This is a genomic window from Aeromicrobium sp., assembly GCF_047606445.1.
In the GTDB taxonomy this organism is placed as follows: domain Bacteria; phylum Actinomycetota; class Actinomycetes; order Propionibacteriales; family Nocardioidaceae; genus Aeromicrobium.
The window spans coordinates 1-56,782 of record NZ_JASGEK010000028.1 but is presented as its reverse complement, the minus strand read 5'-3'; the positions used below and the strand labels follow the sequence as shown (position 1 = coordinate 56,782).

Here is a 56,782-nt window from a genome sequence, read left to right as displayed (position 1 = left end):
CCAGTCGTACGTGCTGGGCGTGCTGACCCAGGAGCAGTTGCGCCGGTCGCACTTCCCGCTCGGCGGATCGGTCAAGCCCGATGTGCGCCGTGAGGCCGAGGCGCGCGGCATCCAGGTGGCGGCTAAGCCCGACAGCCACGACATCTGCTTCGTCGCCGACGGCGACAACGCCGGCTGGCTCGCCGAGAAGCTGGGGCCGAAGCCCGGGACGATCGTCGACGAGTCCGGCCAGGTGTTGCGCGAGCACGACGGCGCCTACGCCTTCACCATCGGCCAGCGGCGCGGCCTGCGGCTCGGCGTGCCCGCCGACGACGGCAAGCCGCGCTTCGTGCTCGACATCGAGCCGGTGTCGGGCACGGTCACGGTCGGTCCGCGCGAGAAGCTGCTGGTCGACGCGCTCGACGGGATCAAGCCGCTGTGGTGCACCGACGCGCCGACGGGGGGGTTGGACTGCACGGTGCAGTTGCGCGCCCACGGCAAGGAACACCGCGCGCGGGTCCGGGTCGAGGCCGACGGCGTGCGGGTGGCCTTGCTCGACCCCGCCGAGGGCATCGCGCCGGGCCAGGCCTGCGTCATCTACGACGGCACCCAGGTCATCGGCTCGGTCACCATCGCCCGCACACGTTCGGCGGCGGCCACGTCCTCGTGACGCTCTACGACGCCGTCGTCGTCGGGGCGGGGCAGGCGGGGCTCTCGACGTCCTTCCACCTGCGCCGGCTCGGCCTCGACCAGGTCGTGCTCGACGCGAACGACCGGCCGGGCGGCGCGTGGCAGCACCGGTGGGACGCGCTGGTCATGCGTGACGTGCACGGGGTGGCCGACCTGCCCGACGCGCCGGTGCCGCCCGCTCATGGCGACGAGCGGGCCAACGAGTTCGTGCCCGCGTACTTCGCCGCCTATGAGCGGGAGCACGCGCTGCCGGTGGAGCGTCCGGTGGTCGTGCGGAGCGTGCGCGACGACGGTGCGGGCGCGCTCGTGGTCAAGGCCGACGGGCAGGTGTGGCGGACGCGGATGGTCGTCAACGCGACCGGCACGTGGCGGCGTCCGTTCATCCCCTCTTATCCGGGGCAGGAGACATTCGTGGGGGAACAGTGGCACACCGCCGACTACCCCGGACCCGACCACTTCCGCGGCCGTCGCGTGCTGGTGGTGGGCGGCGGGGCGTCGGCGGTGCAGTTCCTCGGCGTGCTGCGGCCGATCACCGACACGCTGTGGGTGACGCGGCGCGAGCCGGTGTGGCGGATGAGTCCGTTCAACGCGGAGATCGGACGCGAGGTGGTCGAGCGGGTGGCTGAGCGCGTGCGCGTCGGACTGCCGCCGCGCAGCGTGGTGAGCGTGACCGGACTGATGCTGCGTCCGCAGGAGGCCGAGGCGGCGCGGCTCGGCGCCTACGAGCGCCATCCGATGTTCGACCGGATCGAGCCCGACGGCGTGCGCTGGGCCGACGGCCGCCACGAGCCGGTCGACGCGATCCTCTGGGCGACCGGCTTCCGCCACGACATCGCCCACCTCGCCCCGCTTCATCTGCGTTCCCCGCGCGGCGGGATCCAACTCGGCGCGACCCCCGCGACCGCCACGCAGTCGGTCGTCGACCCCCGCGTCCAACTCGTCGGCTACGGCCCGTCCGCCTCCACCATCGGCGCCAACCGCGCGGGCCGCACCGCCGCGGTCGCTGTCAGGCGGTATCTCAGCAACCCTACGAGCGGGCGAGAGGTAGCTGAGTGACCGAATCCGCGCCAGATGAGGTTGCTGGTCTACCTCCGGGCCGTGGGAAGGGTTGCTGAGCTACCGCTCAAGGGTGTTGGCGCCACGCTTCCCCCTATCGAATCCCGCCCTTTCGATGGTCACCATCCGGTCTGCTGCGGACAGGGACTCTCGGTCGAGGCGTGGCGTCACAGTCGCATATTCCCGCGCTCTGGCGAAAAGTAGATGTGTTATCTACCCTTGAGGCATGAAGACGATCACCGTGGCTCAGTTGCGGCAGAACCCGACAGCGGCGCTCGATGATGTCGAGGCTGGACAGACCTACGTCGTCACGCGTCATCGTCGCGCCGTGGCTCAACTGGTGCCGCCGGAGGCAGGCGACCGGCCGACGTTGACTCCGCCGCGTAAGACCGGGGGAGCGTCCTTGGCGCACCGTCCGCCTCACGGGGCGCCGACCGTGGAGTCGGTCGACGCCGTGCTGGAAGACCTCAAAGGGGAGTGGTGAGTCGAGGTGACGAGCTATTACCTCGACACGTCGGTCGCCATCCATGCCTTCACCAGAAACCCTCGCGCCGTGGAGTGGTTCAACGAGGCTACGGCTGATCCGACGGCATCGGTGCTGTCGTCGCGACTGTTGCGTACAGAGATGACCAGATATCTCCGGCGCGAGGGGATCGAGGTGGCTCGGCGCGCCGAGATATTGGACTACGTGGCTTTTCTCGCGATCACGGACAGTGTGTTGGCGACGGCTGAGGCGATCACCGAGCATGTTCGCACGCTCGACGCGATCCATATCGCCTCCGCGTTGGCCACAGGGGCGGAGGTGATGGTCAGCCACGACACGCGTCTGTTGGAGGTGGCTGAATTTCTGGGGTTCGACGTTCTCGATCCCGTGGCGGGTTGAGTCCGCGCGGCGTCGGCCGTGCCGCAGCCCTCCCGGTCAGGCGACGTGTCCGCCGTTGAGGGCGAGGCGGATGTGTGCTGCCTCACAGGCGGTGTACCTTGAGACGGCTGTGAGATTCGCCGTTCCCTTGGATGACGAGGTTCTTGAATGAGTGTCCCCTCCCCGCGGTTCTCCGCGTACAAGGGTTCTGAGCCCTATGTATTCGTGTCCTACGCGCGGGTGGACTCCGCAGAGGTCTATGACGTGATGGACCGGTGGCGCGCCGCTCAACGAGTGAATCTGTGGTTTGACGAGGGAATCGACCCCGGTAATGAGTGGCCGGAGGACATCGCCGTCGCGTTGGACGGGTGTGCGGCGTTCGTCGTGTTCATCTCCCCGGCGGCCGCTCGGTCGGTCAACGTGCGCAACGAGATCAATTTCGCCTTGGCGAAGGGGGTTCCGTTCGCGGCGGTCTACCTGGAGGACACCGAACTGTCATTGGGGATGAAGCTGCAGATCGGGTCGAAACAAGCCATCAACAAGTACCGCATGGACGAACGAGGATTCGAGGCGCAGTCGGCCAAGTTCTTCGCCAAAGCGAAGGTTGCGGCGGCTGAGGTCGCGGTGAAGACCGTTTCGACAGGCCTGGTGCCCGTCTCTCCTGGGCTGAGGGAGGAGTTGACCGCTCTGGAGTTGCCGGAGCGGGTCACCGCGTCGTTGATGCTGTCGCCGCTCGTCGTGGACGAGGAGAAGGCTGACGCCGACGTCCTCTCGGTCTACCGGACAGAAGACGGGCGTCACGCTGTTCTCGCGGGCCGTTACGGGCAGGGCCGGTTCGTCGTGCTGTCGCACGACGGGCTGCTCCACGACGGGCCGGAGAACGTGCAGCCGCACAGTATGACCGCGGTGCTGACCTCGTTACTGGGGTGGCTGGGACGGGACTTCCGCCGAGGAGTGGTCGGATGGTCGACCGGGCACGGAGAGATGGCGACGTCAGGGCGGCTGGCGTCGGAGCTTCGGCACTCTCTGGCGTCGCGGCAGGTCTCGTCGCGGGACGTCGCGGTGGCCGACGCGGCGACCGTGGATGTGCTGGTGGTCGCCAATCCGAGAAGGGCGCTGCGTCCCGACGAGGTCGACGAGATGCTGTCGTGGGTGAGGTCTGGCGGGTCGGTGGTGTTCTCTGGACTCGGATGGTCGTGGTCGCAGATCGACCCGTCGGGCCAAGGGGACCTTGACCGGTATCCGCTCAATGAGATCGGCCGTCGTCTCGGTTTCCGATTCGAGCCGCAGGTCCTGGGACAGCGGATCACTGTGGAGGACAAGACGCTGTACTTCACGGCGTTGCAGAGGTCCCGCGAGGTGGGCGGACTGACACCCGTCGGCTCGTCAGCCGACGGGCGCGCCGCTGAGCAGGATGACGCGAACGGTCAGTGGCGTGAATATGTGGCGGACATCGAGCCGGCGCTTCGCGCCGCCGAGCGGGGCGATGCGAACGCTCAGTGGCGGGTGGGCATCGCCTTGGAGACGAAAGGCGACGAAGACGCGGCCTTCTACTGGTTCCACAAGTCGTCTTTCGCGGGAAACGGGACTGGACAGCATCGGCTGGGCCGCATGTACATCAATGGGAGCGGGGCTCCGCGGAACGACGCGATGGCGGTGGCCTGGTATGGAGAAGCCGCACGCCAAGGAGTGATCTGGTCGCAGGGGCAGTTGGGCGAGGCGTACCTGCGGGGTCTGTACGGCTTGGACATTGACGTGGAGCGCGGGTTGGAACTGACCCGTGCGTCGGCCGAAGGCGGATGGACGGCGGCGCAGTATCGGCTGGGTCAGGCGTATGAGAGCGGCATCCATGTGGACATTGATCTGGCTCAGGCGGCGGCTTGGTATCTGCGCGCGGCGTCGGCGGACACGGGATACGACTTCAGCTCCGACGCTCAGCTGAGGCTGGGAGTCATGCTGCGGGACGGCGTGGGGGTGCCCGCCAACCCGGATAAGGCCAGATTCTGGCTGGAGAAGGCTCTGGCTCGCGGACTCCGTCAGGCGTCGACTGAACTCGAACTGCTGGAGATGGGGCTGTCCGCGGGGTGAGCGGTGGCGGGCTGAGTCCGCGCGTTCCTTGCGACAATGCTCTCCATGCGTGCCACAGGGATCGGATCCATGCCGGGCGACGATCTGGAGGGGTGGGCGAAGTTCTCGCTGGGGGAGTTGGACATCGCCTTCGTCCCCGAGCTGCCGGGGCGCGGCGCCCACGCCGGGATGATCGGCCGGTCGCTGGCGGTGCTCGACGGGTTGGACGCCGACCTGCAGCCGAGCGGGTGGCGCGTCGGGGTCGGGTCGGGCGTCGACCACCGGCGGGCGCGCTCGCTGCTCGCCCAGGACCTCGACGTCGTCGAGGAGATCGGCCACGACTACGACGGCGTGCTCAAGCAGCAGATCGCCGGACCTTGGACGCTCGCCGCGACCGTCGAGACGCCGCGCGGTGAGAAAGTGCTCTCCGACCACGGCGCCCGCCGTGACCTCGCCGCCTGCCTCGCCGCAGGGCTCACCGACCACCTCGCCAGCCTGCGCCGCCGCTTCGGCAAGGCCGCCGAACTGATCGTGCAGATCGACGAGCCCGCGCTGCCCGCCGTGCTCGCCGCGAGAGTCCCGACCGCCAGCGGTCTGCGTCAGTACCGCTCCGTCGACCTGCCTGAGGCCGACGCTCATTTGAGGACGATCGTCGAGGTGGTCGTCGAGGCGGGGGCCACGCCGGTCGTCCACTGCTGCGCGCCCGACGTCCCCGTCGGCCTGCTGCGCGGCGCGGGCTTCACGGCCGTCGCCTTCGACCTGTCGCTCGCCCGTCCCACCGACGCCTGGGCCGAAGCGCTCGACCAGGGCGCCGGCCTCTGGACCGGCTCGACCGACCCGCGCCGGATCGAGGAGTTCCTCGGTCGTCTCGGCTTCGAACCGGGCGGCGTGGCGGACCAGATCGTCGTCACCCCGCCGTGCGGCCTCGCCGGCCACACCCCCGCCGACGCCCGCCGCGCGCTGGAAGCTGCCCGATCGGTCGCGCGTTCCCTAAACTGACCGCGTGACCGAGAGCGGCGAGACCACCCAGCCCACCCTCGACGAGGCGCGCGCCGAGGCCGCCGACCTGATCGAGCGGATCGAGCAGGCCCGCGACGCCTACTACAACGCCGACGCCTCGCTCGTCGACGACGCCACCTACGACACCTGGATGCGCCGCCTGGAGGAACTCGAGGCGCTGCACCCGGAGATCCGAGGCCAGGACTCGCCGACCCAGAGCGTCGGCGCCGTGACCGCCTCCGACCTCGCGCCGGTCGAGCACGCCGAGCACATGCTCAGTCTCGACAACGTCTTCTCCGCCGAGGAGTTGCAGGCGTGGTGCGTCAAAACGCGGGAGTCCGCCGGACGCGACGTCGCCTGGCTGACCGAGGTGAAGATCGACGGCCTCGCCATCTCGCTGCGCTACGAGCACGGCCGCCTCGTCACCGCCGCCACCCGCGGCGACGGCCGGGTCGGCGAGGAGGTCACCACCAACGCGGTCGAACTCCCCGGCGTGCCCCGACAGCTCGCGGGCGAGGGCCACCCGCCGCTGGTCGAGGTGCGCGGCGAGGTGTTCATCGCCGTCGAGGCCTTCGAGCGGCTCAACGCCTTCCAAGCCGAGCTGCGCGACCGCGTCGTCGCCGAGGCGACCGAACGCGGCGTCGACCCCGACAAGGCCGCCGCCAGCGCCGCCCGACGCTTCCCCGCCTTCGCCAATCCGCGCAACGCGGCCAGCGGCGGTCTGCGTCAGATCCTGCACAAGAAAGACGGCCTGGAGCGCGAGGCGGGACAGAAACGCTTGCAGGCGCTCTCGTTGTACGTGCACGGCATCGGCGCGTGGGAGGACCCGCCGGTCGCCGCGCAGAGCGAGGTCTACGACCTGCTGGCGTCCTGGGGCCTGCCGACCAGCCCGCACACCCGCGTGCTCGCCACCGCCAACGAGGTGGTCGCCCGGGTCGAGGAGCTGGGCCGCGACCGGCACGCCATCGAGCACGAGATCGACGGCGTCGTGGTCAAGATCGACGAGCTCGCCCTGCACCCGGAGCTCGGCGCCACGAGCCGCGCGCCGCGTTGGGCCATCGCCTACAAGTACCCGCCCGAGGAGGTGCAGACGAAGCTGGTCGACATCGTCGTCTCGGTCGGCCGCACCGGCCGGGCCACGCCGTTCGCGGTGATGGAGCCGGTCGCGGTCGCGGGCAGCGTCGTGCGTCAGGCGACCCTCCACAACCAGGACGTGGTGCGCGAGAAGGGCGTGCTCATCGGCGACACCGTCGTGCTGCGCAAGGCCGGCGACGTCATCCCCGAGGTGCTCGGACCGGTGGTCGAGCGCCGCGACGGGACCGAGCGCGAGTTCGTCATGCCGGCCGGCTGCCCCGAGTGCGGCACGGAGCTGCGGCCGATGAAGGAGGGCGACATCGACCTGCGCTGCCCGAACGCCCGCGCCTGCCCCGCCCAGGTGCGCGGCCGGGTCGAGCACATCGGCTCGCGCGGCGGCCTCGACATCGAGGGTCTCGGCGAGGTGTCGGCGACCGCGCTGACCCAGCCGCTGCGCCCCGCGACGCCGCCGCTGGTCACCGAGGCGGGACTGTTCTCGCTGAGGCCTGAGGATCTGTTCGGCATCGATCTGGAGGTGCGCGACGTCGAGACCGGCCTGCCCCGGCGTGACGAGGGCGGCGCGACGATCGTCCGCTCGCCCTTCCGGCGTCAGCGTAAGAAGACCGACCCGCCCTTCGATCCCGACGGCCCCTTCGACGGGACCGACGGTCACATCCTCTCGACCGCCGCGCACACGCTGCTGGCCGAGTTGGAGAAGGCGAAGACGAAGGACTTGTGGCGGCAGATCGTCGCGCTCAACATCCGCCACGTCGGCCCCGTCGCGGCGCGGGCGCTCGCCCAGCACTTCGGCTCGCTGGCCGCCGTCGAGGCCGCGAGCGTCGAGGAGCTGTCGGCGGTCGACGGGGTCGGCGGCATCATCGCCGAGTCGTTCAAGGCCTGGCTGGAGGTCGACTGGCACCGCGAGATCATCGACCAATGGCGGGCGGCGGGCGTGCGTTTCGCGATCCCCGACCACCCCGGCCCCGGCGCGCTCGACTCCTCCGGCGGAGTGCTCGACGGCCTGACCATCGTGGTCACCGGCTCGCTGGAGAACTTCACGCGTGACGAGGTGAAGGAGGCGATCTTGTCGCGCGGCGGCAAGGCGTCCGGGTCGGTCAGCAAGAAGACCGACTACGTCGTGGTCGGCGCGAAGGCGGGCGCGAAGGCCGCCAAGGCCGAGGAGCTGGGCCTGCCCATCCTCGACGAGGCGGGCTTCGAGAAGCTGCTCGCCGAAGGGCCGCCGACCTCCGACGAGGAGTGAGCACGCGAGCTGACTCGCCGGGTTATCCTCGGGTCACAGCATCCGGAGCGAGACCCGCGGGAGAGTGGCCATGGCGAAGAGATTCACGATGACGGTGACCGCCGCGATGACGGCGACGCTCCTGGCCGGATGCGGCGGCGAGTCGGCGTTCTGCGCCGCGGTCAACGCCGACGCCGAGGCCTCCGCGTCGGCCTTCACGCCGTTGGTCCCGGGGCAGGACGGCACGCCGCAGCCCATCGACGACCGGCTGATCTTCATGGACGAGGTGAAGACGCCGCCGAAGGACCTGGCCGACGAGTGGGACGTGTTCTACGAGTATCTGTCGGGCTACGACCCTGTGACGTGGCAGCCGGAGCCGCCGGAGGTGCTGGAGGCGCGTCAGGCGCTCTTCGAGGCGTCGCAAGAGTGCCGTGAGTGACGAGCCGCCGCTGCGCGGGACGCGGACGATCCTCGTGGTCGTCGCGCTGGCCTTCGTCGTCTCGATCGTCCATTACGTCGACAACGTGGCGAACTACGCCGACTACCCGCAGCCGCCCGCCGACGCGGCCCTGCCCGCGCCGTCGGACACGGTCATCGCGCTCGCCTGGTTCGTGCTGACGGCCGTCGGCGCCTGGGGCGTGCTGAACGTGCTGCGCCGTCGGGTGGTACCGGCGGCGGTCGGGCTGGCCTTCTACTCGGCGAGCGGCCTGATCGGCGTCGGCCACTACACCGTGCCCGGCGCGACCGACATGCCGTGGTGGCGTCAGGCGCACGTCGTCGCCGACATCGGACTCGGCGCGGCGATCCTCGCGCTCGCGGCGCTGCTGTTCGCCTGGAACCGGCAGGTCGCGGCCGCCCAGGCGCCATGATGAGCCCATGAGCGACGCCGAGCGCACCCAGGACAAGTCCGCGCCGTCCACCCCGTCCGGCGGATCGCGGATCAAACGGTGGATGGAGCACGCCGCGCTCGCGGTGGCGGTGCTGCTGCTCGGCTACATCGCCTACCGCATGGCGCTGGCCTTCCTGCCGCGCTGGTGGGCGCAGCAGATCGCCCAGCGGGTCGACGGCTCGTTCACGCAGGGCGCCTGGTGGGGCCTGTTCTACGGTTTCGTCTTCACGGTCGTCCCGTTGCTCTTGCTGGCGCAGACGCGGCGGCGTTTCATCTCCTGGCCGTGGAAGGGCGCGGTGGCGCTCGTCGCGGTCGTGCTGGCCACGCCGAACTGGCTGACGCTGTCGGTCGTGCTGGGCTCCAGCCGGGCCGCGCACGCCGGAGAGCGGATCTTGGACGTCGACGGGCCGGGCTTCCGCGCGGCGTCGGCGATCGGCGCCGGGGCGGCGGTCCTGGTCGCGGTCGCCGTCATCTCGGCGAGCATGCTGGCGGCGCGCAGGCGGCGCCAGGTCAAAGATCTACGCCGCCAGCTCGACGAGCGCGAGCGTCGCGACCGGGAGACGCCCGCCGAGGACTAAGCTGGCGCGGTACTGCCCCCTCGACTCAGGAGACGCATGCCGTCGCCCCTCTCGCGGGAGGACGTCGCCCATCTGGCGAGCCTCGCCCGCATCAGCCTGAACGACGCCGAGCTCGACCGCTTGGGCGCCGAGCTCCCGGCCATCCTCGACCATGTCGCCGCCGTGCAGGGCGTCGTCGACGCCGCCGGCGAGGACACCCGGCCGATGAGCCATCCGATCCCGGTCACGAACGTGTTCCGCGTCGACGAGGTCCGCGAGGGCCTGACGCCGGAGGCCGCCCTCGCGGGCGCGCCGGAGAGCGAGGAGCAGCGCTTCCTCGTCCCGAAGATCCTGGGGGAGGAGTGATGACGGAGTTGACGCGGCGCACCGCCGCCGACCTGGCCGAGGCGCTCGCCGCCGGTGACGTGACCTCCGTGGAGGCCACGCAGGCCCACCTCGACCGCATCGCCGAGGTCGACGGCGACCTCAACGCCTTCCTGCACGTGGACGTCGAGGGGGCGCTGGCCGCCGCGGCCGACGTCGACGCGCGCCGCGCCGCGGGCGAGAGCCTGCCGACGTTGGCGGGAGTGCCGATCGCGGTCAAGGACCTCATCAACACCACCGGCCAGCCGACCACGGCCGGGTCGAAGATGCTGGAGGGTTGGATCCCGCCGTACGACGCGACGGTCGTGGCCCGGCTGCGCGCGGCGGGCCTGCCGATCCTCGGCAAGACCAACCTCGACGAGTTCGCGATGGGCTCGTCCAACGAGCACTCCGCCTACGGCCCGGCCCGCAACCCGTGGGACACCGCCCGCATCCCCGGCGGGTCCAGCGGCGGCTCGGCGGCGGCGGTCGCCGGCTACGAGGCTCCGCTCGCCCTCGGCACCGACACCGGCGGCTCGATCCGCCAGCCCGGGGCGATGACCGGCACGGTCGGCGTCAAGCCCACCTACGGCGGCGTCTCCCGCTACGGAGTCATCGCGATGGCGTCCAGCCTCGACCAGGTCGGCCCGATGGCCCGCACCGTGCTCGACGCGGCGCTGCTGCACGAGGTGATCGCCGGCCACGACCCGATGGACTCCACCAGCGTCGACGCGCCCGTGCCGTCGGTGGTCGAGGCGGCCCGCCGTGGCGACGTGGCCGGATTGAAGATCGGCGTCATCCGCGAACTCGGCGCCAGTGGTGAGTCGGCTAGCGGCTTCGCGCCCGGCGTGCGCGCCCGCTTCGACGAGGCCGTCGCGAAGCTGGCCGAGGCCGGCGCGGAGATCGTCGAGGTCTCCTGTCCGAGCTTCGTGCACGGCATCGCCGCCTACTACCTCGTCATGCCGAGCGAGGTGTCGAGCAACCTGGCCCGCTTCGACGCGATGCGCTACGGCCTGCGTCTCGCCCCCGAGGACGCCCGCGGCCCGTCGGCCGAGCAGGTCATGGCCGCCAGCCGTGACGCCGGTTTCGGCGACGAGGTCAAGCGCCGGATCATCCTGGGCACCTACGCGCTGTCCAGCGGCTACTACGACGCCTACTACGGCTCGGCGCAGAAGGTCCGCACGCTCATCGCGCGCGACTTCGCCGCCGCCTTCGAGACCGTCGACGTGCTGCTGTCGCCGACCGCCCCGCACACCGCGTGGAAGCTCGGGGAGAAGTCGGCCGACCCGCTGGCGATGTACCTGGAGGACGTCTGCACGATCCCGGCGAACCTCGCGGGCGTGCCGGGCGTCAGCGTGCCGATCGGGCTCGACGACGGCCTGCCGGTGGGCGCGCAGTTCCTCGCCCCCGCGATGGCCGACGACCGGCTCTACAACGCCGGCGCCGCCCTGGAGCGCCTGGTGTCCGCCCCCGCCCTCGAGGAGGTCGTCCGATGAGCACCGCGACGAAGCAGGTGTCCTTCGAGGACGCGCTGACCCGCTACGAGCCGGTCATGGGCCTGGAGGTCCACGTCGAGCTGAACACCGCGACCAAGATGTTCTGCGGCTGCTCCACGACCTTCGGCGCCGAGCCGAACACCCAGGTCTGCCCGGTCTGCCTCGGCCTGCCCGGCGCGCTGCCGGTGGTCAACGGCAAGGCGGTCGAGTCGGCGATCCGCATCGGCCTGGCGCTCAACTGCGAGATCGCCGAGTGGTGCCGGTTCGCCCGGAAGAACTACTTCTACCCGGACATGCCGAAGAACTTCCAGACGTCGCAGTACGACGAGCCGATCGCCTTCGACGGCTACATGGACGTCACTCTGCCGTCTGAGGATGGGGGCGACGGCGAGACGTACCGCATCGAGATCGAGCGGGCGCACATGGAGGAGGACACCGGCAAGTCGCTGCACGTGGGCGGCGCGACGGGTCGCATCCACGGCGCCGACCACTCGCTGCTCGACTACAACCGCGCGGGCATCCCGCTCATCGAGATCGTCACCAAGGTGATCGAGGTGCCGGGCGACAAGGCCCCGGCGGTCGCGCGGGCGTACGTCAACCAGTTGCGCGACCTCATGGTGGCGCTCGACGTGTCCGACGCGCGCATGGACCAGGGCTCGCTGCGCGCCGACGTCAACCTGTCGCTCAAGCCGACCGGCTCAGACGTGCTCGGCACCCGCAGCGAGACCAAGAACGTCAACTCCTTCCGCTCGGTCGAACGGGCGGTGCGCTTCGAGATCGGCCGTCACGCCGGCATCCTCGACGGCGGCGGCAAGGTCGTGCAGGAGACGCGGCACTTCCACGAGTCCGACGGCTCCACGTCGCCGGGCCGTGAGAAGTCCGACGCCGAGGACTACCGCTACTTCCCCGAGCCCGACCTCGCGCCGGTCGCCCCGTCGCGGGAGTGGGTCGAGGAGTTGCGCGGCACGCTGCCCGAGCCGCCGGCCGAGCGCCGCAAGCGGCTGCAGGCCGAGTGGAGTTTCTCCGACCTCGATATGCGTGACACGGTCGGCGCGGGCGCGCTCGACCTCGTCGCGGCGACGATCGACGCCGGGGCCGCCCCGCAGGCCGCCCGCAAGTGGTGGCTGGGCGAGCTGGCCCGCCGCGCGAAGGACACGAGTGTCGCGCTGGAGGAGCTGCCGGTCACCCCGGCGCAGGTCGCGGGCGTCCAGGCGCTCATCGACGCGGGCCGGGTCAACGACAAGCTCGCCCGCGAGGTCTTCGACGGCGTGCTGGCTGGTGAGGGGACGCCCGAGGAGGTCGTGGTGTCGCGCGGCCTGGAGGTCGTCTCCGACGACGGCGCGCTGAGCGAGGCCGTCGACCGCGCCATCGAGGCCAACCCCGACGTCGCCGAGAAGATCCGCGGCGGCAAGGTCCAGGCCGCCGGCGCCCTCATCGGCTCGGTCATGAAGGAGATGAAGGGCCAAGCCGACGCCGCCCGCGTCCGCGAGCTCATCCTCGAGAAGCTCTCCTAACGCTCACGAGAGAGTTGTGGCCTTCGGAATGGTCAGAAGTCTCTCGCGACAGGTGTGGAAATCTCTCGTGAGCGGGGCTTGTAGACTCGCCGACGACGAGTTCACGCTCGCAGACTCTGGGGTCGGTGAAATTCCGAGCCGGCGGTGACAGTCCGCGACCCGTGCCGACAGGCACGGCTGACCTGGTGGAACTCCAGGACCGACGGTCAAAGTCCGGAAGGGAAGAGTCCTGGCCTCCCTGAGGCGACCCCGGATTCGGCGAGCCCGATACGAGGAAGCGATATGGCGAGCGAGATCGAGCAGCAGGCCATGCGCCGCGCCGTCGACGCGGCCCGGATGCGCGGCAACTGTCTGCCCAACCCGACCGTCGGCTGCGTCGTGCTCGACTCAGGCGGCCGCGAGGTCGGGGTCGGCGCGACGGTGCGCGGCGGCGCGCACGCCGAGGTCGAGGCGTTGGCCGCTGCGGGCGAGAAGGCGAAGGGCGGCACGGCCGTCGTCACCCTGGAGCCCTGCCGGCACATCGGCAACACCGGCCCCTGCACTGCCGCGCTCATCGAGGCGGGCGTCGCGCGCGTCGTCATCGCCGAGACCGACCCGACGCCGAAGGCCGGCGGCGGCGCCGACGTGCTGCGCGCCGCCGGGATCGACGTCGAGACCGGCGTGCTGGCCGACGAGGCCGCGCCGCAGAACCTCGCCTGGCGCTTCGCCGTCACGAACGGCCGCCCCTTCGTCACCTGGAAGTACGCCGCCACGATGGACGGCCTCAGCGCCGCCCCCGACGGGTCGAGCAAGTGGATCACCGGACCCGACGCCCGCCGCGACGTGCAGCAGTTCCGGGCCCAGTGCGACGCCATCGTCGCGGGCACCGGCGCGGTCCTGGCCGACGACCCCCGGCTCACCGTGCGCGACGTCGACGACCTGCCGCTGCCCTACGACCGCCAGCCGTTGCGCGTCGTCGTCGGCGAGAGCACGATCCCGAACTACTACCGCGTCTTCGACCGGGTCGCGCCGACGCTCATGATCCAGTCGCGCGAGCCCGACGAGGTGCTGGCCAAGCTGGTCGAGAACGGCGTCCACCACGTCTGGCTGGAGGGCGGGCCACGCCTGGCCGGCGGCTTCTGGAAGGCCGGCGTCATCGACCGGGTCATCGGCTACATCGCCCCGGCGATGCTCGGCTCCGGCCGCGCCGCGCTGGAGGGCGAGGCCACCACGCTCGCCGATCTGCGACCCATCGACATCACCGATCTGACCATGATCGGCCCCGACATCCGCATCATCGGCACGCCCGGCCAAGCCCCGAGGGAGACCTACGTCTGATGTTCACCGGACTCATCGAGTCGGTCGGCGAGGTCGCCGCGCTCGAAACCCACGGCGACGCCGCCCGGATCACCATCCGTGATGCCGTGGTGCTCGCCGACGCCCGCCATGGCGACTCCATCGCGGTCGACGGCTGCTGTCTGACCGCCGTCGACCTCACCCCCGACACCTTCACCGCCGACGTCATGGCCGAGTCGCTGGCCCGCACCTCGCTCGGCGCGCTCGAGGTCGGGTGCAAGGTCAATCTGGAGCGCGCCCTCGCCGCCGGAGCCCGGCTCGGCGGCCACCTCGTGCAGGGCCATGTCGACGGCACGGGTGAGCTGGTCAGCCGTGAGCCGAGCGAGCACTGGGAGATCTTGCGCTTCTCGCTGCCGGCGGATCTGTCCCGCTATGCGGTCGAGAAGGGGTCGATCACCGTCCAGGGCGTCTCCTTGACCGTGGTCGAGGTGAGCGACGGGCCGGAGCCGTGGTTCTCCGTCTCGCTCATCCCCACGACCCTCGCCGACACGACGCTCGGCGCGCTCGCCCCTGGCGACCCGGTCAACCTGGAAGTCGACGTGCTGGCCAAATACGTCGAGCGCATGCTCGACCACCGCAAAGGATCTGCGAATGACTGAGACCGCCCTGAGTCCGGTGGTGTTGGACCCGATCGAGCGGGCCGTCGGCGACATCAAGGCGGGCCGCGCGGTCGTCGTGGTCGACGACGAGAACCGGGAGAACGAGGGCGACATCATCTTCGCCGCCAGCAAGGCGACGCCGGAGCTGATGGCCTTCCTGGTCCGCTACTCCAGTGGTCTCGTCTGCGCGCCGGTGGTCGGGGAGATCCTCGACCGGCTGGCGATCCCGCTGATGACGCCGCACAACCGCGACCGGCTGCGCACCGCCTACACGGTCTCCATCGACGCCCGCGACGGCGTGACCACCGGCATCTCGGCCTCCGACCGCGCCCGCACCTGCCGGGTGCTGGCCGACTCGGCGACCGAGCCGTTCGAGATCACCCAGCCGGGCCACATCGTGCCGTTGCGCGCCAAGCCAGGCGGCGTGCTGGAGCGTCCCGGCCACACCGAGGCCGCCGTCGACCTGGCGCGGCTCGCGGGGCTCACCCCCGCAGGCGTCATCGGCGAGGTGATGAACGACGACGGCACGCTCAAGCGGCTGCCGGAGCTGCGCGCCTTCGCCGACGAGCACGGCCTCGCGCTGGTGTCGATCGAGGACTTGCAGGTCTATCTGCGCCGTCACGAGCAGCAGGTCGAGCGGCTGGCGACCACGAGCCTGCCGACCGAGTTCGGCACGTTCACCGCGCTCGGCTACCGCGACACGATCGACGGCGCCGAGCACATCGCGCTGATCTACGGCGACGTCACGCCGGAGAACCTGCTGGTGCGGGTGCACAGCGAATGCCTGACCGGCGACGTGTTCGGCTCGCAGCGCTGCGACTGCGGACCCCAGTTGCAGGCGTCCTTCGCGCAGATCGCCGCCGAGGGCGCGGGCGTCGTGGTCTATCTGCGCGGCCACGAGGGCCGGGGCATCGGCCTGCTGCACAAGCTCCAGGCGTACGCGCTGCAAGACCAGGGGCACGACACCGTCGAGGCGAACCTCCAGCTCGGCTTCGGCGAGGACGAGCGCGACTACGCCGCCGCCGCGCAGGTCTTGCGCGACCTCGGCGTCGGTTCGGTGCGCCTGCTGACCAACAACCCCGACAAGACCGCCGCGCTGGAGCAGTACGGCGTCGCGGTCGTCGAGCAGCGGCCGCTGCGCATCGCTCCCACCGAGCACAACCTTCGCTACCTCACCACCAAGGCCGAGCGCATGGGGCACGACCTCCCGCTCGCCACGACGGCAGGAGACCTCTGATGGCCGGACACGGCGCCCCCGAACTCACCGTCGACGGAGCGGGCGCGCGCGTCGCGATCGTCGCCTCGCTGTGGCACACCCAGGTGATGAACGGCCTCGTCGACGGCGCCCGGAAGGCGTTGGCCGAGGCGGGCGTGGCCGAGGTCGAGCTGATCCGCGCGCCCGGCTCCTTCGAGCTGCCGCTCATCGCCCAGGGCTGCGCGGTCGCCGGCTTCGACGCGGTCGTGGCGCTCGGCGTCATCATCCGCGGCGGCACCCCGCACTTCGAGTACGTCTCGGCGGCGGCCACCGACGGCCTGACCCGCGTCGCCCTCGACACCGGCGTCCCAGTCGGCTTCGGCCTGCTCACCTGCGACGACGAGCAGCAGGCGCTCGACCGCGCGGGCCTGCCCGGCAGCCGCGAGGACAAGGGGCGCGAGGCCGCCGAGGCCGCCCTCGGCGCACGGCAGGCGCTCCGCTCGCTCGTGTCGGCCCTAGACTGACACCGACATGAAGACGTTTGACGAGCTGTTCGCCGAGCTCAGCCACAAGGCCCAGACCCGTCCCGAGGGATCGGGCACCGTCGCCGAGTTGGACGCGGGCGTCCATCAGATCGGCAAGAAGCTGGTCGAGGAGGCCGCCGAGTCGTGGATGGCCGCCGAGCACGAGGGCGCCGAGCGAACGGCTGAGGAGCTCAGCCAGCTGCTCTACCACGCGCAGGTGATGATGCTCGCCACGGGCATCACGCTGGACGACGTGTACGCCCACCTCTAAGGACTCATCCCATGTTGAAAGTCGCCGTCCCGAACAAGGGATCGCTCGCCGAGGCCGCCGCCTCCCTGCTGGCCGAGGCCGGCTACCGCCAGCGCCGCAGCTCCAAAGACCTCGTCTGCGTCGACGCCGAGAACGACGTCGAGTTCTTCTATCTGCGCCCCCGCGACATCGCCATCTACGTCGGCGAGGGAACGCTCGACGTCGGCCTCACCGGCCGCGACCTGCTGCTCGACTCGCGGGCGCAGGCCGACGAGGTCATGGCGCTCGGCTTCGCCGGGTCCACCTTCCGCTTCGCCGCGCCCGAGGGGGGCGAGATCACGTCGGTCGAGCAGCTCGACGGACGTCGCATCGCCACCTCCTACCGGGGCCTGGTCGAGAACTACCTGGCCGAGCGGGGCATGAGCGCCTCGGTCGTCCGGTTGGACGGCGCGGTCGAGACCTCGATCCGGCTCGGCGTGGCCGACGCCATCGCCGACGTCGTGGAGACCGGCACGACCCTGCGCCAGGCGGGCCTCGCGGTCTTCGGCGACCCGATCCTCACCTCCGAGGCGGTGCTGATCCGCCGCGCCGAGGCCCCCGAGCCGGAGGGCTTCGAGGTGTTCCGCCGCCGGGTCGAGAGCGTCCTCGTCGCCCGCTCCTACGTGATGATGGACTACGACATCCCCACCGAGCAGGTGGAGGCGGCCGTCCAGCTCACGCCGGGCATCGAGTCGCCGACGGTCTCCTCGCTGCACAAGGAGGGCTGGTCGGCGGTGCGGGCGATGGTCCCGCGCGACGCCGCCCAGCGGGTCATGGACGACCTGTACGCCGTGGGCGCGCGCGGCATCCTGGTCACCGACGTCCTCGCGTGCCGCATCTGATGGCGGGAGGGGCGATGACCACCGACCAGCCGCTCGTCGTGCGCCCTCAGGGACCCCGGGTCGTCGCCTACGGCGTGGCGCTGATCGGCGTCGTGATGACGGTCGTCGTGGCGGTGTCGCTGCCTGACTACGTTCGCTTCGCGAACTCCGAGAAGGTCACGATGACCCTCTTCGCGATCATGGTCCTCGCCGTCCTGCACGGTGTCGGCCGCAGCTATGTGAAGGCCGACGCGGCCGGTGTCGAGGTGCTCAACGGCTATCGCACGCACCGCTTCACCTGGGACCAGGTGGAGGGCGTCTCGATGCGCGAGGGTGCGCCCTGGCCTACCCTCGTCACCACCGACGACGAACGGGTCATGTTGTTCGCGATCCAGCGCACCGACGGCGGCGGTAGCCGTGACGTCGTGCGGTGGTTGCGCGCCTGGGCGGACGCCGCGTGAGCGACCACGAGGGGAGCCTCGCCGAGCCCGCCTTCCCCGGCGACGACGGTCTGACCGATCCGGCGCTCGCGCCGGTGCTGGGTGACACGTCGGCGACCCTGGCCCGTCTCGGCGAGGCGCGGGTGTTCGTGCCGATCGTCGCGGTGCTGGGCGAGCGGGCCAGCGACGGCTCGGACAAGAACGCCGACATGGCGGCGGTGCTGATGGCCGGCGCCGACGGACGTCAGGCGTTGCTCGCCTTCACCAGCGTGGCGACGTTGGAGGCATGGAACCCGCAGGCCCGTCCGGTCCCGGTCTACGGCCAGGCCGCCGCGCAGTCGGCGGTCGCCGAGGGCGCCTCGGCGCTGATCCTCGACCTCGGCCAGCCCCACTGGAGCGTCGTCGAGACCGACGACCTCCGTCACCTCGCCGCCGGCGACACCCTCGCCCACACCCCCACCGGCACCGCCTGGGTCCGCGCCACGGAGTGAGTCAGGCGACCGAGCCAGCGGGAACGATCCACTGGGCGTGGAAACGTGGTTCGACTCCGGCGACATGATCGAAGTCATGGTCGTAGTGGACGACAGTGACGGTCTGTCGTTCGTCAGTGTGCCGGATCGCCGTGGCGGCGATCTGCAGGTCGCTCACGCCGACAGCGCGTCCCATGCCCGCGCGAAACAGCGAGCGTTGAAGGTGGAGCGCGATGACCGCGACCTCCGCGTCGGGCGGGAGGAACACGGTCGAGCGCTCTGACTGGGTGAGGATGCGCTCGTGCTCGACGGGGTTCCTCGCTGAGAATCCCTGCTCGAGAATCTGGGGGAGCGCCGCGCCGAGCTCTCCGATGGCGAGCAGTCCCAGCATGGCGTCGGCGACAGCGTCGGACCGGCCCACACGCTGGGTGACGGAGTTGTCGATCAGGTAGATCTGCCTCATCGCTGCGCGAGGGCGATGACCTCGGGGTCGTCCAGGTCGCCAGCCATTCCGTCCCGCAGGCTGCGGATGTACTCACGGGCGTTGGCTTGACGGACCAACAGCGTCAGCGCGTCGGTGACGGTCGCCTTCTTGGTGGTGTTCCCGCTGAGCCTCATGGCGTCATCCATGAGCTGGTCGTCGATCTCGATCAGGGTCTTCGCCATGGCGACTCCTCGCTGTATGTCTTCTAATACGGTACTTGGATATACGAACACTTCCAAGGTCGTGACCGTGACAGTTTTACTGTCATCGACTACTGTGACTCTCGGCACATACCTCTAGTACGGGAGCGCGCATGGCGATCCGCCGTGGGGTGGTCATCGGGTGCGGTGGCACGCTCGGATTCGCCTGGACAGCGGTCATGCTGGCCGAGGTCGAGCGGGCGCTCGACTGGGACGTCCGCGAGGCCGACCTGCTGATCGGCACCTCGGCGGGCGCGGAGATGGTCGCGATGCTCGGCGCCGGCCGCGCGCCCGCGCAGATCCTCGCGGCGCTCGACGGCGAGCCCGACGCCGACCCGGTTTTGCGCGACCACCTCGCCGAGCATCCGGGCATGGTCCCGCCGGTCCCCGGACTCGGCTGGCCCGGCGTCGGTGTCACCCGTCAGGCGGTGAGGAACCGCCAGGGCCTGTACACCGGACTCGCCGGGCTCCTGCCGCGCGGTCGCGCCGACGCGACCTGGCTGCGGACCCTCGGCGACCGACTCGCGAACGCGGGCGGCTGGGTCGACCACCCGGCGACCTGGATCATCGGCCTCGACACGAGGTCCGGCCAGCGTGCGGCCTTCGGCGCTCCCGGCCATCCCGCAGCCGGCCTCGGCGAGGCCATCGCCGCCTCGTGGGCGATCCCCGGCTGGTTCCCGCCGGTCCACATCGACGGGCGCGACTACTTCGACGGCGGCACCGCCTCCCCGACCTCCGCCGACCTCGCGCTCCCCGCAGAGCTCGACGAGGTGGTGATCGTCGCGCCGATGACCACCAGCGGCGGCGTCCCCGGCCGTGGCGCGCACCGGGTCGAACGACTCCTGCGCCGACAGATGACCGCCGTGCTCGACCGGGAGCAGGCCGCGTTGGAGGCCGCGGGCGTCCGCGTGATCCGCGTCGAGCCTGGCACCGAGGAACTGCACGCCACCGGACCGAATTTCATGGACCTGCGCCGTCGCGAGGCCACCCTCGCGGTGTCCCGGCGCGTCGCCCCCCGTCGGATCGCCGACGCCATCGAGAGGACCGCATGACCACCCATCACGAGGTGGTGATCGTCGGAGCGGGCATCTCCGGCATCGCCACGGCGATCAAGCTCCGCGAGGCCGGGGTCACCGACCTCGCCATCGTAGAGAAGGCCGACACGTACGGCGGCACCTGGCGCGCCAACACCTATCCGGGCTGTGCCTGCGACGTGCCGTCGGCCCTCTACTCGTTCTCCTTCGCGCCGAAGGCCGACTGGTCGCGGGTGTACGGCAAGCAGCCGGAGATCCTCGCGTATATCGACCAGGTGGCCCGCGCCCACGACCTCCCGGCCGTCACCGAGTTCGGCGTCGAGGTGCTGGAGGCCGCCTGGGACGATTCCGCGTCGCTGTGGCGGATCGACACGAACGTGGGAGCCCGCACGGCCCGCTTCGTCGTCGCGGCGGCGGGGCCGTGGAACGAGCCGAACATCCCCGACATCCCGGGTCTCGCGGACTTCGAGGGCGAGGTCTTCCACTCGGCCCGCTGGAACCACGACTACGACCTGACCGGCAAGCGGGTCGCCGTCATCGGCAGCGGTGCGTCGGCGGTCCAGTTCGTGCCGGAGATCCGCAAGGAAGCCGAGCGGGTCCACCTGTTCCAGCGCACTGCCCACTGGGTGCTGCCCAAGCCCGACTACACCGCGCCCGGCGTGCAGAAGTGGGCGCTTGGCCGTCTGCCGCTGGTGAACAAGGTCGTTCAGACAGTGGAGTATGGGATTTTGGAGGGCGTCGGCGCGGCCTTCCACCGGCCCAAGCCGCTCATGCAGGCGCTGCAGGGCGTCGGGCAGGCCTACCTGCGCACGGTCGTGCGGGACAAGAAGCTGCGCGCCAAGCTCACGCCCGACTACATGATGGGCTGCAAGCGCATCCTGTTCTCCAATAGCTACCTGCAGGCGTTGACGAAGCCGAACGTCGACGTGCACGCCACGGCCGTCGAGCACATCCGCGGCTCCACGGTCGTCGGCGCCGATGGCACGAGCGCCGAGGTCGACGCCATCATCATCGGCACTGGCTTCCACATCCTCGACATGCCGGTCGCGAACCGGGTGCGGGGCTCCGACGGTCGCACGCTGGACGACCACTGGCAGGGGTCCCCGGAGGCCTATCTCGGCACCGTCGTGAGCGGCTTCCCCAACGCTTTCATCGTGCTCGGCCCGAGCCTCGGCACCGCGCACTCCTCGGCCTTCTCCATCGCCGAGGCGCAGGTCGAGTTCATCGCCCGCGCCGTCAGCCAGGCCCGCGAGCAGGGCTGGGCGTCGCTGGAGGTGAGCGCCGACGCGCAGGCCGCCTACGTCGCCGAGGTGCAGGCGGCGCTGCCCGGCACGGCCTACAACCTCAGCCAGTGCCACAGCTACTACATCGACCGCAACGGCCGGAACTCCTTCAGCTGGCCCTGGTCCACCACCGAGCTGACCCGCCGGGTCAGCCGCTTCGACCCGTCCGTCTTCGAGATCGTCCGTTCCGAGAGTGTGGAGTTGTCAGCATGAGCGAGCGCCAGCGAGCGAAAGTTCAAGATCACCTCATGCCGGTATCGCCTACCGTGCTTTTCCTTGAGGCGGTGCCGGCATGAGCAAGTACCCCAAGATCGACCTCGACGGCGCGCTCGTCGCCATCAGCGGCGCGGCCCGTGGCATCGGTCTGGAGACCGCCAAGGCGTTCGCCGCGCGGGGCGCGAAGGTGGCGCTCGGCGACCTCGACGCCGACCTCGCGGCCCAGGCCGCCGACGCCATCGGGACGCGGGCCATCGGCCTGGCGCTCGACGTCACCGACAAGGAGTCCTATCGCGCCTGGCTGGCCGCCGCCGAGGAGTGGGCTGGCCGTCCGCTCGACGTGCTGGTCAACAACGCCGGCGTCATGCCGAACGGTGCGTTCCTGGAGCAGGCCGACGAGGTCGACCGGCTGACGATGGACGTCAACGTCTACGGCGTCATCCACGGCATGCGGCTCGCCTTACCGGGCATGGTCGAGCGGGGGCGCGGCCATCTGGTCAACGTCGCCTCGCTCGCGGGCAAGTTCCCGCTGCCGGGCCTGGCGGTCTACAACGCCAGCAAGTACGCCGTGGTCGGCATGACCGCCGCGACCCGCTTGGAGATGAAGGACACCGGCGTCTCGGTGACCGCCGTCCTGCCGAGCGCGGTGCGGACCGAACTGTCGTCCGGCATCGACCTCGGCGTCCTGCCCACGGTCGACCCCGAGGACATCGCGAACGCCGTGGTCAAGTCCGTGCGCACCCGATCCGGCGAGATCGCCGTGCCCGGCTACGTCGGCGTCGCCTCCAACGCCGCCACACTGGTGCCCGAGCCGATCCTCGGCCTCGTCCGCCGCGCCGCCAAAGACGACGCCGCCATCACCCGCGTCGACGACTCCGTCCGGACGAAGTACCTCGACCGGATTTTGAAGAAGTGAGGCTCTAGCGGTGGTGCCTTATCCACCGTATGAGCGTCCATAGGGTGGATGAGACACCCACCAACTCTGTTACGTGGACAACTCGCCGCTTCAGGGGGGCGTAGGGTCTCGGCATGGACCCTGTGCCCGACCTGGAACTCAGCCGCGTCATGGCGACGACGCCCGAGCGGATCTGGGCGGCGTGGAACGATCCCGACGCCATCGCGCGGTGGTGGGGTCCCGACGGCTTCACGAGCACGGTGCGCGCATTGGACGTCCGCGACGGCGGCCGCTTCGACGTCGTGATGCGCGGTCCCGACGGCACGGAGTACACGAACCTCTACCTCTTCGAGGACGTCGATCCGGGTCGCCGGCTCGCCTACGTCCATCAGGGGTCGGCCGAGTGGGGGCTCGCCCCGTCCCGCTCGGTCGTGACCTTCGACGTCGAGGAGGGCGGGTCCCCGCGGACCCGCGTCACGCTGCGCTCCTACTACGCCTCCGACGAGGACCGCCGCCGCCACCTGGAGGACTTCCAGGCCGCCGCCGGAGCCCGCCAACTCCTCGAACGCCTGGAGCGCGCGGCTGCTGCTTAGAGCGGCACGCTGATGTGGATCTGGTCGTCGTGGCGTTCGACGCGGGCGATGAAGCCGGCCGCGCCGACGGCGCGCAGGAGGCGGTCGTTGGAGTCGGCGGAGATGAAGGTCAGCGAACGGGCGTCCTGCTCGCGGGCGGTCTCGGCGGCCTGGCGGACCAGCATCGCGCCGACGCCGCGCCCCTGCCAGTCGTCCTCGACGAGCAACTGCGCGGTCCAGACGTCCTGTTGCGGCTCGACCACCGCGTGCCCGACGACGTCGAGGCCCGCCTGCACGACGAGCGCGACCCCGCCGTGGTCCGGCACCACCAGCCGACGGGCCATGCGCGTGGTCATCGGCATGCGCAGCGGCGTCTGATAGCGGGCGTAGAGCGTGGCGACGCTGCACCGCCCGTGCAGCGCGGCGACCGCGTCGATGTCGGAGAGGGTCGCCCGCCGCACCATCGGGAAGGGGTGGGCGGCGTCCGACGGCGCGAGCAGCGGGAGGTCCGCGCCCGCGTCGCTCACCAGCGACAACAGAGCCTGGGCGCGTGAGCGCTCGGCCGGGGTGAACGGGACCGCGCGGCTGATCCGCAGGGTCGTGCCGCCGCGCCGGACCAGGTCGAGCACGTCGTGTCCGGCGTAGTCGACCACGTCCGGCGGCTCGGTCGCCAGCAACTCCTGGAGGACTTCCTCCACATCGCGCCCCTCCTCCAACACTTGGTGGACGGCCTCCAGATAGCGGGTCGGCGCGTCGGCCACCCGGCCGTCATCGATCCGCGTGACCGCGATCCCCGCGCCGCCGGCCTCCCGGAACACGCGGGCGATCGACAGCTCGTCGGCGTCCCCGTCGACCACGAACTCGTCGGTGACCTGCTCCCCGGACCCCAGCACCTGCATCGCGACGATGTTCAGCCCCGCGCGGCCGCAGGCGTGGGCGACCTCGGCCAGGATGCCGGGCCGGTTCTCCAGGGTCGTGCGCACTCGCCAGGGCATGCGCCGATCATGGCTCATCTGTGTTTCACTTGTGTGTCCGTGCGGCGACAGGGATTCAGGATGGACAAGACCGACTTCAAGAAGACGCTCGACGGCTACCAGGGCAAGCCGGGCGAGTTCCGGCTGGTCGAGCTGCCCGCGACCCGCTATCTCATGGTCGACGGGCACGGCGACCCCAACACCTCGCCCGCGTTCGCGGCGGCGGTCGAGACGCTCTACCCGGTGGCCTACGGGTTGAAGTTCGCCAGCAAGAACGACCTCGGCCGCGACTACGTCGTCCCGCCGCTGGAGGGCCTGTGGTCGGCCGACGACATGGACGCCTTCACCGCCGCGCGCGACAAGTCGCAGTGGGACTGGACGCTGCTGCTCATGGTCCCGGCGTGGATCGAGGCGGAGCTGGTCGACGAGGTCGTGGCGCGGGTTCGGGAGAGGAAGAGCCCGCCCCGCATCGACGACCTCCGCGTCGAGAGGCTCGACGAGGGACTGTGCGTCCAGACCCTGCACATCGGCTCCTTCGACGACGAGGGCCCGGTGCTGGACCGCCTGCACCACGAGTTCGTCCCCGCCGAGGGACTGCGGCTGACGGGCCGCCACCACGAGGTCTACCTCAGCGACGCCCGCCGCACCCCGCCCGAGCGCCGACGCACGATCCTGCGCCAGCCGGTCGTGCGGTGAGCCGCGATTTCACGAAGACGCCCGGGCCTGGTAGGGTTCTGCGCGGAAGTGGAGGCCATCTCCCACCTGCAGGGCTCACGGGTCCTGGGGTCGTGCCGGTTCTCCGGCTGTGAGCGCGATGTCGTGACGACATCCTGCGCGCCCTGGTGGCTTCCGTTTCGAATCGACCATCAGGAGGATTTATCAGCACTGAGTTGCGCGTCAACGACCGCATCCGCGTTCCCGAGGTCCGACTCGTCGGCCCCGGTGGTGAGCAGGTGGGCATCGTCCGCATCGAGGACGCTCTGCGCCTGGCCGCCGAGTCCGAGCTCGACCTCGTCGAGGTCGCTCCTCAGGCCCGTCCGCCCGTCTGCCGTCTCATGGACTACGGCAAGTTCAAGTACGAGGCGGCGCAGAAGGCTCGCGAGTCGCGACGCAATCAGACGAACACCATCATCAAAGAGATGAAGCTGCGGCCGAAGATCGACCAGCACGACTACGACACCAAGAAGGGTCACGTCGTGCGGTTCCTCAAGGCCGGCGACAAGGTCAAGATCACGATCATGTTCCGCGGTCGCGAGCAGCACCGCCCCGAGCTCGGCTACCGCCTGCTGCAGAAGCTGGCCGCCGACGTCGAGGACCTGGGCTTCATCGAGTCGAACGCCCGCCAGGACGGCCGCAACATGACCATGGTGCTCAGCCCGCACAAGAAGAAGTCCGAGGCCCTCGCCGAGGTCAAGGCCGAGAAGGCCAAGGCCACCGCCGAGAAGGCCGCGCAGCGGGAGGCCGACGAGGCCGCCGACAAGGCGCACCGCGAGGCCGCCACCGCCACCCCCAAGAAGAAGCCACGTCGACGTTCCGAGAACCTCGACCCAGACATGGAGGCATAGTGCCGAAGTTCAAGCCCCACTCGGGAATGAAGAAGCGCGTCAAGGTGACCGGTAAGGGCAAGCTCCGCCGCGAGCAGACCAACCGCCGCCACCTCTTGGAGCACAAGCCCTCGACCCGTACGCGCCGTCTCGACGGCACCACGGAGGTCTCGAAGGCCGACACCAAGAAGGTCAAGAAGCTGCTCGGTCTCTGACCGTCGGCTTTCCCCCATTCGTTAGGAGAATCAGATGGCACGCGTCAAGCGTTCTGTCAACGCACAGAAGAAGCGCCGCGAGACCCTCGAGCGCGCTTCCGGCTACCGCGGTCAGCGTTCGCGCCTGTACCGCAAGGCCAAGGAGCAGGTCACCCACTCGCTCGTCTACAACTACCGCGACCGCAAGGCGCGCAAGGGCGACTTCCGCCGCCTGTGGATCCAGCGCATCAACGCCGCGGTCCGCGCCGACGGCATGACCTACAACCGCTTCATCCAGGGCCTCAAGGCCGCGGGCGTCGAGGTCGACCGCAAGAACCTGGCCGAGCTGGCCGTCAGCGACCCGGCCGCGTTCAGCGCGCTGGTCACGCTGGCCAAGGAGAACCTGCCGGCCGACGTCAACGCGCCGAAGGACGACGCGGCCGCCTGACGCGGTCCGTCCCTCCTCGCTGAGCCCGAGTGGCGAGCCCCGAGCAGTCCCTCACCGTCCGTAGCGGACGGGTGAGGCACGCTCGGCGGCTCGCCACTCGGGCTTTTCGCGTGAAAACGGGGGAGTTCCTCGCCGAGGGGCCGCAGGCGGTGCGCGAGGCGGTCGCCGCCGGGGTCGTGATCGAGGCGTTCGCGACCGCTGCGGCGACCGAGCGGTACCCCGACATCGTCGCCGCCTCGCCGGACTGGCAAGTGGTCGAGCCTGAGGTCGTCGCGGAGATCGCCGACGCCGTCGCGCCGCAGGGCATGGTCGCCCGCTGCCGGTCGATCGTCCGTGACCTGTCCGAGGTCGATCTGTCCGAGGCGCGGCTCGTCGTGGTCTGCGCCGACATGCGCGACCCCGGCAACGCGGGCGCGGTGATCCGCTGCGCCGACGCGGCCGGAGCCGACGCGGTGATCCTCGCCGGTGACTGCGTCGACCCGCTCGGGCCGAAAGTCGTCCGCTCGACCGCCGGGAGCCTGTTCCACCTGCCAGTCGTCGTCGAACGCGACGTCGAGACCGCCCTCGACGCGGTCCGTTCGGCGGGACTCGCCGTGCTGGCCGCCGACGGCGGGGGAGACGTCGAGCTGTTCGACCCCGCCCTCGACCGGACCGCCCGGGCCGCCTGGCTCATGGGCAACGAGGCCTGGGGCCTGCCGCCGGAACGACGTGCCCTCGCCGACCGCGTCGTGTCGATCCCGATCTACGGCCAGGCCGAGAGCCTCAACCTCGCCGCCGCCGCCGCCGTCTGCCTCTACGCCAGCGCCCGCGCCCAACGCTCCTAGCCGAGCAGACCCGGGATCTGGCGGGCCGGGGCGAACTGGCCGTGCGGCTCGCGCAGCCAGTCGGTCGGGCCGATCTCGCCGCGCTGTTCCATCGCCCGCACCTGGGACTCCGGGTAGGGCCCGTACTCGGCGCCGCGCCAGACGAGGAATTGACGCTCCGGAGCCGGGGGCGACGGCACCGGAGGGGCGGGCGCCCGGAGCAGCTCCGCAGTGCGGATGAACCGACCGTCGGGCAGTCGCAGCCAGTCGTCGGCCAGGATCGTCTCCTGCGCGGCGAAGGCGCGCACGTCCTCCAGCGAGTAGGGGCCGAACTCCTGGCCGGTGCGCCACAGCGTGTACTCGTCCTCCTCCGTCGGGGCCCGGAATCGCGGTGTGGGCCGGCCCTGCGGAGCGGCGGCGAAGGTCGCCGGAGCGGTACGTCGGGCGCCGCGGATCGAACCGAGGAGGATCACCAGCAGTGTCGCCGTCGGCATGGCGGTGAACGAGGAGAGGTCGTAGGGCCAGGGGCCGGAGAAATCCGGCCACACCGACCTGCCGAAGGTGTCGCTGGCGATGAAGGTGGTGACGGCGTAGAAGAGCCATGCGAGCAGCGCCAGCACGCCGAAGACCACCATCGTGACCGCGGCGCCGGCCTTCCGGGCGGCGAGCGCGATCAGGCCGAACAAGGCCAGCAGCGCCGTCGCCGTCACGGCGAGGTAGGTCGCCAGCGTCCAGAAGGAGGACTCGAAGTAACCCGTCGGCGGGTCGAAGACGTTGAGCGCCGCCCAGGCATGGGCGTCAGAGAGGTTGATCGACAGTTTGACGAGCACCGTTGTGGCGTAACCGCCGACAAGCAGGGCTATCATGCTCGCGGTCGTCCGCGCGCCGCCGAAAGGAGGGACTGGCATGCGCCGATGCTAGACCGATAAGGTCGGAGCGCGCAGAAGGACGGTGATCGCATGAGTTCATCCGCACAGTCGCCGAGGCGAGCCCTCGGCGTGGGTGCCGCGCTGGCCGCGCTGCTGTTCCTCGACCTGGCGCTGGTGGTCGCCGCGCTCGGCGTCGTCGCGCTCGTCGCCGCGATCACGGTGGACGGCTCGCTGTCGACGGTCGTCGACTACGGTCCGGGACTGCTCGGGGTCGCCGTGCTGGCGGGGGCGTGCGTGGTCGTGCTCCGGTGGGCCGAACGAGGCCTGGCCGCCTGGACGGCCGACCCCCGTCTCGACCGGGCCAAACGCGTCGTGTCGTTCCTGCTGGCGCTGCTGGTCGCGATCGTCGGCAACTTCCTGGTGCTGACCGGCGCGGCCTTCGTCTTCATCTCGCTGATCGTGCTGGCCGCGCAGGCGTTGCGCGGCGGTGTCGACCACCTGGGGGAGTTCCTGGGTTCGATGGTGATGTTCGTGGTCTCGGCCGTCGTCGGGTGGCTGCTGTTGCGGGCGCGCGGTCAGGGTGTGCTGCGTCCTCGCCTCGAACGGTTCACCGGTGTGTCCGGCCGGGAGCGCTGAGGGCGCGTATGGACGTCGAGGAGTTCCCCGACGGCGTGATCGTGGCCGGTCGGGACGGTCGGGTCACCGCCGCGAACCGGCGGGCGCTGCGCTTCGTCGGACGCGATGACCTCGTCGGCCTGCCGCTGGCCGAGGCGATGCCCTTCGACGACCGCAGCGGCAACGCGTGGATCGACTGCGCCCGCCCCTATGACGGGTTGAACACGCGCACGGCCGTCGCCGAGCAGTCGTGGTTCTCCCATCAGGGGGTCGAGTACCTCATCACCGCCGCGCTGCGCCGTGACCGCGTCGGCGGCGAGGTCGACCAGGTGGTCGTCAGCCTCCGTAGCGCCGCCGTGCGCGACCGCCTCGACCGGGAGCGGTCGGACCTCGTCGCGACCGTCGCCCACGAGCTGCGGTCGCCGCTGACCGGCATCAAGGGCTTCACCGCCACCCTGCTCAGCAAATGGGACCGTTTCACCGACGAGCAGCGCCAGTTCATGTTGGAGACCGTCGACGCCGACGCCGACCGGCTCAGCCGACTCATCACCGAACTGCTCGACGCCGCCCGCATCGACGCCGGACGGCTCGCCCTCGCGCGGGCGCCGGTGCGCCTCGACGAGGTCGCGCGACGGGTGCTGCGCAGCGTGTCGGCGGCCAGCGCGCCGTCGTGGAGCGCGGAGCTGGACGAGGTCGACGTGATCTGGGGCGACGCCGACCGGCTCGCCCAGGTCATCACCAACCTCGTAGAGAACGCGATGCGCCACGGCCACGGGCTGCGCCGCGTCGAGGTCGTCGAGGAGGGACGGGGCGGCGAGCCGGGCGCGCGGCTGCGGCTGGTCGACGCCGGTCCGGGCATCCCCGAGGAGGAGCGGCAGCGGGTGTTCAACCGGTTCTGGCGCTCCGGACCGGGGGCGGGCAGCGGGCTCGGTATGTACATCGTCGGCGGGATCGTCAGCCAGCACGGCGGCCACGTCGAGATCGGCGACGCGCCGGGCGGCGGGGCGCAGATCGACGTCTGGCTGCCGGTCAACGAGCCCGATGTGCTGACGGACTAGCCAGCTCAGCGGACTAGACTCGTGCCTCGTGTCCGCCCCGAACTCTGACTACGACCCTGTCGAGGTCACGCCGCTGCATCCCGACGAGATCGCCCGGGTCACCGGCGAGGCGCTGGAGGCCGTCGCGGCGGCCACGACGCTCGCCGAGTTGAAGCAGGCCCGCCTCGACCACGCCGGCGACCGCTCGCCGCTCGCCCTGGCCAACCGGGAGATCGGCGCGCTGCCGCCGCAGGCCCGCAAAGAAGCCGGACAGCGGGTCGGCCAGGCGCGCGGCGAGGTCAACCGCGCCGTCGCCGCGCGCACCGAGGAGCTGGAGGCCGTCGAGAAGGCCGCGCGCATCGCCGCCGAGACGGTCGACGTCACGCTGCCGGTCGACCGTGAGCCCGTCGGCGCGCGCCACCCGATCACCACCATCCAGGAGACCGTCGCCGACATCTTCGTCGCGATGGGCTGGGAGGTCGCCGAGGGCCCCGAGGTGGAGGCCGAGTGGCTCAACTTCGACGCGCTCAACCTCGGTCCGGACCATCCGGCGCGCACCATGCAGGACACCTTCTGGGTGAAGTCGGGCGAGGAGGCCTCGCAGGAGTCGGGCATGGTCCTGCGCACCCACACCTCCCCGGTGCAGGCGCGCACGATGCTCACCCGCACGCCCCCGATCTACGTCGTCTGCCCCGGTCGCGTCTACCGCACCGACGAGGCCGACGCCACGCATATGCCCGTCTTCCACCAGGTCGAAGGCCTGGCGATCGACAAGGGCCTGTCGATGGCGCACCTCAAGGGCACGCTCGACCACTTCGCGCAGGCGGTCTACGGCACGGAGATGACGACGCGTTTCCGCCCGTCCTACTTCCCGTTCACCGAGCCGAGCGCCGAGGTCGACCTGCTCTGCTACGTCTGCCACAACGACCCCGCGCGGGTCGCCGACTGCCGCACCTGCGGCGGCGAGGGCTGGGTCGAGTGGGGCGGCTGCGGCGTGGTCAACCCGCGCGTGCTGACCGCCTGCGGCGTCGACCCCGAGGTGTACTCCGGCTTCGCCTTCGGCATGGGTCTGGACCGCACCATCACCAGCCGTTACGACATCGCCGACCTGCGCGACCTGTGGGACGGCGACATCCGCTTCACCGAGCCGTTCGGAGTTGGTCTATGAGCGAGCGCCAGCGAGTGAACCATCAGATGATCACGAGCGTCCTCCCGTATTCTTTCCACCTTTCTGTCACGGGAGGGCGGTCGTGATGCGCGTTCCCGTCGAATGGCTGCGCGAGCTGGTCGAACTGCCCGAGGGCACGACGACCGAGGAGCTCGCCGACCGCCTCACCATGCACGACCTCAAGTTGGAGGAGATCCACGGCGGCGGCCTGACCGGCCCGCTGACCGTCGGCCGGGTGCTGGCGATCAACCCCGAGCCGCAGAAGAACGGCAAGGTCGTCAACTGGTGCCGGGTCGACGTCGGCGCGCAGAACGTCGAGTCGGTGCCCGACGCGCCCGGCGACGACGTGCCCTCGCGCGGCATCATCTGCGGCGCGCACAACTTCGCCGTCGGCGACCTCGTCGTCGTGTCGCTGCCGGGCACCTACCTGCCCGCGCTGGGCTTCGAGATCGGCTCGCGCAAGACCTACGGCCACGTCTCGGACGGCATGATCTGCTCGACCGCCGAGCTCGGCCTGCCCGACGACCCGTCGGTCGACGGCATCCTCGTGCTGGAGCCGGGCAGCGCCGAGCCGGGCGACAGCGCTGTCGAGCTGCTGGGCCTGGCCGAGCAGACCTTGGAGCTGGAGGTCAACCCCGACCGCGCCTACGCGCTGAGCCTGCGCGGCGTCGCCCGGGACGCGGCGCTCGCCTTCGGCGTCCCGTTCGTCGATCCGGCTGAGAGGGTCGCTCTGCCGTCCGGCGACGGCGGCTACCCGGTGCGGGTCGAGGACGCCGACGCCTGTCCGCTGTTCACCACGATGACGGTCACCGGCATCGACCCGACCCGACCGACCCCCGCCTGGATGGCGCGCCGGATCGAGCAGGCGGGCATGCGCTCGATCTCGCTCGCGGTCGACATCAGCAACTACGTCATGTTGGAGCTCGGCCAGCCGAACCACTGCTACGACCGGGCCAAGCTCGACGGCGAGATCGTCGTGCGCCGGGCGAGCGACGGCGAGACCATGACGACCCTCGACGACGTCGAGCGCACGCTGACGACCGAGGATCTGCTCATCACCGACGGCTCCGGCGTCATCGGCCTCGCCGGCGTCATGGGTGGAGCGCGCGTCGAGCTGGACGAGACGAGCACCGACGTCGTCATCGAGGCCGCGCACTTCGACCCGGTCACGATCTTCCACGCCGAGCGTCGCCACAAGTTGCCCTCGGAGGCGTCGAAGCGTTTCGAGCGGGGCGTCGACCCGGCGTTGACCCTCGTGGCCGCGGCGCGGGTCGCCGAGCTGTTGGTCGAGTTGGCCGGCGGCACGCTGGAGCCCGGCTTCGGCCAGGTGGGCGAGGTTCCGGCGCGCGCCTCGGTGACGTTCCCGGTGGATCTGCCCGCGCGGATCAGCGGCGTCGACATCAGTCCTGCCGACGCGCAGGCCGCCTACGAGGCCAACGGCTGTGTGGTCGAGACCGACGGCGCCGCCTTCACGGTCACGCCGCCGACCTGGCGCTTCGACCTGAACGACCCCTACGACTTCGTCGAGGAGGCGCTGCGCTCGGCTGGCTATGAGAATGTGCCGTCGATCGTGCCGACGCCGACCGGTGGACGCGGTCTGACCCGGCATCAGCAGTTGCGGCGTCGCACCGGCCATGTGCTCGCGGGCGCGGGCCTGGTCGAGGTGACCACGCTGCCGTTCGTCGGTCCTGCCGACTTCGACAAGCTCGGCCTGCCCACCGACGACGCGCGCCGCCGCCAGGTGCTGCTCGCCAATCCGCTGTCGGAGCGCGAGCCCGGCCTGACCACGACGCTGCTCACCGGCCTGCTGCGCGCCGCCTCGCTCAACGTCGGGCGGGGTCACGAGAGCGTGCAGATCAGCGAGATCGGCCGCGTGTTCCGTCCGGCCGAGGGCGACCCGGTCGCGCCGATCTACGGCGTGGAGTCGCGCCCCAGCGAGGAGCAGTTGGCGGTGCTCGACGCCGCCCTGCCCGACCAGCCGTTCCACGTCGGCCTCGTGCTCGTGGGCGAGAGGGAGCACGGCGGCTGGGACGGCGCCGCCCGACCGGTGGCCTGGTCCGACGCGGTGTCGGTCGTGCGGAAGCTGGCCGAGGTGCTGCACGTCGAGGTCGAGGTGAGCCAGGCGCAGGTCGCGCCGTGGCACCCGGGCCGTTGCGCGGAGTTCACGCTGGCCGACGGCACGCTCGTCGGCCACGCCGGCGAGCTGCACCCCGACGTCGTGGAGGCCTACGGCCTGCACGGCCGGGTCGCGGTGGCCGAGGTCGACCTCGACGCGCTGCTGGCCGTCGCCCCGGCCATCGGCCCGAAGCCCGACTTCTCACCGTTCCCGGTCGCCAAGGAGGATCTGGCCTTCCTGATCGACGCCGCCGTGCCCGCCGAGCGGGTGCGCGAGGCGCTGGCGGGGGCGAGCGAGCTGATCGAACAGGTGCGCCTCTTCGACGTCTACACCGGCGACCAGGTGCCCGACGGCCAGCGTTCGTTGGCCTTCGCCCTGCGCCTGCGCGCCCCCGACCGCACCCTCGCCGACAAGGACATCACCGCCGCCCGCGAGGCCGCCGTCCAAGCCGCCGCCGCCCTGGGAGCGACCCTGCGCGCGTAGGCCCGGCTGTTCTCAGGGGTCGAACCTCTTACGGTCCAGCGTCTTGAAATAGTTGCGTTTCAAGGCACGTTCAGCCCGATCTCTGGGAGTCGAGAAGAAGTCTTGCTCTGACGATGACAGTCTGGCGGTTCTGATCTTCTCGCGGAGCAGAGCGAACGTGCAGCAGAGGTCAGCGGCTTGGAAGAGGCTGTAGTCGGAGGGGTAGACATTGCGGATTTCAACGTTGGAAAGATGAGAGTTGAACACGATATTGACCAGACGAGTGAGTTCTTTCTGCCCGTTGTCGTAGTAGATGACGACTCGATCCCACGACGTGAAGAACGCGTAACGTGAGCGGATAAGTGAGCCAAGCTCGTGGGACATATGACTCACCAGGTGGTCGTTGTCAGTGTGTTCACGCTTGTTGAACACCCAGGAATGATGGGTCACCTCGCATCGGTGTACGAAATCGACGAGTAGACGAAATAGTGAGCGTCGATCAGAGAGGCTGAGCCATCGGTACTCTTGTTCCCTGCGGATGAGAGGCCCGGTGTGGAGCGCGTGGTCGGCCGAGAAACCTCGGGCGAGGAGACCTTCGTGGATCCTGTCGAGGTGATGGCTGATGTCATCGCTCTGGTCGTGAAAGACGAGGCTGAGTACGTAGAAGGGTGAGTGCTCCTGGAATGGACCGAAGTCGCCCGACTCATCGATGAAAATGCTGAGTTCACGCACGAAAAATCCCCGAGAAATGACTTCAGGCGGGGAGCGCCCGCCTGAAGAGTGTGGCGAGGGTATCCCCGCCTAAAGGGTGGACCATGGCCTCCCGGCCAGCCCAGTTCCCCCAGAGTAGCACCGCGGTCTCCTACGTACGACTGCGGACTCAAGGTGTTCCTACTGATGACATCACAGGGGCGGGCATTCTTCATGAGTCTCGTCGGAGACTTCTCCCCATTGACGGTGAGGCGGGGGGGGCTTAGGTTCTGCGTATGTCGTCGTGGGCGTGGTCTCCTGGGAAAGTCGTACTTCTGATCGTGGGGGTGGTGGCGCCGGTGGTGTTGGTGGCTGGGGGTGTGGTGTGGTTTGTGTCGCGTGATGACGGCAGCACTCAGGCGGCGGAGGATGGGCCGGTGGTCGAGTCGTCGGAGACGCCGACGGTGATTGTGTTGGACGCGTCGGCGTCGATGTTGACCGATGACGCGCCGGGGGTGCGGTTCGAGGCGGCTCAGACGGCTGTCACGTCGTTGGTGGAGGCGTTGCCGGAGTCTCATGAGTTGGGGTTGGTGGTCTATGGCACGGGGACGGGCACGTCGGACGCGGAGTTGGAGGCGGGTTGTGAGGATGTGTCGACGTTGATCGAGCTTGGTCCGTTGGATAAGGGCGAGTTCGTCTCGACGGTCGGTGAGGTGGCGCCGCGTGGGTTCACGCCGATGGGCAGGGCGTTGGAGGCGGCTGCGGCCGTGTTGCCGGACACCGGTGAGCGGTCGATTGTGGTCGTGTCCGATGGTGAGGACCATTGTGGGCAGCAGGGTTTCGGGAAGGAGCCGTGCGAGGTCGCGCGGTCGTTGGAGGGGATCACTGTGCATACGGTCGGTTTCAAGACGACGGGCAACGCGGCGGCGACGGAGCAGTTGGACTGTATGGCGCAGGAGACGGGCGGGTTGGCGTTGGACGCGGCGAATCCGGCGCAGTTGGAGGCGCGTCTTCCTGCGGTGTTGGATCCGGAGTGGGCGGCGTCGACGATTCAGCCGGCTGGGTATCGGGGTGTGGCGCCGGGGATGACGGTGGAGGAGGCGGCCTTGGCGGCGGAGGCCGCTGGTGAGGAGTTGTCGGAGGTGGCCGCGTCGGGCACGGTGGAGGTGGTCTATGTGGACTGCACGCTGGTGTTCACCGATGGTGTGGTGGTCCGGGTTGTTCCGGAGGATGAGGAGTTGACCACGATCGACAATGTGGGTGTCGGGGACGATATCGCGGTCGCGGAGGAGTTGTACGGGGTGGCGGGTGAGCCGTCGCGGGTGATTGAGGACGACACGGTGGTGTATCCGCTTGATGTGGACGCGGGGACGGGTTATGAGGTGACGTTCACGCCGTCGTCGGCCGGCGAGGTGGCGGGGGAGATCACGAAGATCATTTTGTGTTTGTGCCTGCCAGAGCCAGAGGAGATCATCTTCGACCCGCCGCTGCTTTTGACTGATGAGTCGGACATTGACCAGATAGACGGTGTGTCTGACGATTTCAAGGACTATCTCCGCGACGAGTTGGTCCCGGAGTTGGATGCCGAGGCGCAGGAGTTCGCGTTGGATTGGACTGGCCCCGGCGAGGGCGGATGGGCCATCTACCTCGGGGGCTACCGAGCTGAGGGGTATGCCTTCGGCGGACATGGATTCGGTAGTGGCGAGGCGCAGGCGCTCTGGGCCAAGGTCGACGGCGAGTGGCAACTCCTGATGACCCCTGACATCTACGACTGCCAGGAAGTCCGCGATCTCGGATGGCCTTCGGGATTGTTCAGCGCCTCCAGCATGCCACCGGTGGATCAGTGTGTGGACTCGTCCGGTCAAGTAGTCCCCTACACCGGCTGAGACGACGGCTTAACGTCCGACCACGCGCTGTCGTGAGCAGCCGAAGTCCATGCGGTCGAACTCCATCCTCGTCGGGCTTGGTGGCGACGATAGTTCCGGCGGGTCGAGGATGTCGACCCTTCGACCCTCCTTGCAAGAATTTGCGGACCTATGCAAAGATGTGAGGCATGTCCAAGGTTCTGACTTCCCTGCCCGCTGGTGAGCGGGTCGGCATCGCGTTCTCTGGCGGACTCGACACCTCCGTGGCGGTCGCGTGGATGCGCGACAAGGGGGCCGTCCCCTGCACCTACACCGCCGACCTCGGCCAATACGACGAGCCGGACATCTCCGGCGTCCCCGGCCGCGCGATGGAGTACGGCGCCGAGCTCGCGCGGGCCATCGACTGCAAGCGGCCGCTGGTCGACGAGGGCCTGGCCGCCCTCGCCTGCGGCGCCTTCCACATCCGCTCCGGTGGCCGGGCCTACTTCAATACGACCCCGCTGGGCAGGGCCGTCACCGGCACGCTGCTGGTACGCGCGATGCACGAGGACGACGTCAACATCTGGGGCGACGGCTCGACCTTCAAGGGCAACGACATCGAGCGGTTCTACCGGTACGGCCTGCTCGCCAACCCCGAACTGCGGATCTACAAGCCGTGGCTCGACGCCGACTTCGTCAGCGAACTGGGCGGCCGGGCCGAGATGAGCCAGTGGCTCACCGAGCACAACCTGCCCTACCGCGACAGCCAGGAGAAGGCCTACTCCACCGACGCCAACATCTGGGGCGCCACCCACGAGGCCAAGACGCTGGAGTACCTCGACGTCTCGCTGGAGGCCGTCGAGCCGATCATGGGCGTCAAGTTCTGGGATCCGTCGGTCGACATCGACACCGAGGACGTCACGATTTCCTTCGAGGCCGGCCGGCCCGTCGCGATCAACGGCGCCGGATTCGACGACCCCGTCGCGCTCGTCCAGGAGGCCAACGCCATCGGCGGGCGCCACGGGCTCGGCATGTCCGACCAGATCGAGAACCGGATCATCGAGGCCAAGAGCCGGGGCATCTACGAGGCCCCCGGCATGGCGCTGCTGTGGACCGCCTACGAGCGGCTGGTCAACGCGATCCACAACGAGGACACCATCGCCAACTACCACCAGCACGGTCGGCGGCTCGGCCGGCTCATGTACGAGGGCCGCTGGCTCGACCCGCAGGCGATGATGCTGCGCGAGTCGGTCGAGCGGTGGATCGCCTCGGTCGTCACCGGCGACGTCACGCTGCGGCTGCGGCGGGGCGAGGACTACACGGTCCTCGACACCCAGGGCCCGGCCTTCTCCTACCACCCGGAGAAGCTGTCGATGGAGCGCACCGAGAACGCCGCCTTCGGCCCGACCGACCGGATCGGCCAGCTCACCATGCGCAACCTCGACATCGCCGACTCGCGGGCCAAGCTGGAGATGTACGCCGCGCAGCCGCTCGACCAGGGCCAGGTGCTCGTCGAGAACGGCACGCTGTTCGGCGACCTCCCGGCCGGCGGCGCCATGCGGATCGAGGCCAACCCCTCGGTCGAGGGTGACGAGACTGGGTCATTGGTGGAGGGGGCCGTCGACGCGGCGGCGATGGAGTTCGGAGCGGACTGATGACGACTGTGTTATCTGCCGCCCAAGGGCCCGGCGCCCCCGCCATCACAGTCGCGGTGGCGGGGGCCAGCGGGTACGCCGGAGGCGAGGTGCTGCGGCTGCTGCTCGGGCACCCCGAGGTCCGGATCGGCGCGCTGACCGCGGCCTCGAGCGCGGGCACGCGGCTGGTCGAGCACCAGCCGCACCTCGTGGCGCTGCACGACCGGGTCATCGAGCCGACGACGCCGGACACGTTGGCCGGTCACGACGTGGTCTTCCTCGGCCTGCCGCACGGACAGTCCGGGGCGGTCGCGGCGGCCCTCGGCCCCGACACGCTCGTCATCGACTGCGGCGCCGACCACCGGTTGGAGAGCGCCGCCGACTGGCAGGCGTACTACGGCGGCGAGCACGCGGGCACCTGGCCGTACGGCCTGCCCGAGCTGTTGAAGGGCGAGGCGACCCAGCGCGCCGAACTCGCCGGAGTCGAGCGGATCGCCGTCCCGGGCTGCAATGTCACGGCGGTGACGCTCGGCCTGCAACCGGCCGTGCACGCCGGGCTGGTCGAGCCGACCGACCTCGTCGCGGTGCTCGCCAACGGCTACTCCGGCGCCGGCAAGGCGCTCAAGCCGCACCTGCTGGCCTCGGAGGCGATGGGCTCGGCGAGCCCCTACGCCGTCGGCGGCACCCATCGGCACATCCCCGAGATCGCCCAGAACCTGGGCCACGCGGGGGCTGAGGCGGTGTCCATCTCGTTCACCCCGACCCTCGTCCCGATGGCGCGCGGCATCCTCGCCACGGCCACCGCGAAGCTGCGTCCGGGCGCCGACGCCCGGGCGCTCCGCGCGACCTACGAGCGGGCCTACGCGGACGAGCCGTTCGTCCACCTGCTGCCCGAGGGCCAGTGGCCCTCGACCGCCGCGACGCTCGGCTCCAATCACGCGCACCTGCAAGTCGCCGTCGACGAGTTGGCCGGCCGTCTCGTCACCGTCACCGCCCTCGACAACCTCGTCAAGGGCACCGCCGGCGGCGCGATCCAGTCCATGAACCTCGCCCTGGGCCTCCCCGAGACCCTGGGCCTGCCCACCGAAGGAGTGGCCCCATGAGCGAGCGGATGCGAGCGAACAATATGGCTCTCCTCATGCCGTCGCCGCCTACCATGCTTTTCTCCAAGGCGGTGACGGCATGAGCGTCACCACGCCGAAGGGCTTCCGGGCGGCGGGGGTCGCGGCCGGGCTCAAAGAGAGCGGCAACCCCGACGTCGCGGTCGTCGTCAACGACGGGCCGTCCTCGGCCGCCGCGGCCGTGTTCACCTCGAACCGGTGCAAGGCCAATCCGGTCCTGTGGAGCGAGGAGGCGATCAAGGGCGGCAGCGCCCGCGCGGTCGTGCTGAACTCCGGCGGCGCCAACTGCTACACCGGCGCGGCGGGCTTCGCCGTCACCCACCAGACCGCCGAGTTCGCCGCCGAGCGGCTGGGGATCGGCGCGATCGACGTGCAGGTCTGCTCGACCGGCCTCATCGGCCTGCTCAACGACCGTGACGACCTGCTCGCCGGAGTCGGCGCGGCCTTCGACGCGCTGAGCGCCGAGGGCGGTCCCGACGCGGCCACCGCGATCATGACCACCGACACCGTCAGCAAGCAGGCCGTCCGGGAGGGCGACGGCTACGCCCTCGGCGGCATGGCCAAGGGCGCGGGCATGCTCGCGCCGGCGCTGGCCACCATGCTCGTGGTCGTCACGACCGACGCCGACCTCCCGGCCGCCGATCTCGACGCCGCGCTGCGGGCCGCCACGGCGCAGTCCTTCGACCGGCTCGACTCCGACGGCTGCCAGTCCACCAACGACACGGTGCTGCTGATGGCGAGCGGCGCCAGCGGGGTCAGTCCCGACCTCGCGGAGTTCACTGACCGGCTGACCGACCTGTGCCGTGACCTCGCGCTGCAGCTGCTCGCCGACGCCGAGGGCGCCGACCACGAGATCGCCATCGAGACCCGTAACGCCGCCACCGAGGCCGACGCGCTCGCCGTCGGCCGGTCGGTGGCGCGCAGCAACCTGTTCAAGTGCGCGATCTTCGGCAAGGACCCCAACTGGGGCCGGGTGCTGGCCTCCATCGGCACCACCGACGCCGCCTTCGATCCGGCGAACCTCGACGTCGCGCTCAACGGCGTATGGGTCTGCAAGAACAGCGGCCCGGCCGAGGACCAGAACCTGGTCGACCTCGAGCCGCGCCAGGTGACCGTCACCATCGACCTCAAGTGCGGAAAGGAGGCGGCGACGATCTGGACGAACGACCTCACTCACGCGTACGTCCACGAGAACTCCGCCTACTCGACATGAGCGAGAACACCGAGACCACCGACACCGAGACCACGCCCGAGGAGTGGCACCCCGCCGACTGGGAGAAGGCCACCACGAAGGCCGCGACCCTGGCGCACGCCCTGCCCTGGTTGAAGAAGTACCACGACAAGATCCTCGTGGTGAAGTACGGCGGCAACGCCATGACCGACGAGGCGCTTAAGCGCGCCTTCGCCGAGGACATCGTCTTCCTGCGGCTGGCCGGCTTCAAGCCGGTGGTCGTGCACGGCGGCGGCCCGCAGATCAGCGCGATGCTCGACAAACTGGGCATCGAGAGCGAGTTCCGGGGCGGCCTGCGGGTGACCACGCCCGAGGCGATGGAGGTCGTGCGCATGGTGCTGACCGGCCAGGTCGGGCGCGAGCTCGTCGGGCTGCTCAACCACCACGGCGACCTCGCGGTCGGGCTGTCCGGGGAGGACGGCGGCCTGTTCACCGCCGAGAAGACCATGCCGGTCGTCGACGGCGAGCCGGTCGACATCGGCCTCGTCGGCGAGGTCGTCGGCGTGCGCCCCGAGGCGGTGCTCGACCTCATCGAGGCCGGGCGCATCCCGGTCGTGTCCAGCGTCGCGCCGGACGCAGGCGGCCAGGTGCACAACGTCAACGCCGACACCGCGGCGGCCGCCCTCGCGGTCGCGCTCGGCGCCGAGAAGCTGCTCGTGCTGACCGACGTCGAGGGCCTGTACGCCGACTGGCCGAACTCCACCGACGTCATCGGCGAGATCAGCCCGGAGTCGCTGGAGGACATGCTGCCGACCCTGGCCAGCGGCATGATCCCGAAGATGACCGCCTGCCTCAACGCCGTGCGCGGCGGCGTCGCCCGCGCCACCGTGATCGACGGCCGCGAGCCGCACTCGGTGCTGTTGGAGATCTTCACCGACGAGGGCGTCGGCACCCAGGTCCTGCCCGGCGCGGCCACCCGGGTGCGCACCGCGCTGTACGCCACGAGCGTCGACAAGGGGGATTGAGGGATGAGTGCTCAGACCATCACCGGGGCGGAGCTGACCGAGCGGTACGGCGCGTCGGTCATGAACACCTTCGGCACGCCCGCGCGCGTCCTCGCCCGGGGCGAGGGCTCGACCGTCTGGGACGTCGACGGCAACCGCTATCTCGACCTGCTCGGCGGCATCGCCGTCAACGCGCTCGGCCACGGCCATCCGGCCGTCGTCCAGGCGGTGACGACGCAGCTCCAGACGCTCGGCCACGTGTCGAACTTCTTCATCTCCGAGCCCCAGGTGCGGCTCGCTGAGAAGCTGGTCGCGCTGGTCGGCGACCCGTCGAGCCGGGTGTTCTTCACGAACTCCGGCGCCGAGGCCAACGAGGCCGCGCTCAAAGCGACCCGCCGGACCGGACGGAGCAAGGTCGTGGCGACCGAGGGCAGCTTCCACGGCCGCACGATGGGCGCGCTGTCGCTGACGTCCAAGGTCGAGTACCGCGAGCCCTTCGAGCCGCTGCCCGGCGAGGTCGTCTTCGTGCCCTATGGCGACGTCGCCGCGCTGGAGGCGGCGGTCGACGAGACGGTCGCGGCCTTCGTGGTCGAGCCGATCCAGGGCGAGGCCGGCGTGGTCGACGCGCCCGACGGTTACCTGGCCGCCGCGCGGGAGATCACCGCGCGGCACGGCGCGCTGCTGTGGTTCGACGAGGTGCAGACCGGGATCGGCCGCACCGGCGACTGGTTCGGCCACACCGCCTCCGGCGTCGCCCCCGACCTCGTGACGCTGGCCAAAGGCCTCGGCGGCGGCCTGCCCATCGGCGCGCTCGTCGCGCTCGGCGAGGCCGCGACGCTGCTCGGCCCCGGCCAGCACGGCACGACCTTCGGCGGCAATCCCGTCGCCACGGCGGCGGCGCTCGCCGTCATCGAGACGATCGAGTCCGAGGACCTGTTGTCGCACGTGACGAACCGGGGCGACCAACTGGCCGACGGCCTGGCCCGGCACCCCCGGGTCGAGCGGATCACCGGCCGCGGCCTGTTGCGGGGCGTCGTGCTGACCGAGCCGCGGGCCGCCGACGTGCAGCAGGCCGCGCTCGACGCCGGCCTCATCGTCAACGCCCCGCGCCCCGACCGGCTCCGGCTCGCGCCGCCGCTGGTCCTCACCGAGGACGAGGCCGCGCACGCCGTGTCCACCCTGTCGACCCTGCTGGACGAGGTATTGGCATGACGATCAGACATTTCCTGCGCGACGACGACCTGAGCCCCGACGAGCAGGCCGAGGTGCTGGCGCTGGCCGCCGAGCTCAAAGCAGACCCCTACAGCCGCAAACCGCTGGCGGGGCCGCAGACGGTCGCGGTGCTCTTCGACAAGTCCTCCACCCGCACCCGGGTGTCCTTCGCGGTCGGCATCGCCGACCTCGGCGGCTCGCCGCTCGTCATGGACTCCGGCGTCACCCAGGCCGGACGCGGCGAGCCGGTCGAGGACACCGCGCGGGTGCTGGGCCGCATGGTCAGCTCGGTCGTCTGGCGCACCTACGCCCAGGCCGACGTGGAGACGATGGCGCGGCACGCGGGCGTCCCGGTGGTCAACGCGCTCACCGACGACTTCCACCCGTGCCAGATCCTCGCCGACTGGCTGACCGTCCTGGAGCACAAGGGCTCGCTGGCCGGGCTCACGGTGGCTTTCGTCGGCGACGGCGCCTGCAATATGGGCCACTCGTATCTGCTCGGCGGCGCGACGGCGGGCATGCACGTGCGGATCGGCGCGCCCGAGGGCTACCAGCCGGCCGCTCAGGTCGTGGCCGACGCCGAGCGGATCGCGGCGACCACCGGCGGCTCGGTGCTGGTCACCGACGACCCGGTCGTCGCGCTGACCGGCGCCGACGTCGTCATCACCGACACCTGGGTCTCGATGGGCATGGAGGACTCCAAGGCCGAGCGCCTGGAGGTCTTCGGTCCGTACGCGCTCACCCGTGAGTCGGTGGCCCTCGCCGAGCCCGACGCCATCGTGCTGCACTGCCTCCCGGCCTACCGGGGTCTGGAGATCGCCGCCGAGGTGATCGACGGCCCGCAGAGCGTCGTCTGGGACGAGGCCGAGAACCGCCTCCACGCCCAGAAGGCCGTGCTGACCTGGCTGCTGGAGCAATCCCGCTCATGAGCGTGCCCGACACCAAGGCGGGGCGCCAGCGGCTCATCGTGAGCTTGCTGCGCCAGCACGCGGTGCGCTCGCAGGGGGAGCTGGCGGGCCTGCTGGAGAGCGAGGGGGTCAGCGCGACCGCCTCGACCATCTCCCGCGACCTGGTGGAGCTCGACGCGCTGCGGGTGCGCCACACCGACGGCGGCCTCGTCTACACGGTGCCGGGGGAGGGCGGCGACCGCACGCCCCAGCCGGTGGCCGACAGCGCCGCCGCGCAGGCCCGGCTGACGCGCTTGGCCCGCGAGCTGCTGGTGAGCGCGGAGTCCTCGGCCAATCTCGTCGTCCTGCGGACGCCGCCGGGCGCCGCCCAGTATCTCGCCTCGGCGGTCGACCAGGTCGCCCTGCCTGACATCCTGGGCACGATCGCCGGCGACGACACCGTCATGGTGATCTGTCGCGAACCCGACGGCGGGGCCGACGTGGCCCGCCGCCTGACCGAACTGAGGAGACCGCGTGACTGAGACCGATCAGGCCGAGACCCGCCTCTGGGGCGGACGGTTCGCCTCCGGCCCGTCGCCGGAGCTGACCGAGTTGTCGCGCTCGACGCACTTCGACTGGCGCCTGGCCCCCTACGACATCGACGGCTCGCGCGCCCACGCCCGCGTGCTGCACGGCGCGGGCCTGCTGAGCGACGACGACCTCGCGGCCATGCTCGCCGGGCTCGACCAGCTCGCCGCCGACGTCGCCTCGGGCGCTTTCCGTCCCGACCCGGCTGACGAGGACGTGCACACCGCTTTGGAGCGCGGCCTGCTGGAACGCCTCGGCGCCGACCTCGGCGGACGTCTGCGCGCCGGACGCTCGCGCAACGACCAGGTCGCCACGCTGTTCCGCGCCTATCTGCGCGACCACGGCCGCACCATCGCCGCGATGGTGACCGAGCTGGTCACCGCGCTCGCCGACCAGGCCGAGGCCCATCTCGGCGACCCGATGCCGGGCCGCACCCACCTGCAGCACGCCCAGCCGGTGCTGCTGTCGCACCATCTGCTCGCCCACGCCTGGCCGCTGGTGCGCGACCTCGACCGGCTCGCCGAGTGGGACGCCCGCACCGGCGCGGACTCGCCGTACGGCTCCGGCGCGCTCGCCGGGTCCTCGCTCGGGCTCGACCCCGAGGCGGTCGCGGCCGACCTCGGCTTCGCGGGGTCCACCCCGAACTCCATCGACGGCACCTCCTCGCGCGACTTCGTCGCCGAGTTCGCCTTCGTCTGCGCGCAGATCGGCGTCGACCTGTCGCGCCTGGCCGAGGAGATCATCGTCTGGAACACCCGGGAGTTCGGCTTCGTCACGCTGCACGACGGCTACTCGACCGGGTCGAGCATCATGCCGCAGAAGAAGAACCCCGACGTCGCCGAGCTGGCGCGCGGCAAGTCGGGACGCCTCATCGGCAACCTGACCGGCCTGCTGTCGACGCTGAAGGGCCTCCCGCTGGCCTACAACCGCGACTTGCAGGAGGACAAGGAGCCGGTCTTCGACTCGGTCGACACCCTCGAGGTGCTGCTCCCGGCGTTCACCGGCATGGTCGCGACGCTCGCCTTCCACACCGAGCGGATGGCTGAACTGGCCCCGCAGGGCTTCGCGCTGGCCACCGACGTCGCCGAGTGGCTGGTCCGCGAGGGCGTGCCGTTCCGGGTCGCCCACGAGCTGGCCGGCGCGTGCGTGCAGGAGTGCGAGCGACGCGGGATCGAGCTCGACGCGCTGACCGATGAGGATTTCGCCGCCATCTCGCCGCACCTCACGCCCGGCGTGCGCGAGGTGCTGACCGTCGAGGGCTCGATCTCCTCGCGCGACGGCCGCGGCGGCACCGCGCTGACGCGGGTCACCGAGCAGTTGGCGGAGCTGCGGGGCCGGATCGCCCCCGGCCGCTGAGATTGAATTTTTCCTGAGCGGACCTGGTAGTCTGGGCGCGGCGATGTCGTGTCGTCGCTCTGCCGTGTCCGTCCTGGAAGGGACTTGTGATGAATCGTCTGCGTCGTGTGTCGGCCCTGTCGGCGTCGATGGTGCTGCTCGCCGTGTCGCTGTCCGTGGTGGGGGGTCCTGCGGTCGCTGATCCGGGCACGCCCGGCGACACCACCGACAAGGCACCGGAGCGGCTGTTCCTGGAGGACTTCGAGAACTTCTCGCAGGCGTCGGGCGGCGCGATCTCGATCCTGGACTACGAGAGCAGCCAGGAGTACGACGGCGTCCCGGTCACCTACAACGCCGAGGAGCAGTGGGCGAACCCGGCCCAGGGCAACGGCATCGTGCTCGCAAGCAACAGCACGACCGCCGAGATCAGCGCCGTCGGGTACAGCAACAACACGGGCATCAACAACCTGAAGACCCTGGCGCGGAGCCTGGGCACTCTTTACAACACCCGTCCGGACGACGACGTCGACATCTACGAGAACCACGCCGTCACGGCCTGGTCCGCGAGCATCGCGTCGTCCGACAACGCCATCGAGGTCGAGACGGAAGTGCCGATCCCGTTGCCGAGCGGCAAGCGTTTCGTCAACTTCTCCGTCGACGTGGCGAACCTGAACTGCGCGTCCAGCGGTAACCCGCCGCAGCTGAACTTCTTCCTGGTCGGCGACCGCGACGACGACACCACGGAGACCGCGCTGAACAGCACCCCCGGCACCGGCTGCGGCACGTACACCTCGGGGACGCACGCCAACACCGTCACCGGCGACAAGGCCGCGCTGGTCGACGGCGGCGACGCCTACCTGCGGGTGCGCAACGCCAGAGGGACGGCCGGCGGCAACGACCACGCCTTCGACAACATGGAACTGCTCGACGTCACCCCGCAGCTCGACAAGCACTTCGGCGCCGCCGACAGCGACTACGCCGCCGAGACCACCGCCCTCGTCGAGGCCGCGACCCCGCTGACCTTCACGATCACCAACACCAGCGAGCTCGGCGAGAAGACCGGCTGGGAGTTCACCGACAGCCTCCCGTCCGGCCTGAGCCTCGCCGACTCGCAGGTCGCCAGCACCTGCGCGGCGGCCACGGTGACCTCCGACGGCGCCAACGCCCTCGCCGAGGGCGACACCACGATCCAGGTGACCGCCGGCTCGATCGCCGCCGATGTCGAGTCCTGCACGATCACCGTGTGGGTCGAGGCCGACGCGGCGGGCTCCTACGTCAACGGCCCCGACCAGATCGAGGTCGCCGGCCTGGACGAGCCGGCCGACGCCACGCTGAACGTGATCGACGCGACCGTGTCGGCCACCTGCGGCGACAGTGCGACCCGCGCCACCGAGCGCTTCTGGTACTTCGGCAACCAGGCGAGCATCGACTTCGGCATCTCCGGCGACACCACGCGCGTCGTCGGCGACAGCGACGTCGCCACCACCAACGGCGAGGGCACCACGGTCGTCACGGACACCTCCGGCGACCTGCTGTTCTGGGCCAACGGCGAGCGGGTGCTCGACAAGAACAGCGACCCCATGCCCAACGGCACCGGCCTGACCACCGCCCCCTCGGCGACGCAGACCGTGGCCGCCTTCCCCGCCCCGACCACCACGGGCAAGTACTTCGTCGTCACCACGACCGGCTCGGTCGAATCCGGCGCCGGCGAGCTGCTCTACAGCGAGGTCGACCTGACCGCCAACGGCGGCCTCGGCGAGGTCTCGGCGACCGACAAGAACCTCCCGGTCACCTCGACGCTCACCGACTACGCCTCCGAGGCGCTGGTCTCGGCCCCGAACGCCGACGGCACCGGGTACTGGGTCATCACCTACACCTACAACCAGCCCTACATCGTGGCCTTCGAGTTCGACGACGACGGGCCGACGGGCACCGTGGTGCAGAGCCTGCTCCCGACGTCGAACAACGCCCAGTTCGGCACGCTGGCGTTCAGCCCCGACATGACCCAGCTGGTCGCCATGACCGGCAGTTCCAACGGCGGCAAGCTGCGCCTGCTCACCTTCGACGCGGCCACCGGCCAGATCGGCCAGAAGGCGGAGTGGGAGACCGGTGACGGCGGCAACGCGGGCTACAGCGCGGCCTTCTCCCCGTCGGGCGACTACGTCTACGCGACCAACATCTTCGGCACCGGCCACCTCTACCGCTACGACGTGTCCGACCCGACCTCCGGCGCGGCGATCAAGGCCACCGAGCTGGACGTCACGACCATCGGCTCCTCCGGCGGCCAGGTGCAGCGCGGCCCCGACGGCCGCATGTACGTCGCTAACAACGGCAGCACCACCCTGACGGTCGTCAACGATCCGGACAATGCGAGCACCACGGCGTCCGACCTCGACATCGGCTCGCTGACCTTGGCCGACGGCACCGCCAGCGGCTTCGGCCTCCCGCAGATGGTCACCGGCTGCCCCTACGGCGAGCCCTTGGTCATCGAGAAGTCGTCGGAGCTGACCACCGACGAGGGGACGGAAGGCCAGGGCGACGTCGGCGACGTCATCACCTACACCTTCACGGTCAACAACTACAGCGCCGACGAGGTCGTCGGCGTGTCGATCACCGACTCGAAGGTCACCGGCATCACGCCGACGACCGCGACGATCCCGTCCGGCGGAACGCAGGTGTTCACGGCCGAGTACGTCATCACCCAGGCCGACGTCGACGCCGGGGTGATCCTGAACACGGCCACCGCGTCGGGAGAGCTGCCCGACGGCAGCACGTACACCAGCGAGGAGGACGACGACTACTACGTCCCCGCGCCCCGTGTCACGGACATGACGATCGAGAAGACCACCGACCTCGACGAGGACGAGACGGTCAGCACCGGCGACGTCATCACCTACACCTTCACCGTCGCCAACACCGGCAACACGACGCTGTACGACGTGACGGTGAACGACCCGATGGAGGGCCTGTCGGAGATCAGCCCGACCAGCGTCGACTCGCTCGCCCCCGGCGAGGAGCAGGTGTTCACCGCGACTTACACGGTGACCGAGCAGAATGTCTGGGACGGCCACGTGTCGAACTCGGCGACGGTCACGGGCACGCCCCCGGCGCTCACGCCGTACGAGGGGAACGAGGACCCGGACGATCCCGAGCCGCTCACCTTCGGTCCGGCCACCACGACGACGGACACCGACGGCCCGGAGCAGTCGCTGACGACGGTCAAGACCAACGAGCTGACGACCGACGCCAACGGCAACGGCGAGGCCGACGTCGACGACGTGATCACCTACACGATCACGGTCACCAACACCGGCAACACCACGGTCGACGACGTGACGGTCGATGACGAGATGGAGGGCCTGTCGGAGATCACCCCGACCAGCGTCGACTCGCTCGCCCCCGGCGAGGAGCAGGTGTTCACCGCGACGTACACGGTCACGCAGGCCGACATCGACAGCGGCGAGCTGACCAACACCGCGACGGCCTCCGGCACGACGACGCCTCCGGGCACGACCACGCCGATCGAGGTGACCTCCCCGTCGGCCACGTCCACGAGCGAGGAGCTGGTTCCGGACCCGTCGCTCGACCTGGTCAAGAGCGCCGACCTGCAGGACGCGAACGGCAACGGGCTGGCCGACGTGGGCGAGTACATCCTCTACACGTTCACGATCACCAACGACGGCAACACCACGATGGAGAACGTGCGCGTGGTCGACCCGCGGGTCACCGGCCTGACGCCGGTCGACGTGACGCTGGCTCCCGGCGAGGTCGTCACGGTCACCGCCGATCCCTACGAGGTGACGCAGAACGACCTGGACGCCGGAGGCGTGGTCAACGTCGCCTCGGTGCGCGGCAACGTGCCGGGCGGCTCGGAGATCAGCTCCGAGCAGGTCTCGGTGACCTCCGAGACGTCCCCGGTCGAGGAGGTCGAGGGCGAGCTGCCCTCGACCGGCATCGACCGCGACATGGTCCGGTGGACCGTGTTCGGCCTGCTGTTCGTGGCCGCGGGCCTCTACCTGTTCGCCCGCCGCCGTCAGACGCTGCTGCGCTGACGGAGGACGCTCGCCCGCACCCTCAGGGACCGAACGATCTTCGGTCCCTGAGGGTGCGCGCTCGCGTCTCGAATCCGACGGCCGCGTCACCGGTTGTTCACCTGACTGTGCGACGCTTCGCCGGTGACTGACTCGCCGTTGCTGCGCTCGGCCGCCGCGCCGCCGCCGCGCACCCTCGTCGACGTCCTGCGGGCCAGCGTGGAGGCCGCCGCCGAGGAGCCGGCCCTCGACAACGGCGCGGAGTCGCTGACCTACGACGAGCTGTGGGAGCTGGCCTCCCTCGTCGCCGAGGAGCTGAACGAGCTGGGCGTCGGCCGGGGCGACCGGGTGGGCGTCCGGCTCGACTCCGGCACGGTCGACCTCTACGTCGCCATCGTCGGCGTGCTGCTGTCGGGCGCGGCCTACGTCCCCGTCGACGCCGACGACCCGGCCGAGCGGGTGCGCACCGTCTTCGCCGAGGCGCAGGTGGCGGCGGTGATCGGCGACGGCCTGCACATCGCGCCGCGCGGCGAGACCCGTCCGCCGAGGCCCGGCGAGGAGCCCGGCCCGGACGACGACGCCTGGATCATCTTCACCTCCGGCTCCACCGGCACGCCGAAGGGCGTCGCGGTGCGCCACCGCAACGCCGCCGCCTTCGTCGACGCCGAGGCGCGCTGGTTCCTCGCAGGCGATCCGCTCGGTCCCGGCGACCGGGTGATGGCGGGGCTCTCGGTCGCCTTCGACGCCTCCTGCGAGGAGATGTGGCTGGCTTGGCGGCACGGCGGCTGCCTCGTGCCCGCGCCGCGCTCGCTGGTCAAGAGCGGGGCCGAGTTGGGCGGCTGGCTCGTCGCCAACCGGATCACGGTCGTCTCCACGGTGCCGACGCTCGTCCTGCTCTGGCCGGCGGGCGCCCTCGACCGGGTGCGGCTGCTGATCCTCGGCGGCGAGGCCTGCCCGCCGGAGATCGGCGCCCGCTGGGCCCGCCCGGAGCGCGAGGTCTGGAACACCTACGGGCCGACCGAGGCCACCGTCGTCGCGTGCGGCGCGCAGGTGGGCGTCGAGGGTCCGGTGCGCATCGGCCTGCCGCTCGACGGCTGGGACCTCGCCGTCGTCGACGCCGAGGGGCGGCCGGTCGGCGAGGGGGAGACCGGCGAGCTCATCATCGGCGGCGTCGGCCTGGCCCGCTACCTCGACCCCGCCAAGGACGCCGAGAAGTACGCCCCGATGCCGACCCTCGGCTGGGAGCGCGCCTACCGCAGCGGCGACCTCGTGGTGAACGACGCAGACGGCTTGTTCTTCCAGGGCCGCGCCGACGACCAGGTGAAGATCGGCGGACGGCGTATCGAGCTCGGCGAGATCGACAGCGCCCTGCTCGCCCTGCCCGGCGTGGTCGCCGCGGCCGTCGCCGCGCGCAAGAGCGCCGCCGGCAACACCGTGCTCGTCGGCTATGTGCGCGCCGACGACGCCTTCGACCGCGCCGCCGCGACGCAGCACCTGCGCGCGACCCTGCCCGCCGCGCTCGTCCCGCGCCTCGCCCCGGTCGACACGATCCCGACGCGCGTGTCCGGCAAGGTCGACCGCGACGCGCTGCCCTGGCCGCTGCCCGCCGAAGAGGCCTCGTTCGACGACCTCGGCCCGCGCGCCGCCTGGCTCGCCGGGATCTGGCACGACCTGCTCGGCGCGAGCCCCACCGACGCCACGTCGGACTTCTTCGACCTCGGCGGCGGCAGCCTGACCGCCGCGCAACTGGTCGCCCGCGTGCGCGAGGACGTCCCGGAGTTCACCGTCGCCGACGTCTACGAGCATCCGACGCTCGGCGACCTCGCCACCGTCATCGAGCAGAGCCAGGGCCGCGAGGGCCCCGCGAACGACCCGGTCGCCCCGGTCCCCCTGGCCTCGCGCGCCACGCTGACGGCGGGCACGGTGGTCGTCCGCACCGTCGGCGGGCTGCGCTGGCTGGCCTGGCTCGGCCTCGCCGCCCTAATCGCCCGCGGACCGCTGGACGCCGCCTGGGTCCCGGCCATCTCGTGGGGGTGGGTCGCGCTGCTCTGGGCGGCGCTGATGACGCCGCCGGGACGGATCGTCGTCGCGGCCGCGCTCGCCCGTGTCGTCCTGGCCGGAGTGCGCCCGGGCCGGCACCGACGTGGCGGCCTCACGCACTTGCGGGTCTGGTTCGCCGAACGTCTCGTCGAGGAGGTCGGCGCGACCGGCCTCGCTGCGGCGCCCGCGATGACCTGGTACGCCCGGCTGCTCGGCGCGAAGGTGGGACGCGGCGTCGACCTGCACACCATCCCGCCGGTCACCGGCTTCCTGCGGCTCGGCGCCCACTGCGCGATCGAGGCCGAGGTCGACCTCGCCGGACACTGGATCGACGGCGACGTCTTCCACCTCGGCCGCGTCGAGGTCGGCAAACGCGCCCGGATCGGCACGCGCAGCACCCTCGTCGGCGGCGCGAAGGTCGGCAAGGAGGCCGAGATCGGCCCCGGCTCGGCGGTCTTCGGCGAGGTCCCGGCGGGCGAGTACTGGTCCGGCGCGCCCGCCGAGCCGGTCGGCACGGCCCGGGGTCCGGCGGCCGAGGGCTCCGCGCCGCGCCGTCGTCGTTGGATCGTCGGCTACACGCTGACCGGCGTCGCCCTGTCGAGCCTGCCGGGCGTCAGCCTCATCGGCGCGCTGACGGCATGGCTGGCGCTCACCGGCGTGCCGACGGGCTTCGGCGACGCGGTCCGTTCGGCGGTGCTGGGCGTGCCCGTCGTGACGACGTTCGCCGGGCTGCTCCTCGCCGCCCTCATCGCCGTGATCGTGCGGCTCCAGGGCCGTGGCTTGGAGCCGGGCACGCATCCGATCCACAGCGCGCAGGCCTGGCGCGCGTGGACCATCGTCCGACTGCTCGACGAGGCCCGCACCTGGCTGTTCCCGCTCTACGCCAGCTGGCTGACGCCCGCGTGGCTGCGGCTTCTGGGCGCGAAGATCGGCCGCGACGTCGAGGCGTCGACCGTGCTGATGATCCCCAGTCTGACCACGGTCAACGACGGCGCCTTCCTCGCCGACGACACGATGCTCGGCATGTACGAGCTGGGCGGCGGCTGGCTGCGTGTCGAGCGGGTCAAGATCGGCCGCCGCGCCTTCGTCGGCAACTCCGGCATGACCGCGCCGGGTCGCAAAGTGCCGAAGGGCGGCCTCGTCGCGGTGCTGTCGGCCGCGCCCCGCCGCGCTGCCGCCAAACCCGGCTCGTCCTGGCTGGGCAGCCCGCCGGTCAAACTGCGCCGCGCCACCGGCGAGAGCGACACCCGCCGCACCTTCGAGCCGCCCGCCCGCCTGCGCGTCGCCCGGGCGCTGATCGAGTGCTGCCGGATCACGGCAGTGTGGACGGCCGGCTGGATCGCCGCGCTGACCGCGCTCGGACTGCTCTGGCTGGCCGACCGGTCCTGGGCGCTCGCCGCCCTGCTCGCCGGGGCCGTGTTGGCGGTGGCGGGCGTCGTCGCCGCGCTCGTGACCGTCGTCGCGAAGTGGGCGCTCGTCGGCCGGGTCGCCCGCTCCGGCCATCCTCTGTGGAGTGGTTTCGTCTGGCGCAATGAACTGGCCGACGCCTTCGTCGAGGTCGTCGCCGCCCCGTGGTTCACCCGTCACGTGCTGGCCACGCCGGTGCTCACACTGTGGCTGCGCGGCCTCGGAGCGCGCATCGGCCGGGGCGTCTGGTGCGAGACCTACTGGCTGCCCGAGCCCGACCTCGTGCGCCTCGACGCGGGCAGCACGGTCAACCGGGGGTGCGTCGTCCAGACCCACCTGTTCCATGATCGAATCCTCAGCATGGACACCGTCACCCTCGCGAAGGGCGCGACGCTCGGCCCGCACGGCGTCGTGCTCCCGGCGGCCGCGCTCGGCCGTCACGCGACCGTCGGCCCGGTGTCGCTGGTGATGCGCGGCGAGTCGGTCCCGGCGAAGACCCGCTGGATCGGCAACCCCGTCGGCCCGTGGAACGAGGACGTGTGAGGCGACGGACCGACGGCGACGCCTACGTTCCCGGCCATGGCGACCCCTCCTTCGCCGTCGACCACTACGACCTCGACCTGACGGTCAACCTCGCGGCCAACGCGCTGTCCGGCGTCGCCACGCTGACCTGTCGGGCGCTGGCCGACCTCGCCTCCTTCGAGCTCGACCTCTACCGGCTGCGCGTCGGCAAGGTCGTCATCGACGGACGTCCGCCCGCCAAGCACGCCCAGCGTCGGCACAAGGTCGTGCTGCGCCCGCGCGCCACGATCCCGGCGGGCGCCGCGTTCACCGTGAAGATCCCCTACTCGGGCTCGCCGCGCCCCATGCCCGGCAAGGACGGCGAGGCAGGCTGGGAGGAGCTGGAGGACGGGCTCATCGTCGCCTCTCAGCCGCACGGCGCGCCGAGCTGGTTCCCCTGCAACGACCGCCCCGACGACAAGGCGACCTACGCCTTCACCGTCACCGCGCCGCAGGGCTACACCGTGGTCGCCAACGGCCGACCCGGCCCGACGCGACGGCGCGGCAGCACGAGGGTCTGGACGTACGCCGAGGACGCCCCGATGGCGAGCTATCTCGCCACCCTGCAGATCGGCCGCTATGTCGCGCTGCCGGGGGAGTCCGTCGGCGTCGCCCTCACCACCTGGTGCCCGCCCGCCCGTAAGCCCGCGGTCGCCGAGGCCTTCGCCGACCAGCCGGCCATGGTCGAGAGCTTCAGCCGCCTCTTCGGCCCGTACCCCTTCGCGAGCTACGCCGCCGTGGTGACCGACGACGAGCTGGAGATCCCGCTGGAGGCGCAGAGCCTGTCGATCTTCGGCTCCAACCTCGCCTACCGCGCGTGGTCGGCGCAGCGGCTGATCGCCCACGAGCTCGCCCACCAGTGGTTCGGCAACAGCGTCACGCTGCGGCACTGGCGCGACATCTGGCTGCACGAGGGCTTCGCCTGTTACGCCGAGTGGCTGTGGTCGGAGGCCTCCGGCGGCCCGACCGCCGACGCGCACGCCCGTCAGCACCACGCCCGGCTCTCCGGGCTGCCGCAGGACCTGCTGCTCGCCGATCCGGGACCGGACGACATGTTCGACGACCGGGTCTACAAGCGCGGCGCGCTCACCCTGCACGCGCTGCGTCTGCGGGTCGGCGACGACGCCTTCTTCGACCTGCTGCGCGCCTGGACGAGCCGTTTCCGGCACAGCACCGTCACCACCGACGATTTCGTGGAGTTGACCGGGGAGCTCACCGGCCTCGACGGCGCGGAGCTGTTCAGCCCGTGGCTCGACGAACTGCCGCTGCCCGCCCTGCCGTGACGACCTGCCACTCGTCGGCGACGCAGGCGACCGCCGCCGCGCACCCGTCCGGCGCGTCGATGTCGCGGGAGGCGACGTGGAGCGGATCATCGCCGGTGATTCCCGTCCCGACCGCCTTGCCCCGCGCCTCCCGGTGAGCCCACGCCGGATCGGCGTCCACGTCCACCCCGACCGGAGCGCTCGCGCACCAGGCCGCGACCGCGTGGTCGCCGTGCCGTGACAGGCTCGCCCACCCCGCCCGTCGGCCACCGGCCCGCAGGAACGGACGTCCGTGGTCGCTCGCTCCGCAGTCCGGGCACACTCGCCCTTCCACGATCTCCGCGACGGACACGTCCAGCGCCGCCGCGACTACGCGACGCAGCAGCCCCTCGTCGTCGGCGTGGCCCCACGCGATATGAACGACGTCCATGGAGACCAGTGTCGACGAACGGGCGCGGGCGCTGCTCGGCCGGGAGTTCACCGCGCACGGCGTGACGGTCGTGCTGACCGAGGTGGAGGCCTACGGAGGCGTGCTCGACCCCGCCTCGCACGCCTACACCCGCACGCCCCGCTCGGAGATCATGTACGGCGATCCCTGGCGGCTGTACGTCTACCGCAGCATGGGCATCCACCACTGCGCCAACATCGTCACCGGCCCGACCGAGACCGCCTCGGCCGTGCTGTTGCGCGCCGGGCGGGTCACGGGCGGCCTCGATCTCGCCCGCGAGCGACGGCCCGGCGTGGCCGACGTCCACCTCGGCCGCGGTCCCGGCAATCTCGCCAAGGCGCTCGGCATCACCCTCGCCGACCTCGCCACCCCCGTCCTCGACGACGCCTCGCCGATCCGTCTCGGCGAGCGAGTCGAGACGCCCGACCGGATCGCCGCCGGACCTCGCGTCGGCGTCTCGAAAGCCGCCGACGTCCCGTGGCGCTTCTGGATCGACGGCGACCCCACCGTCTCGGCCTACCGCCGCTCGCCCCGTGCCCCGGCTGCGAGACAATCGCCTGCGTGAGCGACATCCTCGACGACCTGGACGCGCGCGGCCTGATCGCGCAGAGCACCGACGCCGACGCCCTGCGCGCGGCCCTGAACGACGGCTCGATCTCGTTCTACGTCGGTTTCGACCCGACCGCGCCCAGCCTGCACATCGGCAACCTGCTGCAACTCTTGCTCGCGCGACGTCTCCAGGAGGCCGGCCACCGCCCGGTGATCCTCGTCGGCGGCTCCACGGGCCTCATCGGCGACCCGAAGCAGTCGGGCGAGCGCGTGATGAACAGCAAGGAGACCGTCGCGGAGTGGGTCGAGCGGATCCGCTCCCAGGTCCAGCGCTACGTGTCCTTCGAGGGCGACAACGCCGCGATCGTGGTCAACAACCTCGACTGGACGAGCCAGCTCAACACCCTCGACTTCCTGCGCGACATCGGCAAGCACTTCCCGGTCAACCGCATGCTCGCCCGCGACGTGGTCAAGAGCCGGTTGGACTCGGGCATCAGCTACACCGAGTTCAGCTACGTCCTGTTGCAGTCGATGGACTTCCTGGAGCTGTTCCAGCGGCACGGCTGCGTCCTGCAGACCGGCGGCAGCGACCAGTGGGGCAACCTCACCGGCGGCGTCGAGTTGATCCGCCGCTCTCTGGGGGAGAAGGCGCACGCCCTCTCGACGCCGCTCATCACCAAGGCCGACGGCACCAAGTTCGGCAAGACCGAGTCCGGGACGATCTGGCTCGACCCGGAGCTGATGAGCCCGTACGCCTTCCACCAAGCGTGGATCCAGGCCGAGGACGCGAAGGTGGGGGAGTACCTCAAGCAGTTCACCTTCGTGCCGGTCGACGAGATCGACGCGTTGATGGCCGAGCACGCCGAGGCTCCCGGCAAGCGGCTCCCGCAGCGGCGGCTCGCCCGTGAGCTGACCACGCTCGTGCACGGGGAGGCCGAGACCGACGCGGCGGAGTTGGCCGCCACGGCGCTCTTCGGCCGAGGCGATCTCGCTGACTTGCCGGAGAGCACCCTCGCGGCCGCGCTGACGGAGGCCGGCCACGCCGAACTCGCCCCCGAGGTGACGATCGTCGACGCCCTCGTGGCCACGGGTCTGTCGGACAGCAAGTCCGCGGCCCGTCGTGCGGTCAAGGAAGGTGGCGCGTACGTGAACAACGAGCGGGTCGACGACGCCGAGCGCACCCTCGCCGAAGTCGGTTCTTCCGTCGGTTCCTGGCTGGTTCTGCGCCGCGGAAAACGCCAGATCGCGGGCGTCAAGCTCGTCTCCTGACCAGTGTGACTCGGATCACGCCACCCCGAGTTGACGAGTCCGGAAACGTGCGTGTAATGTTCTTCTTGTTGCTCAGCGCGACGGGGCGCGGCCGAGAGGCCGGGCTCGCAGCCTGACCGACTGCTCTAACCGAAACGATTAATGCCGCTTCAATGTGGAGGCTGATCGTGGGAAAACGGAGAGTACGAAGAAGCCCCAGATTGAAGCCGACCGATGTTCGGCGGATGGTGGTGTGCGTCTGATTCTTGAGAACTCAACAGTGTGCTAATAGTCGACGAGATTAATTAGTTAGACCCCTTCCTTCTGTCCTGTTTGGGATGGTTGGTTGGGTCGATTCCGACAATTTTGTTTGTCAG

The 56,782-nt window shown here is 70.7% G+C and carries 54 protein-coding genes and 1 riboswitch (1 of these 55 cut by a window edge); of the genes, 48 read left to right on the top strand and 6 right to left on the bottom strand.

Annotation, left to right across the window (positions count from 1 at the left end; all coding sequences use genetic code 11):
• The 21 genes from mnmA to QM621_RS06730 all read left to right on the top strand — a co-directional run.
• Positions 1–649 carry the 3' portion of a tRNA 2-thiouridine(34) synthase MnmA gene (gene mnmA / locus QM621_RS06830; RefSeq protein ID WP_414989622.1) on the top strand. Its footprint begins 449 nt before the window's first position, so only the last 649 of its 1,098 coding nucleotides appear in the window; its start codon lies beyond the left edge, outside the window; the stop codon is at positions 647–649.
• Positions 646–1,725, top strand: coding sequence for an NAD(P)-binding domain-containing protein (locus QM621_RS06825; RefSeq protein WP_414989621.1), 1,080 nt, complete (start codon positions 646–648; stop codon positions 1,723–1,725). Before mnmA ends, QM621_RS06825 begins: the two co-directional genes overlap by 4 nt.
• A gap of 226 nt (positions 1,726–1,951) precedes the next feature.
• Complete coding sequence (locus QM621_RS06820; RefSeq protein WP_414989620.1) at positions 1,952–2,209, top strand: type II toxin-antitoxin system Phd/YefM family antitoxin; 258 nt, start codon at positions 1,952–1,954, stop codon at positions 2,207–2,209.
• Between the two features lie 6 nt (positions 2,210–2,215).
• Complete coding sequence (locus tag QM621_RS06815; protein WP_414989619.1) at positions 2,216–2,608, top strand: type II toxin-antitoxin system VapC family toxin; 393 nt, start codon at positions 2,216–2,218, stop codon at positions 2,606–2,608.
• A gap of 147 nt (positions 2,609–2,755) precedes the next feature.
• The gene (locus QM621_RS06810) at positions 2,756–4,675 is read left to right on the top strand and encodes a TIR domain-containing protein (RefSeq protein WP_414989618.1); all 1,920 of its coding nucleotides are present in this window, start codon (positions 2,756–2,758) and stop codon (positions 4,673–4,675) included.
• A gap of 45 nt (positions 4,676–4,720) precedes the next feature.
• On the top strand, positions 4,721–5,653 hold the full coding sequence (locus QM621_RS06805) for a methionine synthase (RefSeq protein ID WP_414989617.1): 933 nt from the start codon (positions 4,721–4,723) through the stop codon (positions 5,651–5,653).
• Between the two features lie 4 nt (positions 5,654–5,657).
• Positions 5,658–7,988 carry an NAD-dependent DNA ligase LigA gene (ligA, locus tag QM621_RS06800; RefSeq protein WP_414989616.1) on the top strand — a complete coding sequence of 777 codons (2,331 nt, stop codon included), beginning with the start codon at positions 5,658–5,660 and terminating at the stop codon, positions 7,986–7,988.
• A 70-nt stretch (positions 7,989–8,058) separates the two neighbouring features.
• Entirely contained in the window at positions 8,059–8,406 is a 348-nt protein-coding gene (locus tag QM621_RS06795; RefSeq protein WP_414989615.1) for a hypothetical protein, read from the top strand.
• On the top strand, positions 8,399–8,836 hold the full coding sequence (locus tag QM621_RS06790; protein WP_414989614.1) for a hypothetical protein: 438 nt from the start codon (positions 8,399–8,401) through the stop codon (positions 8,834–8,836). Before QM621_RS06795 ends, QM621_RS06790 begins: the two co-directional genes overlap by 8 nt.
• A 7-nt stretch (positions 8,837–8,843) precedes the next feature.
• Positions 8,844–9,434 (top strand): hypothetical protein, encoded by a 591-nt coding sequence (locus QM621_RS06785; protein ID WP_414989613.1) that lies wholly within the window; start codon positions 8,844–8,846, stop codon positions 9,432–9,434.
• Positions 9,435–9,470: 36 nt separating this feature from the next.
• Positions 9,471–9,779, top strand: a complete 309-nt coding sequence (gatC, locus tag QM621_RS06780) for an Asp-tRNA(Asn)/Glu-tRNA(Gln) amidotransferase subunit GatC (protein ID WP_414989612.1) — start codon at positions 9,471–9,473, stop codon at positions 9,777–9,779.
• On the top strand, positions 9,779–11,272 hold the full coding sequence (gene gatA / locus QM621_RS06775) for an Asp-tRNA(Asn)/Glu-tRNA(Gln) amidotransferase subunit GatA (RefSeq protein WP_414989611.1): 1,494 nt from the start codon (positions 9,779–9,781) through the stop codon (positions 11,270–11,272). The genes gatC and gatA overlap by 1 nt, the downstream gene beginning before the upstream one ends.
• Positions 11,269–12,786, top strand: a complete 1,518-nt coding sequence (gene gatB, locus QM621_RS06770; protein ID WP_414989610.1) for an Asp-tRNA(Asn)/Glu-tRNA(Gln) amidotransferase subunit GatB — start codon at positions 11,269–11,271, stop codon at positions 12,784–12,786. The genes gatA and gatB overlap by 4 nt, the downstream gene beginning before the upstream one ends.
• A 109-nt stretch (positions 12,787–12,895) precedes the next feature.
• A riboswitch (FMN riboswitch) is annotated at positions 12,896–13,018 on the top strand.
• Positions 13,019–13,068: 50 nt separating this feature from the next.
• Positions 13,069–14,103 (top strand): bifunctional diaminohydroxyphosphoribosylaminopyrimidine deaminase/5-amino-6-(5-phosphoribosylamino)uracil reductase RibD, encoded by a 1,035-nt coding sequence (gene ribD / locus QM621_RS06765; protein ID WP_414989609.1) that lies wholly within the window; start codon positions 13,069–13,071, stop codon positions 14,101–14,103.
• Positions 14,103–14,720, top strand: coding sequence for a riboflavin synthase (locus QM621_RS06760; RefSeq protein WP_414989608.1), 618 nt, complete (start codon positions 14,103–14,105; stop codon positions 14,718–14,720). The genes ribD and QM621_RS06760 overlap by 1 nt, the downstream gene beginning before the upstream one ends.
• Positions 14,713–15,957 carry a bifunctional 3,4-dihydroxy-2-butanone-4-phosphate synthase/GTP cyclohydrolase II gene (locus QM621_RS06755; protein ID WP_414989607.1) on the top strand — a complete coding sequence of 415 codons (1,245 nt, stop codon included), beginning with the start codon at positions 14,713–14,715 and terminating at the stop codon, positions 15,955–15,957. The genes QM621_RS06760 and QM621_RS06755 overlap by 8 nt, the downstream gene beginning before the upstream one ends.
• Complete coding sequence (ribH, locus tag QM621_RS06750; RefSeq protein WP_414989606.1) at positions 15,957–16,439, top strand: 6,7-dimethyl-8-ribityllumazine synthase; 483 nt, start codon at positions 15,957–15,959, stop codon at positions 16,437–16,439. Before QM621_RS06755 ends, ribH begins: the two co-directional genes overlap by 1 nt.
• Before the next feature lie 7 nt (positions 16,440–16,446).
• A complete protein-coding gene (locus QM621_RS06745) occupies positions 16,447–16,710 on the top strand; it encodes a phosphoribosyl-ATP diphosphatase (RefSeq protein ID WP_414989605.1) in 264 nt (87 codons plus the stop codon).
• 11 nt (positions 16,711–16,721) lie between these two features.
• Entirely contained in the window at positions 16,722–17,570 is an 849-nt protein-coding gene (gene hisG / locus QM621_RS06740) for an ATP phosphoribosyltransferase (RefSeq protein ID WP_414989604.1), read from the top strand.
• A 14-nt stretch (positions 17,571–17,584) separates the two neighbouring features.
• Positions 17,585–18,010 carry a PH domain-containing protein gene (locus tag QM621_RS06735; protein WP_414989603.1) on the top strand — a complete coding sequence of 142 codons (426 nt, stop codon included), beginning with the start codon at positions 17,585–17,587 and terminating at the stop codon, positions 18,008–18,010.
• Positions 18,007–18,480 carry an SseB family protein gene (locus QM621_RS06730; protein WP_414989602.1) on the top strand — a complete coding sequence of 158 codons (474 nt, stop codon included), beginning with the start codon at positions 18,007–18,009 and terminating at the stop codon, positions 18,478–18,480. The genes QM621_RS06735 and QM621_RS06730 overlap by 4 nt, the downstream gene beginning before the upstream one ends.
• 1 nt (position 18,481) lies before the next feature.
• Here the strand turns inward: QM621_RS06730 and QM621_RS06725 are convergent, their stop codons facing one another.
• Together QM621_RS06725 and QM621_RS06720 are read right to left on the bottom strand one after the other, a co-directional pair.
• Positions 18,482–18,922: a PIN domain-containing protein gene (locus QM621_RS06725; protein ID WP_414989601.1), complete on the bottom strand. Its 441-nt coding sequence runs from the start codon at positions 18,920–18,922 to the stop codon at positions 18,482–18,484.
• Positions 18,919–19,125 (bottom strand): type II toxin-antitoxin system VapB family antitoxin, encoded by a 207-nt coding sequence (locus QM621_RS06720; protein ID WP_414989600.1) that lies wholly within the window; start codon positions 19,123–19,125, stop codon positions 18,919–18,921. Before QM621_RS06720 ends, QM621_RS06725 begins: the two co-directional genes overlap by 4 nt.
• Before the next feature lie 131 nt (positions 19,126–19,256).
• Between QM621_RS06720 and QM621_RS06715 the strand changes: the two genes are divergently transcribed.
• From QM621_RS06715 to QM621_RS06700, 4 genes are all read left to right on the top strand, one after another.
• Positions 19,257–20,195 (top strand): patatin-like phospholipase family protein, encoded by a 939-nt coding sequence (locus QM621_RS06715; RefSeq protein ID WP_414989599.1) that lies wholly within the window; start codon positions 19,257–19,259, stop codon positions 20,193–20,195.
• Complete coding sequence (locus QM621_RS06710; protein WP_414989598.1) at positions 20,192–21,673, top strand: flavin-containing monooxygenase; 1,482 nt, start codon at positions 20,192–20,194, stop codon at positions 21,671–21,673. The genes QM621_RS06715 and QM621_RS06710 overlap by 4 nt, the downstream gene beginning before the upstream one ends.
• A gap of 79 nt (positions 21,674–21,752) precedes the next feature.
• On the top strand, positions 21,753–22,592 hold the full coding sequence (locus QM621_RS06705) for an SDR family oxidoreductase (RefSeq protein WP_414989597.1): 840 nt from the start codon (positions 21,753–21,755) through the stop codon (positions 22,590–22,592).
• A 113-nt stretch (positions 22,593–22,705) separates the two neighbouring features.
• Positions 22,706–23,164, top strand: coding sequence for an SRPBCC domain-containing protein (locus QM621_RS06700; RefSeq protein ID WP_414989596.1), 459 nt, complete (start codon positions 22,706–22,708; stop codon positions 23,162–23,164).
• Here QM621_RS06700 and QM621_RS06695 read toward each other — a convergent pair.
• Positions 23,161–24,138: a GNAT family N-acetyltransferase gene (locus QM621_RS06695; RefSeq protein WP_414989595.1), complete on the bottom strand. Its 978-nt coding sequence runs from the start codon at positions 24,136–24,138 to the stop codon at positions 23,161–23,163. The two genes, QM621_RS06700 and QM621_RS06695, sit on opposite strands and share 4 nt — an antisense overlap.
• A 60-nt stretch (positions 24,139–24,198) precedes the next feature.
• Here QM621_RS06695 and QM621_RS06690 point away from each other — a divergent pair, with 60 nt between their 5' ends.
• The 5 genes from QM621_RS06690 (at position 24,199) to QM621_RS06670 (ending at position 27,127) form a co-directional block, all read left to right on the top strand.
• Positions 24,199–24,813 carry a GyrI-like domain-containing protein gene (locus QM621_RS06690; RefSeq protein ID WP_414989594.1) on the top strand — a complete coding sequence of 205 codons (615 nt, stop codon included), beginning with the start codon at positions 24,199–24,201 and terminating at the stop codon, positions 24,811–24,813.
• A gap of 194 nt (positions 24,814–25,007) precedes the next feature.
• Positions 25,008–25,682 carry a translation initiation factor IF-3 gene (infC, locus tag QM621_RS06685; RefSeq protein ID WP_414989593.1) on the top strand — a complete coding sequence of 225 codons (675 nt, stop codon included), beginning with the start codon at positions 25,008–25,010 and terminating at the stop codon, positions 25,680–25,682.
• Positions 25,682–25,876, top strand: a complete 195-nt coding sequence (gene rpmI, locus QM621_RS06680) for a 50S ribosomal protein L35 (protein ID WP_414989592.1) — start codon at positions 25,682–25,684, stop codon at positions 25,874–25,876. The genes infC and rpmI overlap by 1 nt, the downstream gene beginning before the upstream one ends.
• A gap of 34 nt (positions 25,877–25,910) precedes the next feature.
• A complete protein-coding gene (gene rplT, locus QM621_RS06675) occupies positions 25,911–26,303 on the top strand; it encodes a 50S ribosomal protein L20 (RefSeq protein ID WP_414989591.1) in 393 nt (130 codons plus the stop codon).
• Positions 26,304–26,332: 29 nt separating this feature from the next.
• Positions 26,333–27,127: a TrmH family RNA methyltransferase gene (locus tag QM621_RS06670; protein WP_414989590.1), complete on the top strand. Its 795-nt coding sequence runs from the start codon at positions 26,333–26,335 to the stop codon at positions 27,125–27,127.
• Here QM621_RS06670 and QM621_RS06665 read toward each other — a convergent pair.
• A complete protein-coding gene (locus QM621_RS06665; RefSeq protein WP_414989589.1) occupies positions 27,124–28,014 on the bottom strand; it encodes a hypothetical protein in 891 nt (296 codons plus the stop codon). The two genes, QM621_RS06670 and QM621_RS06665, sit on opposite strands and share 4 nt — an antisense overlap.
• Positions 28,015–28,065: 51 nt before the next feature.
• Between QM621_RS06665 and QM621_RS06660 the strand changes: the two genes are divergently transcribed.
• From QM621_RS06660 to pheT, 4 genes are all read left to right on the top strand, one after another.
• Complete coding sequence (locus QM621_RS06660; protein ID WP_414989588.1) at positions 28,066–28,611, top strand: hypothetical protein; 546 nt, start codon at positions 28,066–28,068, stop codon at positions 28,609–28,611.
• Between the two features lie 8 nt (positions 28,612–28,619).
• Entirely contained in the window at positions 28,620–29,648 is a 1,029-nt protein-coding gene (locus QM621_RS06655) for an ATP-binding protein (protein ID WP_414989587.1), read from the top strand.
• A 28-nt stretch (positions 29,649–29,676) separates the two neighbouring features.
• On the top strand, positions 29,677–30,795 hold the full coding sequence (gene pheS / locus QM621_RS06650; RefSeq protein ID WP_414989586.1) for a phenylalanine--tRNA ligase subunit alpha: 1,119 nt from the start codon (positions 29,677–29,679) through the stop codon (positions 30,793–30,795).
• Between the two features lie 85 nt (positions 30,796–30,880).
• The gene (pheT, locus tag QM621_RS06645) at positions 30,881–33,394 is read left to right on the top strand and encodes a phenylalanine--tRNA ligase subunit beta (protein ID WP_414989585.1); all 2,514 of its coding nucleotides are present in this window, start codon (positions 30,881–30,883) and stop codon (positions 33,392–33,394) included.
• A gap of 12 nt (positions 33,395–33,406) precedes the next feature.
• Here the strand turns inward: pheT and QM621_RS06640 are convergent, their stop codons facing one another.
• Positions 33,407–34,105, bottom strand: coding sequence for a DUF3800 domain-containing protein (locus QM621_RS06640; protein ID WP_414989584.1), 699 nt, complete (start codon positions 34,103–34,105; stop codon positions 33,407–33,409).
• Positions 34,106–34,500: 395 nt separating this feature from the next.
• Between QM621_RS06640 and QM621_RS06635 the strand changes: the two genes are divergently transcribed.
• The 12 genes from QM621_RS06635 to QM621_RS06580 all read left to right on the top strand — a co-directional run bounded on the left by QM621_RS06635 (position 34,501) and on the right by QM621_RS06580 (position 54,181).
• Positions 34,501–35,949 carry a vWA domain-containing protein gene (locus tag QM621_RS06635; protein ID WP_414989583.1) on the top strand — a complete coding sequence of 483 codons (1,449 nt, stop codon included), beginning with the start codon at positions 34,501–34,503 and terminating at the stop codon, positions 35,947–35,949.
• A gap of 167 nt (positions 35,950–36,116) precedes the next feature.
• Entirely contained in the window at positions 36,117–37,562 is a 1,446-nt protein-coding gene (gene argG / locus QM621_RS06630; protein ID WP_414989582.1) for an argininosuccinate synthase, read from the top strand.
• On the top strand, positions 37,562–38,644 hold the full coding sequence (gene argC, locus QM621_RS06625; protein ID WP_414989581.1) for an N-acetyl-gamma-glutamyl-phosphate reductase: 1,083 nt from the start codon (positions 37,562–37,564) through the stop codon (positions 38,642–38,644). The genes argG and argC overlap by 1 nt, the downstream gene beginning before the upstream one ends.
• A 79-nt stretch (positions 38,645–38,723) precedes the next feature.
• Positions 38,724–39,875 carry a bifunctional glutamate N-acetyltransferase/amino-acid acetyltransferase ArgJ gene (argJ, locus tag QM621_RS06620; protein ID WP_414989580.1) on the top strand — a complete coding sequence of 384 codons (1,152 nt, stop codon included), beginning with the start codon at positions 38,724–38,726 and terminating at the stop codon, positions 39,873–39,875.
• On the top strand, positions 39,872–40,858 hold the full coding sequence (gene argB / locus QM621_RS06615; RefSeq protein ID WP_414989579.1) for an acetylglutamate kinase: 987 nt from the start codon (positions 39,872–39,874) through the stop codon (positions 40,856–40,858). The genes argJ and argB overlap by 4 nt, the downstream gene beginning before the upstream one ends.
• A gap of 3 nt (positions 40,859–40,861) precedes the next feature.
• On the top strand, positions 40,862–42,049 hold the full coding sequence (locus QM621_RS06610) for an acetylornithine transaminase (protein WP_414989578.1): 1,188 nt from the start codon (positions 40,862–40,864) through the stop codon (positions 42,047–42,049).
• Positions 42,046–42,978 (top strand): ornithine carbamoyltransferase, encoded by a 933-nt coding sequence (gene argF, locus QM621_RS06605; RefSeq protein WP_414989577.1) that lies wholly within the window; start codon positions 42,046–42,048, stop codon positions 42,976–42,978. The genes QM621_RS06610 and argF overlap by 4 nt, the downstream gene beginning before the upstream one ends.
• Positions 42,975–43,478 (top strand): arginine repressor, encoded by a 504-nt coding sequence (locus QM621_RS06600; protein WP_414989576.1) that lies wholly within the window; start codon positions 42,975–42,977, stop codon positions 43,476–43,478. The genes argF and QM621_RS06600 overlap by 4 nt, the downstream gene beginning before the upstream one ends.
• Entirely contained in the window at positions 43,471–44,880 is a 1,410-nt protein-coding gene (gene argH / locus QM621_RS06595; RefSeq protein WP_414989575.1) for an argininosuccinate lyase, read from the top strand. The genes QM621_RS06600 and argH overlap by 8 nt, the downstream gene beginning before the upstream one ends.
• Before the next feature lie 89 nt (positions 44,881–44,969).
• Complete coding sequence (locus QM621_RS06590; RefSeq protein ID WP_414989574.1) at positions 44,970–48,911, top strand: LPXTG cell wall anchor domain-containing protein; 3,942 nt, start codon at positions 44,970–44,972, stop codon at positions 48,909–48,911.
• Between the two features lie 123 nt (positions 48,912–49,034).
• Positions 49,035–52,880 carry a Pls/PosA family non-ribosomal peptide synthetase gene (locus tag QM621_RS06585; RefSeq protein WP_414989573.1) on the top strand — a complete coding sequence of 1,282 codons (3,846 nt, stop codon included), beginning with the start codon at positions 49,035–49,037 and terminating at the stop codon, positions 52,878–52,880.
• A complete protein-coding gene (locus QM621_RS06580) occupies positions 52,877–54,181 on the top strand; it encodes a M1 family metallopeptidase (RefSeq protein WP_414989572.1) in 1,305 nt (434 codons plus the stop codon). Before QM621_RS06585 ends, QM621_RS06580 begins: the two co-directional genes overlap by 4 nt.
• Here QM621_RS06580 and QM621_RS06575 read toward each other — a convergent pair.
• Positions 54,138–54,590, bottom strand: a complete 453-nt coding sequence (locus tag QM621_RS06575) for a hypothetical protein (RefSeq protein WP_414989571.1) — start codon at positions 54,588–54,590, stop codon at positions 54,138–54,140. The genes QM621_RS06580 and QM621_RS06575 overlap by 44 nt on opposite strands.
• Here QM621_RS06575 and QM621_RS06570 point away from each other — a divergent pair.
• Both QM621_RS06570 and tyrS read left to right on the top strand, forming a co-directional pair.
• Complete coding sequence (locus QM621_RS06570; RefSeq protein ID WP_414989570.1) at positions 54,589–55,173, top strand: DNA-3-methyladenine glycosylase; 585 nt, start codon at positions 54,589–54,591, stop codon at positions 55,171–55,173. The genes QM621_RS06575 and QM621_RS06570 overlap by 2 nt on opposite strands.
• Positions 55,170–56,426, top strand: a complete 1,257-nt coding sequence (gene tyrS / locus QM621_RS06565; RefSeq protein WP_414989569.1) for a tyrosine--tRNA ligase — start codon at positions 55,170–55,172, stop codon at positions 56,424–56,426. The genes QM621_RS06570 and tyrS overlap by 4 nt, the downstream gene beginning before the upstream one ends.
• The last annotated feature ends 356 nt before the right edge of the window (positions 56,427–56,782 follow it).

What these genes read in the sequence shown, in the direction of transcription:
- QM621_RS06820 (WP_414989620.1), top strand. Translation starts at nt 1,952, where the DNA reads ATGAAGACGATCACCGTGGCTCAGTTGCGGCAGAACCCGACAGCGGCG.
- QM621_RS06810 (WP_414989618.1), top strand. Translation starts at nt 2,756, where the DNA reads ATGAGTGTCCCCTCCCCGCGGTTCTCCGCGTACAAGGGTTCTGAGCCC.
- QM621_RS06805 (WP_414989617.1), top strand. Translation starts at nt 4,721, where the DNA reads ATGCGTGCCACAGGGATCGGATCCATGCCGGGCGACGATCTGGAGGGG.
- QM621_RS06795 (WP_414989615.1), top strand. Translation starts at nt 8,059, where the DNA reads ATGGCGAAGAGATTCACGATGACGGTGACCGCCGCGATGACGGCGACG.
- QM621_RS06785 (WP_414989613.1), top strand. Translation starts at nt 8,844, where the DNA reads ATGAGCGACGCCGAGCGCACCCAGGACAAGTCCGCGCCGTCCACCCCG.
- gatC (WP_414989612.1), top strand. Translation starts at nt 9,471, where the DNA reads ATGCCGTCGCCCCTCTCGCGGGAGGACGTCGCCCATCTGGCGAGCCTC.
- gatA (WP_414989611.1), top strand. Translation starts at nt 9,779, where the DNA reads ATGACGGAGTTGACGCGGCGCACCGCCGCCGACCTGGCCGAGGCGCTC.
- gatB (WP_414989610.1), top strand. Translation starts at nt 11,269, where the DNA reads ATGAGCACCGCGACGAAGCAGGTGTCCTTCGAGGACGCGCTGACCCGC.
- ribD (WP_414989609.1), top strand. Translation starts at nt 13,069, where the DNA reads ATGGCGAGCGAGATCGAGCAGCAGGCCATGCGCCGCGCCGTCGACGCG.
- QM621_RS06760 (WP_414989608.1), top strand. Translation starts at nt 14,103, where the DNA reads ATGTTCACCGGACTCATCGAGTCGGTCGGCGAGGTCGCCGCGCTCGAA.
- QM621_RS06755 (WP_414989607.1), top strand. Translation starts at nt 14,713, where the DNA reads ATGACTGAGACCGCCCTGAGTCCGGTGGTGTTGGACCCGATCGAGCGG.
- ribH (WP_414989606.1), top strand. Translation starts at nt 15,957, where the DNA reads ATGGCCGGACACGGCGCCCCCGAACTCACCGTCGACGGAGCGGGCGCG.
- QM621_RS06745 (WP_414989605.1), top strand. Translation starts at nt 16,447, where the DNA reads ATGAAGACGTTTGACGAGCTGTTCGCCGAGCTCAGCCACAAGGCCCAG.
- hisG (WP_414989604.1), top strand. Translation starts at nt 16,722, where the DNA reads ATGTTGAAAGTCGCCGTCCCGAACAAGGGATCGCTCGCCGAGGCCGCC.
- QM621_RS06735 (WP_414989603.1), top strand. Translation starts at nt 17,585, where the DNA reads ATGACCACCGACCAGCCGCTCGTCGTGCGCCCTCAGGGACCCCGGGTC.
- QM621_RS06725 (WP_414989601.1), bottom strand. Translation starts at nt 18,922, where the DNA reads ATGAGGCAGATCTACCTGATCGACAACTCCGTCACCCAGCGTGTGGGC.
- QM621_RS06720 (WP_414989600.1), bottom strand. Translation starts at nt 19,125, where the DNA reads ATGGCGAAGACCCTGATCGAGATCGACGACCAGCTCATGGATGACGCC.
- QM621_RS06715 (WP_414989599.1), top strand. Translation starts at nt 19,257, where the DNA reads ATGGCGATCCGCCGTGGGGTGGTCATCGGGTGCGGTGGCACGCTCGGA.
- QM621_RS06710 (WP_414989598.1), top strand. Translation starts at nt 20,192, where the DNA reads ATGACCACCCATCACGAGGTGGTGATCGTCGGAGCGGGCATCTCCGGC.
- QM621_RS06705 (WP_414989597.1), top strand. Translation starts at nt 21,753, where the DNA reads ATGAGCAAGTACCCCAAGATCGACCTCGACGGCGCGCTCGTCGCCATC.
- QM621_RS06700 (WP_414989596.1), top strand. Translation starts at nt 22,706, where the DNA reads ATGGACCCTGTGCCCGACCTGGAACTCAGCCGCGTCATGGCGACGACG.
- QM621_RS06695 (WP_414989595.1), bottom strand. Translation starts at nt 24,138, where the DNA reads ATGCCCTGGCGAGTGCGCACGACCCTGGAGAACCGGCCCGGCATCCTG.
- QM621_RS06690 (WP_414989594.1), top strand. Translation starts at nt 24,199, where the DNA reads ATGGACAAGACCGACTTCAAGAAGACGCTCGACGGCTACCAGGGCAAG.
- rplT (WP_414989591.1), top strand. Translation starts at nt 25,911, where the DNA reads ATGGCACGCGTCAAGCGTTCTGTCAACGCACAGAAGAAGCGCCGCGAG.
- QM621_RS06665 (WP_414989589.1), bottom strand. Translation starts at nt 28,014, where the DNA reads ATGCCAGTCCCTCCTTTCGGCGGCGCGCGGACGACCGCGAGCATGATA.
- QM621_RS06660 (WP_414989588.1), top strand. Translation starts at nt 28,066, where the DNA reads ATGAGTTCATCCGCACAGTCGCCGAGGCGAGCCCTCGGCGTGGGTGCC.
- QM621_RS06655 (WP_414989587.1), top strand. Translation starts at nt 28,620, where the DNA reads ATGGACGTCGAGGAGTTCCCCGACGGCGTGATCGTGGCCGGTCGGGAC.
- pheT (WP_414989585.1), top strand. Translation starts at nt 30,881, where the DNA reads ATGCGCGTTCCCGTCGAATGGCTGCGCGAGCTGGTCGAACTGCCCGAG.
- argG (WP_414989582.1), top strand. Translation starts at nt 36,117, where the DNA reads ATGTCCAAGGTTCTGACTTCCCTGCCCGCTGGTGAGCGGGTCGGCATC.
- argC (WP_414989581.1), top strand. Translation starts at nt 37,562, where the DNA reads ATGACGACTGTGTTATCTGCCGCCCAAGGGCCCGGCGCCCCCGCCATC.
- argJ (WP_414989580.1), top strand. Translation starts at nt 38,724, where the DNA reads ATGAGCGTCACCACGCCGAAGGGCTTCCGGGCGGCGGGGGTCGCGGCC.
- argB (WP_414989579.1), top strand. Translation starts at nt 39,872, where the DNA reads ATGAGCGAGAACACCGAGACCACCGACACCGAGACCACGCCCGAGGAG.
- QM621_RS06610 (WP_414989578.1), top strand. Translation starts at nt 40,862, where the DNA reads ATGAGTGCTCAGACCATCACCGGGGCGGAGCTGACCGAGCGGTACGGC.
- argF (WP_414989577.1), top strand. Translation starts at nt 42,046, where the DNA reads ATGACGATCAGACATTTCCTGCGCGACGACGACCTGAGCCCCGACGAG.
- QM621_RS06600 (WP_414989576.1), top strand. Translation starts at nt 42,975, where the DNA reads ATGAGCGTGCCCGACACCAAGGCGGGGCGCCAGCGGCTCATCGTGAGC.
- QM621_RS06590 (WP_414989574.1), top strand. Translation starts at nt 44,970, where the DNA reads ATGAATCGTCTGCGTCGTGTGTCGGCCCTGTCGGCGTCGATGGTGCTG.
- QM621_RS06570 (WP_414989570.1), top strand. Translation starts at nt 54,589, where the DNA reads ATGGAGACCAGTGTCGACGAACGGGCGCGGGCGCTGCTCGGCCGGGAG.
- QM621_RS06575 (WP_414989571.1), bottom strand. Translation starts at nt 54,590, where the DNA reads ATGGACGTCGTTCATATCGCGTGGGGCCACGCCGACGACGAGGGGCTG.